Here is a 57,671-nt window from a genome sequence, read left to right as displayed (position 1 = left end):
GTGGTAGATATATAGTTTCGCTCATACAAAATTCGTTATCGAGAATGCGTCTGCGTACAAGCTTAGTGACTTTGTCTTTTTTATTAAGTTGCAGCGCATCAATAACATCTTGTGGTGCAGGGCAAAGCTCAACCGACAATAGCTCGGCTTTAGGTAGGTCGGCGCCTTTACCGTCAGCCTGTAGCGGAAAAAACCTAAACAGGGCATCTTGCGCGGTATGCTCAGATACAAACGTACCAACACCTTGGCGGCGAGTAACTATTTTATCGTCGGTTAATAAATTAAGCGCTTTACGCACAGTGCCTTGGCTTACGTTAAACTCTTCAGCAAGGCGAAACTCGCTCGGTAATACTTCGCCAGGTACCCAGCGTCTTTCAACAATGAGCTGTTTAATATAATCAGCCACTTGTAAGTAAAGTGGTTGAAAAGCCAAGCTTGGGCCACTTAATTTGTGATCAAACATAGAGTTACTCATTGTTATTTACCATTAAATTTAATCCACCTGTATTTATATCATAGGTGAAACTTTTTGCGCAGTTTTGCGCAAGCTCAATTAATTGTGAACTATTGCCATGTAGTTTGTTTTTACATTATGCCTAAAAACAAATCGTTACACTACAATAGCGCACACGTAGGATATTTAAAGTGCTCAGTATTTCGTTAGAACTCATCTTGCTTATGGCGTTGTGCCTAAGCCTTGCCACCATAATGCAAACGCTTAGCGGGTTTGGCTTTGGGTTGCTGGTGGTTGCAAGCTTTACGTTGCTAGATGTTTTACCGCTCACTGCCACCACCTTTTTAGTGAGTTTATTGGGTTTGGTTAACTCAACCACTGTGGTGGTTAAAAATCGCAGTACAGTAAAAGTGCCCGAGCTTAAACTTATGTTGTATACCGGTATTCCGCTAATGCTGTTAGGTTTTATATTGCTTGAATATATGTCGGCGCATTTAACGCAGTTCTTAAACTTTATTTTAGGTATTAGTATTTTGCTATGTTGTGGCTTAATGCTAATTGGCCGTGATAGAGCAAATAAGCAAAGCGGGCGTGGCTCGTTTTTAATTGCTGGCGGCGTAAGTGGTTTGCTGGGTGGGCTGTTTTCAACTTCGGGGCCGCCGCTGGTGTTTCAGTGCTATAAACAAGCTTGGTCTATTGAGGCCATTCGTAGCACCTTACTTGCGGTATTTACCATTGGTGGCCTAGTCCGTGTTGGTATTGCCTTATTTGGCACCTTACCCGAACTCGACATTATGTTTTTAATTGCAGCGGCCATACCGCTGGTATTATTAGTAACGCAATTTGCTCGTAAATTAACGCCTTACGTTGATGCAAAATGGATTCGTATAATAGCAATTGCATTGCTTGGCCTAAGCGGCGTTTCGCTGGTGGCAACATCGGCACCGGGCATATTTTAAAAGTAACGATGTAAATAATTCATCTTAGGGTTATTTACATTGACATGGGGATTACAATTATTTAACTTGTGTCTTATGCAAGACTAATAATTGGTTAAGGAACTCCCACGAATGCATTTGAATTACGTGAGCCAGACTGGAACGCAATAGAGCCAGCACGCTTAACTGCAGAGCCTAAATTACAAGGCCATGTGCTAGTTTTACCAACTCAATTTGGCGAGGTCAGCGTTACCATAAGCCAGTTTGGTTTACGTTTAAATGCAGGCTCCACGCATGACGAGACGTTTAAAATATTAACCACCACCCCTTCAAACTTACCGCTATCACTTAATAAATTAGACCAAGGCTTTGCAGCCACCGCCGGTGAGTACCGTTTAGAATTTTACAGCGACCCGTTTTACTTTAAGCTTTATAAAAACGATAAATTAGTACAGCAATCAGCAACCGATGGCCACTTTGTGCGCCAGCATCGTTTACCGCCACTGGCTAAAACTGATAACGGCTGGATTTTAAGCCTAGAGCTTAATTACGACGAAGCCGTTTACGGCCTTGGCGAAAAATGGGGCAAGCTTGATAAACGCGGCCAGCTTATTCGCTCATACAACCACGATGCGCTGGGCGTAAACGCCGAAAAGTCTTATAAAAATACGCCATACGCATGGAGCCCAGAGGGCTGGAATTTATTTGTACACACGCCGGCGCCCGTTACACATGGCGTAGGCTACGCACTTTGGTCGCAACGTGCTTATGTGTGTTTAGTAGAAGACGACGCGCTAGATGTATTTTTATACCAAGAGCAAACGCCTGCACAAAGTATTAATCGCTACTGTGAGCTAACTGGTTTTGCGCCGGTGCCACCGCAGTGGAGCTTGGGTGTTATTTTATCAAAAGCGTACTACAAAGATGCCGACGAGCTATTAAGTGTCGCCCGCGAAGTACGCGCTAAAAACATGCCGTGCGATGTAATTACCCTTGATGGCCGTGCATGGCAAGACACCGACACCCGCTTTGCCTTTGAATGGGACCCAACACGTTACGCCGACCCAAAACCTGTGCTTGATGAACTAAAAGCCATGGATTTTAAAATTTGTGTGTGGGAATACCCAATGATCTCGGTAAACAACCCATTATTTGCTAAAGCGGCCGAAAACGGCTGGCTAATAAAAGACAAACGCACAGGTAAAGCGTATCAATACGAGTGGGATTTAAGCCCCTTTGGCGAAGTACTAACACCATTACCAGAGTCGGGTATTTTAGATTTTACTCATCCCGATGCTTACGAATACTGGCTGGAGTCGCACAAGCCATTGTTTGAGCTTGGCGTAGATATGATAAAAGCAGACTTTGGCGAACAGCTAGAAGATGAAAACATGGTATCGCACAGTGGCGACAGTGGTATTAGACTGCATAATGTTTATAGCATGCTGTACAACCGCTGCGTTTATGAAGCCGCCGAAAAATACTGTAAAACAGGGCCATTTTTGTTTAGCCGCTCAGCATGGACTGGCAGCCAACGCTTCCCAGCACAATGGGGCGGCGACCCACAAGCCGATTGGCAAGGCTTAGCGGCGAGTATTCGCGGCAGCTTAGCATGGGGCATGTCGGGCGGGCCATTTTTTGCAACCGACATTGGTGGTTTTTACAAAGACACCCGCGATGCAGAGCTTTATGTTCGCTGGGCGCAAGCGTCGGTATTTAGTGCACATATGCGCTTACATGGTATTGGCCCACGCGAACCGTGGTCATACACCGAGCAAGCAAGTGACGCTGTATTTGCAGCGCTTAAATTACGCTATCAGTTAATTCCGTACTTACAAGAATGTGCAGAGCAAGCGCAGCAAACAGGGCTGCCTATTCAGCGTGCTATGGCATTGGCGTTTCCTGATGACGTACTGGCACATAGTTTTGATCAGCAATTTATGTGCGGCGAAAAACTCCTTGTTGTGCCATGTGTTGTACCAAACGGTAAAGTTAAATTTTATTTACCACAAGGCGAGTGGGTGCGATTCCCTGATGGGCAGGCGTACCAAGGCGGCAAGTATTACGAAGAAACACTTGAGCTTACACAAATGGCCGTATTTGTTCGTAAAGGCGATACGCTCAAGCTAGGTCCAGAGGTTCAACACACAGAGCAAGACATGAGCCAGCTAACAGCATGGCCAAAATAAAACTCGGTTAATAGCAAACACACACAACACACGTAACACACACAATAATAAAGATATTAGCTTACTTTTTACCGAGTAAAGTAAGCTAAAAGGGGCGCAAGATGGAAGGTATGAACATTACCATGACACTGCTATCGTGCTTGGCGTTTATGGCGCTGGTAGGATATATCTCGTACCAAAAAACCAAAGGGGAAGTTAACACCCAAGACGGCTACTTTTTAGCGGGGCGTGGTTTAACAGGTACATTTATAGCGGGGTCGATGATCCTCACTAACTTATCGGCCGAGCAACTTATTGGCCTTAATGGCTCAGCGTATGGTTACAACCTAAGCTCAATGGCGTGGGAAGTAACAGCTGGGATATCAACCATTATAATGGCGCTGATCTTTTTACCGCGGTATTTAGCCGGCGCGTTTTCTACCTTGCCTGAATTTTTACGGGATCGTTTTGACGATACCGTACGCCGCATGACGGTGATCTTATTTATGGTAGGGTATTGTTTTATAACGATCCCTTCTGTTTTGTACTCAGGATCAATTGCCGTTCTTAGGCTGTTTGATGTGCCCACCTTATTAAACTTAAGCTATCAAGCAAGCTTAATTGTCACCATTATTATTGTGGGCTCCGTGGGCGCTATTTACGCGGTATTCGGCGGTTTAAAGGCGATTGCAGTATCAGATACCATTAACGGTGTTGGGTTATTAATTATTGGTATTTTAGTGCCTACCCTTGGCATTATTGCCCTTGGCGATGGCAACTTTGCCGATGGCCTAAGCACACTGGTAAACACCGATACCGAAAAGCTCAACGCCATTGGAAGCAGTGACGATCCCGTGCCATTGGGCACCATTTTTACCGGAATGATCCTCGCTAATTTATTTTATTGGGGCACCAATCAGTACGTGATCCAGCGTACACTGGGCGCTAAAAACTTAGTAGAAGGCCAAAAGGGCGTGTTGTTTTCAGGGTACTTTAAAGTGCTAGTACCCTTTATGATGATGATCCCAGGCGTAATTGCGTATCATCTTTATAAGCACGAAAGCTTACAAACCATAGATTTAGCTTACCCACATTTAGTTAAAGATGTACTGCCTCAGTACTTATCTGGGTTCTTTTTAGCGGTGCTATTAGGTGCGGTATTTAGCTCGTTTAATTCGTTGTTAAATAGTGCCGCCACGTTGTTTTGTTTAGATGTATACAAACCCATGAAAAAAGGCAAAGTAAGCGACGAAAAGCTGATTAAAGTGGCCAAAATTACCAGTATTGTAATTGCTGTTTTATCGTTTATTACCGCGCCATTACTGATGTTTGCACCAGAAGGTTTATGGCACATCATTCGTGTATTTACCGGACTTTACAACATTCCGGTCATCACAATTGTGCTCGTGGGGTTATTTACTCGCAAAGTGCCTGCACTGGGCGCTAAAGTGGCTATTGTTTTTCATGTTATTGCCTACACTTTGCTTAAATTTGTGTGGGATGTAGATATTAACTTTATCCATATTTACGCCATATTATTCTTTATTGAGCTGGCCATTATGTTAGGTATTGGCTACTACAAACCTCTTGCCACACCATGGAACTTTACCCGCAAAGCCGAGGTAAACCTAAGCCCGTGGAAATACGCACTGCCTTGCGCGATTGTATTAGTGAGCTTAATTATAAGCTTGTACATACTGTTTTCTCCGCTTGGATTGGTGGGTGGCACCAGCGTGTACTTTGTACCAAGCTTAATTGCTGTTTGGACTAGCGCCTTTGTGCTTAGCTGGTGGAGCGTACGCCGATGGCATACACGTTATACAAATAGCTTGGCGCATATTGGCGTTGCTAAGGCACATAATACCAACTCGCAATAATACTTAATCATTTTGCGGGGCTAAACGTGTCGCTACCTGCGTTAAAAAATTCTCATTTAGAATAACTAAATAGCGAATTTTTTGCCTAGCTATCAACACGTTTTTCCAGCCTCAAAATAGATTACTTAATTAAGCGAGTTGGTATATAACGCGCCGTTATATTCTTTATACAAATTTAAAGTCACATTTTATTCACATAATGTTTGCAATAGAACATAAGTTTGTTTAAGTTTATATCTCTTATATAAGACATAAGAGATATAAGGAAAATAACTACAACACTCTGGCACCGCTTTTTAGCAACCCACACACTTGCTAGCGCGGTAATTTAACAGCACACACGCACAATTTGGAGAATGACATGAGAGCTAAAAAGTCCGCCTTAAGCTTGGCAGTCACGTTAGCAATGACAACGGGTTTAGCACTAAGCACGCAAGCACATGCTAAGCAAGAGCAAACTGAGCAACAAGCAGAGCAAAACAATAACGACCAGTTTGAAAAAATTGTTGTTACCTCACAAAAACGAACGCAAAGCCTGAATGAAGTACCGCTTGCGGTGTCTGTGCTTAATAGCGACCAGATTGATTCGGCGTTTGCTAATAACATGGAAGGCCTGCAGTCACTTGTGCCTTCGGTCAGTTTTAGAAAAGGCACCACAACCCGTAACTCAGCGCTAACAGTGCGTGGTATTGGTACTATTTCGTTTAGTATTGCTGCTGAGCCAAGTGTGGCAACTGTGGTTGATGGCGTGGTGCTAGGTCGCTCTGGTCAAGCCTTTGCCGATTTATACGATGTATCTCGCATTGAAGTACTGCGCGGCCCACAAGGTACACTATTTGGTAAAAATGCCTCGGCGGGTGTGGTAAACATTACAACCAAAGATCCTTCGTACGACACCACCGGCAGCGTAGAAACCTCGTTTTATCAAGACAACGAATACCGCTTTAAAGGCGTGGTAAGCGGCGGCTTAACCGACGACTTAGCAGCAAGCTTAACCGTGTTTAAAGGTAAGTTTGATGGCTACATTGATAACGTTTACAACAACGAAAAAGTAAACGGTTACGACCGTGAAGGCGCACGTGCTGTATTTAAATACGAGCCAAGCGATGATTTAAACGTAAAATTTATTGCCGAATTTTATAACGCCGACGACGACTGTTGTGCCGATTTAGAAGCCCTGCCAAGTGGCCGTAACCCAGATTCAGACGCAGCCCCTAACAGCAACGGTATTGTTGATGGTGTGGCCGATATTGACCTAGACCAGCGCAAAGTTGATCACGACTATGAATCGCGCACTATTGACAAACACAGCGCGTTTTCGGTACAGGTTGATAAAACTATTGGCGACTACACATACACCTCTATTACTGCGCAGCGCTCGTGGGATAACACCGAATACCGCGAAGGCGACTTTACCTCAATTGCTGGCGACAGTAACGAACCTGTATTTGGTGCGCCATTTCAATTACACGATTTAGGTGCTCAGCAGTGGGATCAGTTTTCGCAAGAATTTAGAGTTACTTCAAACCTAGCGGGTCCGTTTAACTATGTGGCTGGCTTATTTTACTGGAACATGGACTCGCAACGTAACTTTACCCGTGACGCGAGTTGTCAAAATAACGGTGGCCAACTAGACGCTGCAATGGCGTATTACGCACAAAATAACTTAACCGGTGCAGAGCTTGATGCCGCATTGGCCGACTTAGACGCCTACACACAAAGCTTAGGTGTAAGCTGTAATGCTAACGATATTGTATCGGCAACCGCGTACATGAGCACCGAGTTTAACAACTGGGCAGCCTTTGCCGATGGTACTTACGATTTATCTGAAGACTTACGTGTACTGTTTGGTATTCGTTATACCGACGATGAAGTGTCGTACACACACCGCCGTGTAAGCAATGACGAATTTGGTCGCACCGGTGTAGGTGTACGCTCAGCAGCACTAAATACTGACGAATCAGGCAGTGCAGAAGAAACCAATGTGTCGGGTCGTTTAGGTATGCAATACGACCTAGGCGATGGCCAAATGGTTTACGGTACTTACTCGCAAGGCTATAAAGGCCCTGGTTTTAACGTGTACTACAACTTTAATCCAGATAACGATAGCCGCGAAATATCGCCAGAAGAGTCAGACGCGTACGAGTTAGGCTACAAATACGCAAGCCGCGACTTTGTATTTAACTTTGCTGTATTTAGAACCGAAATTGAAGGCTTTCAAGCCAATAACTTTGACTGTTCAGACGGTACCTGTATTACCCGTTTAACCAATGCAGGTGATGTAAGTACACAAGGTGCTGAGGTTGACTTTATGTGGGCGGCTACCGATTCACTTACTTTAACTGGTGGTATTGCGTACATTAAGGCCGAAATTGACGAGTTTAATTGTCCGGCAGAGGTAGAAGCAGGTTCATGTACTGACCGCTCGGCTTAGATGTCCCGTTTTCGCCAGATTTAAAATACTCACTAAGTGCTGATTACTTTATTGAAACAGAGCACGACTTTAATATTCATATAAACGGCTCTTACATTTACACCGACGAGCAATACTCAGACCTACCAAACAATGTAGGCGAGTTTAACCCAGCAGCGTTACTGCCAGATTACGGTATTTTAAACGCAAGTGTGGGTTTATCGTTTAAAGATGATGCATTTAGAGTATCGCTTATTGCTAAAAACTTAACCGATGAAAGCTACGTAACCACCTACAGTGGCGACAACTTCCGTTACCAAATTCCGCGTGATGCAGAGCGCTACTTTGGTGTATCGTTTAAGGCACGTTTTTAATTTTATAAATATATCCCTGTGAAAATTGTGCTAAGCGCAGCGTTTAACCGCTGCGCTTTTTTGTGTCTTAATTTTGTCATGGTTTAGTCATTGTTTTTTAATTAAAAGTACTCTTAGAGGTCACATCTATTTTCTATAGTGCAGCGGTTACTTATTTGAGGTTTACGCTTCAAGCAAAAAATAACCACTACACAATGGGAATAATAAAGGATGAAAATTAAAAAAGTTGCTGCGGCAGTTGGCTTAACGTTTATGTTAAGTGCTGCAAGTCATGCCGATGTATTACCACAAAGCCAAACAGACAATGACTGGTATACAAATGCCCAAACCACACTCGCCACAAAAACTGCGCTTGCACAAAGCCAGCAAACAACAAAAGCTAAAAACGTTATTTTATTTGTAGGCGATGGCATGGGTGTATCTACCCTTACCGCAGCACGTATCTTAAAAGGACAAAGAGCGGGCGATTTAGGTGAAGAAGGTTATTTAAGCTTTGAAGAGTTCCCGTACTCAGCACAAGTAAAAACATACAACGTAGATGCACAAACACCGGATTCTGCAGGCACAATGACCGCGATGATTTCAGGGGTTAAAACCGATGTAGGCGTTATTGGTGTAGACGAAGACATAGAGCGCGGTGTGTGTTCAACTGTATCGGGTAATGAGCTTTTAACAGCAACAGAACTTGCTGAAATTAAAGGCCTAGCAACCGGTGTTATTTCAACAGCGCGTATTACCCATGCAACGCCAGCGGCAACCTATGCAAAATCGGCAGACCGTAACTGGGAAGATATCTCAGACATGCCAGAAACCGAAACTGCATGTGAAGACATTGCCTCGCAATTAGTTAATTTTGAAAAAAACCTAGAAGCACGTTTTATAGGTACCGACGTAGACGGCCTTGATTTTGTAATGGGTGGCGGACGTCGTCACTTTTTACCAAAAGATGAAGCAGCTAACTCAGCAGATGCACTTAGCGCTGTAGAGGGCGATCGTACTGATGAGCGTAACTTAGTAACTGAGTGGCAAACACAATACCCACAAGGTACTTATGTTATGGACCAAGCAGGCTTTGATGCTATTGCTGATGATGCCACTAAAGTGTTTGGCTTATTTAACGAATCGCACATGCAATACGAAGCAGACCGCGCAAACGATATTGCCGGCGAGCCATCGCTTAGCGAAATGACCAGCAAAGCAATTGATGTATTAGGTAAAAACGAAAACGGCTTTTTCTTAACCGTTGAGTCGGGCCGTATTGACCACGCACACCACGCGGGTAATGCCTACAACGCACTTAACGACACCATTGAATTTGCTAAAGCCGTGCAAGCTGCGGTAGATAATACCAACCCAGAAGAAACCCTTATTTTAGTAACCGCCGATCACAGTCACGTATTCACTATTGCTGGCTACCCTAAACGCGGTAACCCAATTTTAGGCCAAGTAGTTGCCGTAGGCGAAACCACACCAAGCCTTGCTGCCGACGATATGCCTTACACCACAGTAGGCTATGCAAATGGTTTAGGGTTTAGAAACTTAGTTGATGAAACAGATGCCGATGCAGCGTATACAACTGGCCCAGTTGCTGGACGTGTAGAGCTTAGTGGCGTTGATACTACCAATGTTGGCTTTCACCAAGAAACCACTGTCCCTCTTGGCTCAGAAACCCATGCCGGTGAAGATATTTCGCTGCATGCAAAAGGCCCAGGCGCACAGCTAGCTCAAGGCGTAATTGAGCAAAACGTAGTATTTCATTTAATTAATCAAGCTCTTGAACTAACTCAGCAATAATGGCGGCTAACATGAACAAATTAACAGTACTTTCTTTAGCAGTAATGGTCGCGCTAGCAGGTTGTAGTGACGACGACAAAGACGAAAATAATATTCTCGCGGTAGATAACACCATTGCAGTAGGCTCTGAGCAATGTGTTAATGGCGGCGTAGAAACCCAAACTGGCGTAGATACAAACGGCAACGGCGTGCTAGATAGCGACGAAGTTACCTCTTCTAACTTAGTGTGTAATGCACCTGCTACGTCACTTACCAGCGAGCAACTTGCCACCCTAACTACTAACGCATGGTATGGCGATGCACAAACAAAGCTTGCGGCAACACAGCAAGCTAATAGCGAAGTGGTTACTGAATCTGGCAAAGCGAAAAACGTTATATTATTTGTTGGCGACGGCATGGGTATTTCTACCGTAACAGCTGCACGTATTTTAGCAGGCCAGCTTGAAGGCGGTTTAGGTGAAGACTACCAGTTAAGCTTTGAAAAAATGCCGTACTCAGGTTTTGTTAAAACTTACAACGTAGATGCACAAACGCCCGATTCTGCAGGCACAATGACGGCAATGGTATCAGGTGTTAAAACTGATGTGGGCGTAATTGGCGTAGATGAAGACATTGAACGCGGCGACTGTGCCACGGTAACAGGCAACGAACTGGTTACCTCGTTAGAGCTTGCTGAAATAGCAGGTAAAGCAACCGGCCTTATTTCAACCGCACGTATTACTCATGCAACACCTGCAGCAACGTATGCTAAATCGGCTGACCGTAACTGGGAAGATAACTCAGATATGCCAGAGGGCACTGAAGCCTGTGAAGATATTGCATCGCAACTAGTAAACTTTGAAGCCAACCTAGAGTCGCGTTATGCGGGTATTGATGTAGATGGCATTGATGTTGTAATGGGTGGCGGACGTCGTCACTTTTTACCAAAAGATGAAGCAGCAAACTCAGCCGATGCAGTAAGCGCAGTAGAAGGCGACCGTACTGATGGCCGCAACCTCGTAACCGAGTGGCAAACAACTTACCCAAGCGGCACTTACGTTATGGACCAAACCGGTTTTGATGCAATTAGCGACGATGCCACTAAAGTATTTGGTTTATTTAACGAATCGCACATGCAATACGAAGCCGACCGCGCAAACGATGTAGCGGGCGAGCCGTCGCTTAGCGAAATGACCGAAAAAGCAATTAACGTACTAGATAACAACGACAATGGCTTTTTCTTATCGGTAGAAGCAGGTCGTATTGACCACGCGCACCATGCGGGTAATGCCTACAATGCCCTAAACGACACAGTAGAATTTGCAAAAGCTGTGCAAGTGGCAATGGAAAACACTAACCCAGAAGAAACGCTAATAGTAGTAACTGCCGATCACAGCCACGTATTTACTATTGCAGGCTACCCTAAACGTGGTAACCCAATATTAGGTAAAGTTGTTGCCGTAGGCGAAACCGAGCCAAGCCTAGCTGCCGACGATATGCCATACACCACAGTTGGCTACACCAACGGTGGCGGCTTTAGAGATTTAGGCGATGAAACCGATGCCGATGCAGGTTATGCATTTGCACCTGTTACAGGGCGTGTAGATTTAACCGATGTTGATACAACTTCAGCGGGCTTTCACCAAGAGGCGCTTGTACCACTTGGCTCAGAAACTCACGCAGGTGAAGATGTTGGCGTATACGCAATGGGCCCAGGCGCTCACTTAGTTACAGGCACTAACGAGCAAAGCTTTTTATTCCATGTAATGGACTTTGCAGCAGACTTAGTAACTACCGCTGATGAAAAAGTAACGCCATAAGTAATTTAATACGTACGCTCAGCACATAAAGTACGTATTAAAAATGAGGTATTTAAAAACAACTCGTACGCTGTGCGAGTTGTTTTTTTATGTCATAAAAATGCCACTGTAAATGGGTATGGTAATACCTATTACAGTGACGTTTAAATAAGAGATAATTTAATGAAACTAGCATTATTTTTAATGGCAACACTTGCCAGTACCAGCACCCTAGCGCAGCAATGTAATATTGATAGCGCGCATTTAAAAGCCGACTATAAAATTACCAATACTCATAAAAACGAGCAAAACACGCAATCACTTACGCTTTGGCGAAACAACACACAAGTTGCGCATCAGCGTGAGGTAATTACTGAGCTTTGGCAGCACTTAGCTAACAAGCAAATTCGCCCAATTCGTTATTTTAATGCCCAACAACGCGGTATTGAATATCAGCCATCTGAGGTACGCGGTGTACAAAGTTGGAGCGCTAAAAATCAGCTGGTGGATACGCATTTAATCGAAAAAATGACCCTAGTTAACACCCAAGGCAACGGCTGCGATGAAGTAAAAAACTACACACTTTCTGAGGGCGACAATCAATTTAAACTCGCTTTATTTACCAAATCGAACTTAGTTAAAAGCTTTAGCGTAACCAATATAAAAAGCCACACTCACACTGAGCTTAACCTAAATGATGTAAGCAGCAATAAAGCAGAAATAACCGCACAGTTTGCCAAATGGGATCGCTTTCAAACCACCGACTACGCCGACATAGGCGATAACGAAAACGACCCGTTTTTAGCAAAAATGATCAACCTAGGTTTTATAGAACACGGCGCAACGGGGTTTTATAACCAGCAAGGTAAAGCAATTCAAGGTGGACACCACCACTAGGTTTTAGTTGAGTTTTAATGTGGCGTAAAACGAGCTTGCTGTGTTGGTAGGTAATTTATACTTTAATCAGCAAGCGGTTATGGGCTACAAATTTTTGTTTAAAATAAAGTTAATTTAAAAAATTCTCGCCTAAGTAATGCCTCTTTTTATAAATAAACACCACCTGCCGAAAACTATTAATAGTTGGTAAAAATTTATACTATTTGTTATTAATAGAGTTCATACAATAGGGACGTTTTATGAAAGTGTCGCAGGATAATGCATAAGGGGAGTTATGAGTGATAGTTCAGCAAAAACAATTCGAAATGGAGTAATCGCGACAGTAGTAGGAGGAGTTGTTCTTTTAATTATTCCTGATTCACTGCATTATCTCAAACAAGCTGCTAAATGGTTATGGTCTATTTTTATCTGGTGCAGAGAGGTTATAACAAGCTCATATTCTTTACCTGGCTGGGTATTGGCTATTTTATTTACTTTGGCATTTATTGGTTCAATTAATATCTATATTGCGTTGATACAAAAAAAAGAAGCCCCTGAATTTATAAAATATACAGAAGATTATATCAATGATGCCAAATGGAAGTGGGAGTGGCTAGATAACCAGATTGTTGGGTTATGGTGTTATTGCCCAAGTTGCGATGCAACATTGGTATACGATGATAGCTCTTGTAGGCGGTCGTCATTCGAAGAGAAACAAACTCATTTCGTGTGTGAAAATTGTAATCATAAAATTGTTTCTACTGTGAAGGGCGGTGATTACCTTTATGCTGTCAGCTCGGCAGAAAGAGAAATACACAGAAGAATTAGGACTGGTGATTCAAATACGCTGGCTAAACGAACATAAACAGCTAGCAGTTATTCGTGTCGCCATATATTGCCATTAGCCGTTTAGCAAATCGTTATTTGAGGGTTCTATGAGTTTCGAACAAAGAACAATAGTTGAAAAGAACGTAGTTGTATGTGTGCTAAAACAACCTAGAGCAGGTAAAGCAATTCCCAAATCTGTTCAAATTGATAGGGATTATGAGGCGCATAACTCTGAGATGAACTTTCTTAATGAATTAGATTTTCCAGGGAGACCTGCTGTTTTTTGGATTAACAGAGGCTATGAAGTATATAGTTCATTAACAGACGATCGTAATTGGTTTCAGATTTGTTTATCAAATAAAAGTTTAGAAGATAAAAAAATAGATCTCGATGAATACGGTGAGTTATTCATTGAACATGTTGAACCCTTAATGTGTACTGAGGTAAATTGTCACGCGTACTTAACCTTTGACGAATGTGAGCACACTCTTCCTGATGAATTACATTACACTTTGTATGATTATCTATAAGCGTATAACTAGTGGAGGTATCTAACCTCCACTAGTTGTAAAAACACTACTGGCTTAAACTACTCAATATGAGCATCATCAGGCTTTTTAGGTCTATCAGCTAGCTCTGTTAGGCCGTCTTCACAGTCGCCGCTGTCGCAGGTATTTAAATCACTTTGTGCCTGCTTGTCTTGTTGCAGTACTTGTTTTAAATCTTCCATACGTTGGCGCACGGCTACACCGTAGCTGGCGTCGTCGCCCCACAGTTCGGCCAGTTGCAATACGGCAGCGCGGTCGTGGTCTCTAAATAGTTTTCCGGCGCGCTGGGCATCTTCTTTATTGTTACCTAATAGCTCTAATGCATCGACCGCTAGGTTAATGGCGGAGTCGACCGTTTCGCGGTTAAAGGCATCTACTTTTAAATTAAGTAATTGATACGCGTGGCGGCGGTCGATAGCGCGGGCAACAATTTTAAGCTGCGGGTAGTTTTTATGCGCAAGCTTAATAATTTCGAGGGTTTTGTCTGCATCGTCTATTGCCACAATTAGCATTTGTGCGGTGTGCGCGCCTGCGGCTTCAAGAAGTTCTTGGCGGGCAGCATCACCATAAAATACGGTATTGCCAAAGCGGCGTAGGAGTTCTATTTGGCTTGGGCTGTGATCAAGTACAGTAATGTCGTAGCCTTGGGCGTGTAATAAGCGCCCCATAATTTGCCCAAAGCGCCCGTAGCCTGCAATTATAACGTGTTTAGCACTGCTAATTTGCTCGGGCTTATCAAACTCGGGCGCACTGTTACTAGTGCGTTTTTGTAGCTGCTCGTAAGCCATTAATAACAGTGGCGCAACCAACATTGAAACAGCCACCACTAACGTGACTAAGCTTGTTTGCTCTGGCGTTAATATGCTTAATGTAGTGGTTACGCTTAAAAGTACAAAGGCAAATTCGCCGCCTTGTGCCAGCGCTAGTGCAAACAGTAAACGCTGCTTTTTACTAATATTAAAGGTGATGGCAAGGGCAAATAAAATGCATGCTTTTACTACAATAAGCAGCGCAACGAGTGCAATAACGGTTGTAAATTCATCCGCTAATAATTCAAAGTTGATTGATGCGCCAACAGTGATAAAAAACAGCCCTAACAGTAGGCCTTTAAAGGGCTCTATATCGGCTTCTAGCTCGTGTCTAAACTCGCTTTCGGCAAGGACTACACCGGCTAAAAATGTACCGAGTGCCGGTGATAAGCCAATACTTTGCATTACAAGGGCAATAGCCACCACTAAAAATAGCGCAAAAATAGTAAATATTTCACGCATGTGAGTTTGCGCTATGTATCTAAATAACGGCGCCGACACATATTTACCGCCGGCGATAACCGCTACCGATACGCCAACTTGTTGCCATACCGGCCAGCTTGCAATAATGGAGTCGCTAATGTCTTTTGAGCTACTTTGCGGCGCAAAAGCCAGTAGTGGTAGGAGCGCTAAAATAGGAATAATGGCGATGTCTTGAAACAGCAAAACCGAGAATGCATTTTGCCCGGCTTCTTGCTTTAGCCAGCCTTTTTCTTCAAGGCTTTGTAGCACAATAGCGGTTGATGAGAGCGCCAGCATTAAGTCAATGGCGAGGGCGGTTTGCCAATGCATGGTAAAAACCCAATAACAAAACGCAAAAATAGCCGCGGCGGTAAGTACGACCTGTAAGCCGCCAAGCCCTAATATTGAATGGCGAAGCTTCCATAAACGGGCTGGTTGTAGCTCAAGGCCAACCAAAAACAGCATCATCACTACGCCAAATTCGGCAAAGTGCATTACATCTGTTTGATCCCCCACAATACCCAGGGCGTAAGGGCCAATTAGTATGCCCGCAATTAAATAACCAAGTACCGAGCCAAGTCCCACTCGCTTGGCAATAGGTACAGCCACTATGGCTGCCGCTAAGTAAATTAAAGCTATTTCTAACACGCGTATACCCTAATAGTATCAAGGCTTTTAGCATGGCTTAGTGGCTTTAAAAATACAATGGGTCATGTGGCTGAAAATGGATCATTTAGTCATAATTAATCGGCTACTTTTACAGGGCCGTTAATGTTATCAATACTTACATCGCCTGAGCCTGATTCGGTAATGGTAAGCCCCTTAGCGTGGTTTACACGAATATTGCCCGAACCATCTTCAATGGTTACGCTTGCTTGCACGTGCTCAATGACTAAATCGCCAGAGTTATCGTCTACATCTACTGCGCCATTAATGTTATTAATGGCCATGCTGCCTGAGCCGTCTTCAACAGTTAAGGTGCCGCGCACATTACTAATACGCATATCGCCCGAACCATCATCAACAACCGCATTGCCGCTAACATTATTAATATTTACGCTGCCAGAGCCATCGGTAAGCGCTAAGTTACCGGTGATGTTTTCAAGGGTAATATCGCCTGAGCCATCTTCAATAGTAAGGTTTTTAGCGCTATTGATAGATAAGCTACCAGAGCCGTCTTCTATATCTATATTATTTTGCATGGCGCTTATTGCAATGTCGCCAGAGCCATCATCAATATCGAGCATTAAATTACTTGGCACGGTAACCACTAAATCAATGTGTGGCGATTGGCCGCTGTAAAAACGCATACCGCTGGCAGTATTATTGTTAGCAACTAAGGTAGCTTGTTTGCCGTTTTGCTCAAGGGTAAGTGTGTATTCGTCTTCAATGTCGGCGGTAAAAATTGTGGCATCTACACTTATGCTGGTGGCATTAGGCGAGCCTTTTATTTCAAGAGAGCCTGCACCGCTTAATACGTTTAAGTATTCTAGGTTATTACTTGGCAGTGATAACTGCTGAGTTTGTTTTACTGAGGCAACGCTTGGCGATATATGAAACACACAGCCGCTTAATAATAAAATGCCGCCAATAAGTGAAAGTGGTTTTGTAATGTTAGATACAGTTGATGAACTCATGTTTAGTCCTTTGTGTTTGTTATTTATGCATGTTTTGTATAAGCATAGTAGAGCAAAAACGAGACCAATTGTAAGTCATTGATTTTATTGGGTGAGATGTATTTATGAAAAGTGGATTTACTAATAAGTGGTTAAATACACTAAGAAGTAATTAAAAAAGGATGCACATGGCATCCTTTTTAAGTGTTTGCTTTTAGGTTATTTATTAAAAGCTGTAAGTAATATTACCGTATAGGAAGCGCCCGTCTAATCCGTACGGTGCATATGGCGTGTACGGGAATATTTGGCCAAAGTCAGAGTAACCAATGTTATCTACCGTTGCTTGCGGGTACTGATCGAACAAGTTGTTTGCACCTACTGCAAACTTCCAGTATTCGTCTGGGCGGTAGGCCACTTCTAGGTCGGTGATCCATTTAGGGTCAATGTACTCATCGCGATCGGCGGTAGTTGAAATATCAGCCACTTCACCGTAGCGCGTTGCACGAAGGGTGGTTTGCCATTCGTTAAAGTTCCACACTGCTGATAGGTTCCATTTGCTATCTGGTGTGCCTTCTTCAAAGCGGCCTACTTCGCGGCGTGCAAATACTACGTAGTCGTCACCTAGTGAGTTTAGCTCGCTTGGGTTGTCGTCTACGTGCGTTACTTCGGTATCGTTAAAGTTAGCCGCTACGTTTAAGCGTAAGTCACCTAAATCGCTTAAATCTAAGTTATAGGTAGCAACAATATCAACACCTTGCGTGCGCGAGTCGATAGCGTTAGTAAAGTAACGTACGCTTTCTGTGTTTAGCTCGCCGGCATTTTGCAGTATTTCTACTACAGCATCGCCCTCTAGGTTTTCAGACAATACAATACGGTCATCAATATCAATGCGGTAGGCATCTACAGTTAGGCTAAAGCTGCCTTGTGTGTACATAAATCCTGCTGTTACGTTGACTGATTCTTCGGCATCTAATTGTTCAGCACCTAGCGCTTGCGCTGCCGCTGAATCGGTAGGGAATAAACCTACTTCAAACGGTTGGTTGTTCTCAAGTACGGTAGAGATTTGGCGGTACGAGCTTTGCGCAAGTGATGGCGCACGGAAACCTGTGCTAATTGCACCACGCAATGATAGGTTTTCGTTAATGCTGTAACGCGACGCAAGCTTTGATGTAAACGTATCGCCAAAGTCGGTGTAATCTTCGTAGCGACCCGCTAAAACAAGGTTCCAGTCTTCTGTTAGGTAAGTATCAAATTCAACAAATACCGCTACGTTATGGCGGCTTTCATCGGTTACGCTTTCTGGGCCAAAACCAGCTAATACTTGTGCGCCACCGGCAGCAATTGGATTGCCATCACTATCTAAAGCGGTAATGTAAGAGGCTTCTTCGCCTTGCTCAATTTTGTAGCTTTCGTGGCGGTACTCTGCACCTACAGTAAAAAATACGTCATCTGGCAAGCCAAAATCTAGCACTGTATTTGCCGTAGCGTTTACTAAAAACTGATCGTAAACCAATGCGCCGTTGTCAAATTCGGTTGGGCTGTCGGCACCTAGAGATGTATTTATACTATTTACAACGCCGAAACCAAAGTCGCTACGGCCGTAGTTGGTACTTACATCCCAGGTCCATTCGCCAGTTTCGCCTTGCAGGCCTAGGGCAAATGAGTAATCTTGTACGTCGGTTTCAATTTGCGGTAAAAAGCCATCCGGATACACTTCTAACACGTTGCGGCTGTCTTTTGCACGGCGGTAAAAACCACCTGAGTTACCTTCGCGTTTTGAGTAGCTACCAAACGAGTACAGGTTATAGCCGTTATCAAAGTCGTAACCCATGTTGTAAAACAGTGCGTAGTCTTCAAGCTCTGCTTTACCAAAGCGGTGGTTGTAACGGTCGATGGTAAATTCGCGTGGGTCTAGGCTGCCATCTTCTAGGCGGTCGTATTGCTCGCGCGGGTCAAAGCCTGAGCGCTGCGTAGAGTCGTTATCACGATACTCAATTGATACGTTTACAAAGCCGTTATCTAAAAGCTCAAAACCAGAGTTTGCGCTAATTGTACGACTTGCACCGTCGTTTACTTCGCGGTCGGCACCGGTATTAAAGGCAAGGTTGCCATCGGCATCTGCGTAGGTGCTTTCTAGCTGAGGTACGCCAGCCATTTGGGTGTCGTACTCGCCGTAGGTTACGCTTACGCTGCCGCCTTCTGAGGCATCTTTAAGTACAATGTTAATTACACCGGCAATGGCGTCTGAGCCGTACTGCGCTGCTGCGCCATCACGTAGTACTTCTACGCGTTTAATGGCTGATGTTGGGATCATGTTTAAGTCAACAGCGGTAGAACCACGGCCAACAACACCCGCTAAGTTTAATAGCGCGCCAGCGTGGCGGCGTTTGCCATTAATAAGCACTAGGGTGTGATCGGGTGCTAAACCACGTAATACAGCCGGTTTAGCGTGGTCTGTACCATCACCCATGGTGGCGCTTGGGTAGTTAAAGCTAGGTACTTGGTTGGCCAGTATTTGGCTAATTTCTAGCTGACCCGTGCTTTGCATATCACCACTGGTAATAATATCTACAGGTACGGTACTTTCGGCAATACTGCGCAGGCTTCTGCGGGTACCGGTAACCGAAATCACTTCAATACTTTCTTGTGCTTGAGTGTCTTGTTCTGCAGCAAATGCAGGAGAATAAGACGCGCCAAGCGCAGAGGTAACGGCCAGGCTAAGTGCTACTTTTTTGGCTGATAATTGCTTTAACATGATGTTGATTCCCTTAAGGGCTGCTGACTATTGATTTTTCAAAGGAGCGCATAATATAGAAGGCACTACCTGTGTGCAAAGATAAAAACTGTCTAAGTTATTCTAAGTTGTTAACAACTAAAATGACAGTTTACGCCCGCTATAGACGTTTAGATCGCTCGAGTTGCAATCTTGTGCCGAATGGCTGCAAATTCAAGGTAAGTTGTCGGTTTTTTTGAAAAAACAAAAAAGGTCAAGTTAGGGCGTGTTGCACTTTGCGGATTGAAATTTGTTCAATCTAGGGGCGATTAAATCGCGGCGCGAGGTTTGTAACCTAGTGGGCTAAGTAAAAATCGAGTAAAGCTTCCGCGTCCTGCTCACGCCCCTTACCTACATCCATGTAGGCAACAAAGAGTTTATCGCCCCTAGGCAGAACCCGAAGGGCAGCACATGTTTGGCATTTATGCTGCGTTATCGCCTATTTATGGGGAATAACCACACTTCATAGGCTCTGCCTTGCCTAAAAACCAAACACACTGCTGTAAATTCAACCATCAAAGCTCAACACGCCCTGAAAACTTGGCCTTAATTTATTGTGTAAATTGCGTGAAAAAAATTATTCAGGCGCTACTTCTAACGTCGTGAATAAAGCATAACGACCGGCATCTACGCCTTCTTCGTTTACTTTAACTTTGTTAGAGGTTTCGATTAGGTATAGGCCTGGCTCTTTCCAGGTTGTGCTAAACATGCCGTTTTTGTCGGTTGTTACTTTTATTTCGCCACGTTCGTTACGGTAGCGTGTATCGCCTTTTAAAATGCTTACTTCAATGCCTTCGCCCGCTGGCTTGCCATCTTGTAGTAACTGAAAACGCGCTTGCTCGCCAACAAATAAATCGTTTGGATGCGTTGGGCCGCTAAGCTCAAGGCCTAAGCCAAGTTGTGCAGGCTTAGAAGTACCGTTACGGCTTACAAATGTATCTACTGTAGATATAACTTTAGTTGTGGTTACATCTTTTGCATTGCTTGGTAATTTAGCTTCTGACTTTTTACCAAATACGCGCTTGCGCTTACCTTCTTCGTTTTTGTAGAAGGTCATGTACATTGGCTTTTGCGTCATGGCAATGTGGTAAGTACCTTCTTCTTTTAGGCTTACCGCCGCTGAGCTTTTACGCTTTAGGTAATAAGCACGAATGGTCTCAGACACTTCTTCACCGTTTGGTGCAAGGGCCATAAGTAGTGTGTCGTCGTACTCTGCGCCTTTTTCTTTTGGCTTAAAGGCTTTGTCGGGTGCAAATATTTCGTTAGAAATACTCGCGTCAATCATTACGTAGTGCGCTTTGTCGCCAGATAATGACGTGTGCGAAGGTAATAACCAGCGCCCATGTGCACTTGCCGATGTAGATACCAGCGCCGATAAGCTAAGTGCGCCAATTAAAGCCGTTTTTAATAAATTAATTTTCATTGTATTTCCTTAAATTCAAATGATTAAGTAGCAGCTACTTAGTGCTTACGGTTACAAAACTTGTCGAAAATTCTTTTTTACCTTCAATGGTCACTTTGCCAGCTTGCGATAAATCAAGCTCTACGCGGCTGTAATCACGGCCGCCTTCTTCGCGCACAACCTCAATGTTTAAAAGGTATTTGCCAGGCTTTACGGCATTGCCGTCTAAATCTTTACCTTGCCAGTCAATGGTGTAAGTACCTGCGCGCTTAGTGGCGCCGCTTATGCCGTCAAAGTTAATGTCGGTTTTACCTGCTTTACGCCACCATTGGCGCAAATCTTTAAACCATTCTGCTTTTTGAACCCATAGCGCAAGCGTAGTTACGTGTTTACGCTTTGGCGTTTCTAGCCAAACAGCTACGTATGGGCGGTGGTAAGGTTGTACATCAAGATCGGGTAGGGTTAATTCAATCTCTAGCTGTGGCGTTTGTGCCTGCGCAGTTGTTTGAAATAATGCGGCAACCATTAATAGTGCTGCACTTAGTACCGTACTTACTTTTAACATTAAGACACTCCTTTAATTTGTGGCACCCAACATAAATAAATAACCAAAGGCGTTGCTATGCCTAAAACGGTTATCCATATTCCTGCTAAGCGTTTTTTTCTGTTTTGAAATAAAATAATCATCCCGGTGATTGAAAAAATAATCATCAATACCGCTGAAATATCAATAACCCAGCTCCACACAGCGCCACTGTGGCGGCCTTTGTGTAAATCGCCAATCAGGCTTAAAAAGCCACCGGTTTGGTAATCTAGGTTTAGCTCACCGGTTGTAAAATCAAGCTCTGCGTAAGCAAAACCTGCCGGTAGTGGGTAGTCGAGCATAACCAGCGCGTCTTCTTTTTCCCACTCAATGCTTTTAACTTTAGTGAGCGCGTATTGCTCGGCAAAAAACGCTTCTATGTCTGGGTAGAGGGTGGGTAATGTATCTAGTTGAGTATTCGCTTTAGCCATTAACGCTTGAGGAATAGCGGTACTTACTTGGCCGTTGCTTTTGTCGTTTTTAAGCCAATCAACATGGTTAAGTACAATGCCGCTAACGCAAAATAAAATAAGCAAAAAAAACAAAGCTGTAGAAATATAAATATGGAGCGCACGGCTTGTGCTGTACAAAGCCCGCTTATTAATAAACGCCATAGAAACAGTAATTAAATTAAATTTAGAACATGATAATCATTTGCATTCACTATTACAAATTTACTTACTTAACTTTACATTAAATTTTTGGCTAAACGGTGTGTGCCTGCAAAAAAGGGGGTTATTTAGCGCTAGGTGGGTGCGAGGGCCTTAAAATTAGGTAAATCATAACGGCTATTTCAATTACGCCAACAAGGTAAATAACCCAAACAGGGGCGTTTGAGTAAAGCAAAAATACAAAACCAATTAGCATACCAATCGCGGCGTAGCATTTTGCTTTTACAGGCACCACTTTATGCGCTTGCCATTGCTGTAAGGTAACGCCGTAGCGAGGGTGGTTAAGTAGCCAGTGTTCAAGCGCTGGTGATGAGCGAGTAAAGCAGGTAAGCGCAAGAATAAAAAAAATGGTGGTGGGCATAACCGGCAGCACAATACCAATAATACCAAGAGCCACTAACAATAATCCGAGTGCTTTAAGCCATAAGTTTTTATAACAAATAAATACTGCTTTTATATTCACTTAGGCTCTTTTAAGTAATGGCTGTTAGTTAGGATTGTAGGCCAAATAGTTATAAAATCGAACCCTATAAACGCAAAAAAGGGCAAACTAAGTTTGCCCTTTTAAAATACTAAATATGTGTTACTTATTTAGAAGTAGTAACCTACGTTGATGTTAAAGCGACGTTCTGTGTCGCCATCACCTGCAACAGAGCCACCAATAAATGGCTGGTTACGTGCTTGAATAAAGTCAAAGTAAGTAAATAATGCACCGGCCGATACGCTCATGCCTGTTACGTTCATCCACGTATCTGGGCTGTCGTCAGACTTGTCGTAAATAATGCCGTAATCGTTGTAAAATTGAACGCCTGTTACTGGGCCCCAATCAAGCGATAGGTCGTAAGCTACGTTAAAGTTGGTCATGGTTGCTTCGCTTGATACGGTATCGTAGTAATCAAACGCGCCAACTACAAAGCGGTTGCTGTTGTCGTCTAGGTCGTAGTCGTACTCGCCGTGCTGAAATTGAATATTCCAGTTATTAATTTGGCTGTTTACATGAAACGCCCACGCACCGTAGTTACCCGCACGGTCGTTACCGTCGTGCAAACCACCGCTTAGTAGTGATACGCCAATATCGGTTTTAGCGTTTTCACTGTGCTCAATTTGATAAACTGTACGACCAGCAAAGGTGTTGTACTCACCAAGGCGCGAACCTGGTACGTCGTAGGTGCCTTCGGTTGTTGCACGGCTACCAACAATATCGTAAGAGTAACGTTCGTTAACTTCTGAGCTGCCATCAACGCCGCCTACTTCATCATTTTTGAAAAAGCCGAGGTCTAGTTTCCAGTTGTCTTTAAGTTTACGGTTTACTGTTACACCTAAATCAAAGTCATCTTCTAGGCCAACGTAGTAGTTGGTGCTAAAAAAGTAGCTGTGTGAGTTGTATGGGCCGTTACCAAACGGTACAGGTGCAATACCGGCTTGCGCTTCCCAGCCATCTGTAAATTCGTAACCTAAGTATGCATACTTAACAATGGTCATGTAATCGTAAAAACGAAAATCACCATTTACAGAAATATCGCTAATTTCACCCGATAAGTTAAGGCGAAATACTTCAAAGTCTAAATCGCCGCCACGGTCTTGCGTGTCTTCATCGTAGGTGTTTGTGCTGTAGTTAAAACGTACGGCACCGCCAATTTTAATGCCTTCATCTTCTTGTTCAGGCGCAGCTGCGGCAACAACAACTTCTTTGTTGTCGGCCTTTTTACTGATCTCGGCAACTTGTTGTTCGTGTTGCTTGTTGATTTGGCTTTGCTTTGATTTTTCATCAGCAAGCTGCTGTTCAAGCAACTGCATTTGTTGCTTAAGCTGCTTTAATTGGCTTTGCAGTGTGTCGAGATCGGCTGCATTAGCTGTGCTTGCTGCACCGCCAAGCATTAGTGCTAGCGTTAATTTTGAGAGTTTAGTCATTGTTGATGCTCAGGTTTTGATTAAAAAATAAAAAAATTCAAGGTGCCCAAAAGCCCCTTACGAATGATGTAAGAACTAATTTAAATTTATTTTTTATTTTTTTATTTATTTGGTGTTTGAGTTAACGCGCCTACCTCTAACAGAGGTGATGCGTCTAACTTATCAGCATCCATCATTGCTGCAACGCGTTGCATAGATGAAAGCAATAAACTTTGCTCCCACTCTGCAAGTGCAGAAAACTTTTCAATAAAGTGTTCTTGCAGTGGCTGAGGTGCTTTTTCTAGTAACTCTTTCCCTTGCTCGGTGAGGTATAAGCTCACTCGGCGTTTATCCATTTGACTACGAACGCGTGTTACAAGGTTTCTGCTTTCTATTCTATCAAGAATATTAGTTACAGTAGCCGGGCTTAAGTTAACATTCTGAGCGATACGGCTTGCTGTTATTCCATCGGTGTGCGCTACTTCTTGCATTATAAGCAATTGTGGGCCTGTTAAACCTGATGTTTTATTTAGCTGCTTAGAATGTAAGTCAATCGCGCGGATTACTTTACGTAAAGAAACTAATAATTCGTCATATTTTTGCATTTGCTTATCTCGTCGATGGGCCAAAGGTGTGCCGTAATCGCGAAATGTTACACATCAAATAAATTGAATTCAAATAATAAATTAAGCTTGAGCCCATGTTTATTGGTTTTTATTAGTTTGAGCAGAAACTAAAATAGTATAATTTTGTTTAAAACTTATTAAATGTTATTAGCATATTGTTTGCATTGTGGTGCGCACACTACGTATGTTGTGAATAATTGGCAAGTCTTATGGTTTAGACTTTAGTATTATACCCACCTGCATTAATACCTTAATAAATTTAAAATGCGTTTGCCTAAGCTTACCCGCGGTTTTACTGCCTTAAAGCATGGCCATTATTTATACGCATTAGTGTTATTTATAACAGCTGTTATTAATTGGTAATTGTTTGTAAGTTAGCTGTGTATGTATTAATCGCCAATGAACAGATTATGCACGCAATGTTTAGTGAGTATAGCGTATACTTTGCACATGCATTATTGTTTATATGCACATGTTAAAAATCTTTAATATCAGCATTGTAGGGAAAAACATGAAATTATCGCCATCAGTTAGCATTGAACAAAGCGAAACCGGCCTAGAGTTTATAAAAGTTGCGAGCTCAAAGTGTGATGCAAAAATATTTTTGCAAGGCGGACAAATTACCGAGTTTATTCCAAAAAATAACAAGCCACTTATTTGGATCTCTAAAAACGAGTCGTTTCAAGAAGGGGTGAGCATTCGCGGTGGTATTCCTATTTGTTGGCCTTGGTTTGGTAATCATGAAAACCAAGATTGGCCAGCACACGGCTTTGCACGTACCAGTTTATGGCAAGCTGATGCTGTGCATGAAGATGATGAGCACATTACAATTAGCTTAAACTTACCCATGAAATTAGTTAACCCAACGTATTGGCCGCACCAATCGGCGTTAAAGGTTGAGTTTGTATTGAGCGAGCAATTACAGGTGCGTTTAACAACCACTAATTTAAGCAATAGCCCTTTTAGCTATACGCAGGCTTTGCACAGCTATTTTCCTACCTCAGATATAAAACACACCCATGTAGAAGGTTTACAAGGCGCGCAATATATTGAGTTTGGCGAAGGGCCGTTTGCGCAAAATGCCCCAGTGGAGTTTACCCGCGAAACCGATATGGTTTATACCCAGGCCGCTAAGCAGCAACACATTCACACCCCAGATGGGATTATTAATGTAAGCCGCGAGAACTCAAGCTCGTGTGTGTTGTGGAACCCATGGATAGAAAAATCTAAGCGTTTATCTAATTTTGCTGACGATGAATACCTGAGCATGGTGTGTTTAGAAGCCGCCAATGTGTTAGAAGATAACGTGACACTTGAGCCTAAACAAAGCCATACGTTAGTTACTACAATCAGCTGGGCTAACAGTCAGTAAATAGGAAAGGTACTTAAAATCGTGTTTGATAATCAGCAAGTAATGGATTTACCTAAGCATAGCGAAATACAGCTCAACCCCTTGGCCGATAAAGCGTTACTACACGTGCAACTTAATTGGCTGGCGTTTTACATTCCTTTTTGCGCGGTACTGTTTGCTGTTTGTTACTTTAACGAAGCGTTTGCTAACAAAGCACAAACCTACTTGCTGATAGGCGTGCCTATTTTAATATTGCTTTCAATGCTTTATAACGCCCTGAGTATTAAGCTGCAGGGCTTTGCGCTGCGCAATCACGATATTGCGTTTAAGAAAGGGGTTATTTGGCAGCAAATTACTATTTTGCCCCTCGCGCGCGTACAGCATATGGAAATTCACCAAGGCCCCATTGAGCGAAAACTAAAGTTAGCCAGTTTAAAGTTATTTAGTGCCGGCGGGGTCAGTGCTGATTTACAAATAAGTGGCTTAACCCACGAGGAGTGCAAAAACATACGCCAATTTGTACAAAATTATCGCCAAGACGGCACACCCGCGCAGGTTGAATTAGCAAATGAGTAATACCATTAGCGAGGAGCAAAGTAGCTCACTACATTGGCAAAAAGTATCGCCTTGGGCGGTATTGTATTTTGTGGTGTATTTTAGCGTGCGCTTTGTAAAAGACGGGCTTTTAAACCTGCTGCCCATGCTTGTGGTGTTTGTAACACAAGTAGAAAACAAGCTATTTTGGGCGCAAGTTGTAGGTGCTATTGCGATAGTGACACTGCTAATATATTCAATTTTATATTACATAAATTTTAAGTTTTGTATTAGCGACGATCACGAAATTTTGCTTAACAAAGGGGTGTTTAAAAAAGAGCGCCTAACGTTAAAATTTTCGCGTGTGCAAAACGTAAATATTGCTGAGCCCTTTTATTTTACGCCCGTTAATTTGGTTAATTGTATTTTTGATGCCGCAGGCAGCGTAACCCAAGAGGCGGTATTGCCAGGTGTTACCAAAGCCTATGCACAGCAAATGCGTAAACAAATTTTTGCCTTTAAGGCGCAGCAGCAACCCGACGAGAAAACACCCTCAAGCGAGCATTTTGAAGCAGAAAATAGCTTACGTATCAGTAATAAAGAAATCGCTAAATTTGGCTTAATGTCTAATATGGCTATATTAGCAATGGCCGCTATTGCGCCTTTTATAAATGTGTTGGTAGATTTTTTAGAGCAGCAAATTATTGCTAAGGTAGAGGGGTTTTATCAGCAAGAGCTTGGTTTACTAGCAAGTGCTGCAACCTTTGCCATGATAACGCTTATTGCTTTGCTTGTTTTAACGGCTGTGATGTTGTCGGTAGGTATGTCGCTTATTCGTTTTTATAACTTTGAGCTTTACTTTAAAGGCCAAAAATTTAAACGTATTGCCGGCTTATTAGAGCGCCATCAGTTGTCTATGAGCATGGATAAAGTGCAATCTATAGTTATAAAACAAAACCTAATGGGGCGGTTACTAAAGCGTTTTACCGTTGAGTGCTTACAAGCTAGTAGCGGGGGTATAGCGGCGGGCGTGGCTGCTAAAAAAAATAAACAAACCTTAGTGTTACCCGTTTTAAATAGCGAGCAAGTAGATAGCGTTTGCCAATGGATTTACCCGTGGTTTAATAGCAAAAAATTGCAGTTTAACGGCGCAGAACGTGCCTTACTTTATAAAAACTTGAGCTTTTATGCCTTAATTCCAAGCGCTATTGTGCTGTTAGGTTGTTATTTAGGCGACTTTAATGCCTGGCTTAGCTTGGGAGTATTACTTATTTTAGCGGGATTAGTAACGCTTGCTTATCAGCGTTATGGCTATTATTTGCATGAAGACAACGGCCGTTTTTACATGGTGGTACGTAAAGGTATGATAGGGGTGCATTACCGTGTGTTTGAACTGTATAAAGCACAAAGTGCACGCAGTATTAGTACCTACTTTATGCGCCGCGCAGGGCTTAAAAGCCTGTATATACAACTTGCATCAGGGTTTGCCTTTATGCCCTATATAAAGCAGCAAGATGCTGATTACATAATTGATTTTACTCTTTATCAGGCGGAGTCAACGCAGCGCAACTGGATGTAGTTATACCAATCGACTTACATATTTAGCCTTTTTAGGTTGCCAAATAAAGCGTTAACGGCGTTATTGATTTTTCATGTAAAACAAGGCATTGCTAAATTTAAAAGCTTATAAATTATACACTTTCATAAGCTTTGTTACATTTTTTTACTGCAACATTAGTTGGTTTAATAATACTCTAAGTGGTATCAATCATTTAAAGGATTATTATGAAAAAATCACTCATCGCTGCCTCTTTGTTATTAGCCACACCTACCTTAGCTGCTGATTGGCAAACTATTCATACCGAGCACTTTAATGTGCATTACAGCACCGAAAACGCCGATTATGCTAAATCGACAGCGGTCGAACTTGAAATAGTGCGCACCAAAGTGCTTGAGCAGCAAAACCGAGCGCTCGATAAAGTAGTTGATGTGGTGGTGTTTGATCCCCTAAATGCGCCCAACGGCTTTGCTTTACCTACTTCTAATAATCCTTTAATGGCCCTTTTTACCACGCCCCCACAATCAGACACGGTGGTTTCTAACATTAGTGGCTGGCAGCAATTACTGATATTGCACGAATATATTCACTTAGTGCATTTAGCGCAGCCCACACGCAACACGTGGCAGCAAAAAATACGGGGTGTGTGGGATATTTACGACTTAACTTACAGTGATATGCCGCGCTGGGTAGCCGAAGGTTATGCAACCTTACTTGAGTCAAAAATGACGGGCCGAGGGCGACTATTTGATAACTACACTGAGTCAATGCTCATTGAGTTTGCCCAGCAGGGGGCATTGCCTAGCTATAGCCAGCTAAGCGATACAGAGGGCGGTTTTATGGCTGGCTCTATGGCGTATTTAATGGGCAGCCGGTTTTTAAATTGGCTAGAGCAAACTTATTCAGCGCAAATGCTCGATGCTGTTTGGACACGTATGCAGGCAGTTAAAAAGCGTGATTTTAACGAGGCCTTTACTGGGATATTTGGCCAAAGTGCGGCTAATTTATATGGCCGCTTTATTGCACAATATACTTATAAAGCGATGGCAAAAGAGCAGTCAGAGCCTGCGCTTAACAGCGAGCTGTGGTTAAAGCTTAACTTATATGCAAGCAACCCTGCGCTTTCAAAAGATGGCAGTAAACTTGCGATTGTTGAGCGCGATAAAGATAAAAAAACCAAGCTTATTATTTATAGCACGCAGGATAATACTAAAGCTGAAGATGAATTTACAAAAGCACAAAAAGCGCTATTAGAAAACGATGCATTGGATATACCCGATAACGCCCCGAGTGTATTTAAACGTGAGAAAAAGCACGTATTAAATCAAATAAACAGAGCGGGAATTGCTAATCCACAATGGGTAAATAACAGTACACTTTACTTTAATGCTTATACACGTGAAGAGACGGGTATTTATAACAAAGTGTCTGATATTTTTAGTTATAACACCGAAACCGGAAAAGTTGAGCAGTTAACTAAACTTGCTGGCTTACGCCGCTTTAGTGTTACAAACAATGGAGAAACCCTTTACGCCGAGCAAGTACGTGGTGGCTACTCAGAATTAGTAAAAGTAGACTTAGCAACGCAAACCATTACCCCTTTATTTACTAAAAGCTTAAAAACAGCTTACGACTACCCAACTTTTAGCCCTGATGAAACCCAATTAGCTTATGTATCAGCCAATTTAAATGAGAATTGGCAATTGTATATACAAGATGTTTCCAATAATACTCGCCAAGCCGTGCCTATGCCAAACGGGTACCAATACCTAAGCCAACCCAGCTTTAGTAAAAACGGAGAAAAAATTTACTTTGTAGCCGGCTTAAAAGGCTCAACTGATATTTATAGCTACCATATTGCAAGTAGCACATTAACTAAATTTACCCAGGGCCAAGAAGCCGTTGCCCACCCGCTAGAAACAAACGAAGGAGCATTACTTTATTTATCTATTACTGCTGATGGGCCTAATGTAAAGCGACTACCGAGTACGCTAGAGGGTGAAATAGTCACTGATTTAGCACTTGATAATAGCGCGCCACTGCTTTTGGTTGATCAGTACACTTTGCCTAAAGCAAAAATATATAGCGAAAATGTAGGTAAACAAAGCAGCTACGATGTGCTTGATCAGCATGCGAGTTTAGCGCTAGGCGCACAGCATTACTCGGCCGCTTCAAGCGCTTTAAATATAAATATTAAAAGTAGTGACTTACTTAAACAGTTAGACCTTCAAGCGGGCTATAGTGTTGATTTAAATGATGATGCTTTGCACGGTGGGTACGCCCAGGCAAAATACAATGCACTGCCAGTTAAGCTTAAATTGAGTGTATTTGATTATGATTTAAATACCGCAAAACAATACCAAGCGAGCGAAAATGCAGATGTATCTGCGCGAGGTGGTTTTGCAGCCTTAAGTTACCCGATTAAATACGCGGCGTTTAGCATAACGCCAGAGCTGGCTTATAACTATACCGATTATAAGCAAGACTATAATAAATGGGCACGTATAGGCATTACACAAAGCTGGCAGTACGACCGCCAAGCATTTGCTATAGGGCAAAGTGTTAATGCCCAGTATTACGATGGCAGCAGTAAAAACAATAATTGGGATGGCTATGATTTAGCGGCCAAAGTATTTGGTAAAGCGTTTGATGTGCCGCTTTATATTAATTTTACTCAAAAGCAGCGCGATGATAGCAGCTTAGCGCTAGGCGGATTTAACTCAAACCTAATTAGCGAACACCAAAATAGTGAGTTTGTGCTTTCATCAGAGCTGCCATTTTATAGCACAACTGCTGAGCGCTACATGGGTTATGGCGGTGGTTTTAGTTTTAAAGAAGGCATGCCCTGGCTTTATTACAAACAGCATCAGGTAGATGATGCGGTATACGCACAAAGTTATGGTTTAAAATATCAAGGCAATTTTAGCTTTGGGTTAGGCCCAGTCGGTGTGAACGATTTAACCTTTAATATGGGATTATCGCGCGTAGAAGGCGATAGCTTTGAGGATGAAATGCGCGGCTGGTTGAGCTTTTACTACTCGCTTTAAGTAAATTGCTATAACACGCTAATGCACTTGTGTAATAAGTGCATTAGCAAAAGCCGCGTTTAAACTAATTTAAAATAAAGATGATTAATTGTGCTTGTTTAGCGACGCAAGCTTAGCTTGATATACATTTAGCCTTTCTTTATTGCGCTCATACTGGATGGCTTTTTCAAGCAAGCTTTGTGTTTGCGCTGTGTTACCTTGTTGGTAGCGAATTTTAGCCAGCTCTAAATAGAGCTCCGATATATAAGGGGCTTTTGCAATGGCAAGTTCGAGTTGTTTTTTAGCTTGGGTGACCTTGCCCTGATGTAAGTTATTTTTAGCGATAACGAGTAGCTCGTAGGGATCTTTTTCTTTATCAACAAACTGGCTTGTTAGGCGTTTTTCTAGTGTTTTATCTCCCAGCTCTTTTGCTAATATTCGATAGTTATTAATTAAATTTATACTTATATCGTTTCTATCAAGCGCGGTTTGGTAAATCATGTGAGCGCTTTTTAAATCGCCTGCACGGCGGTGCAGCACGCCGGCTATATTAAACAGCTCTGCATCGTTTGGGGTAAAGCGGTTGGCTTGCATAATTAAAGAGTAAGCCTTATTAAGGTTGTTTTCGGCTAGTGCCGTGGCCGCTAAGTTGCTATAAAAATTAGAGAGTAAATCGTTATACGTAGCGCTGCCTGAATAAAAGCTGCCACGGGTGGGGAAGTAATCAATTAACGTGCCTGCGCGAATTATTACAATAATATCTTCATCTGTTTCTTTTTTTGGGGCGTAAATTTTCGTTCTAAAGTGGTTAGCAACATAAATTACATTGCCTTCTTTGGCATACACAGGTTCGCTCGTCATTTCTTGAAAGCTGGTTTCGAGATTTAAAAGCTGCGCATAGCTTTGCGTAAGTATGGCTAAACTAATGCAGTTACCTTCTGAGCGTTCAATCGCTTGTTGGGCTGTGAGGGTGGCGCCATCATACTTAAAGTTGGTGAGCTGGTTTTGCAGGTAATTAAAAATAATTTCATCAGCGCGTACATTGTTTAAACGCGAGTGTGCGTAGGTTAAAAACGCGCTTTTTTCAGGCTCCGACAGCTCAAAAATACTGTGCTCGCTAGGTGTTTTAACCTGCTCGAAAAGCGAGTGATTTATTATATGGGTAAGTTGTACTTTTTTAATTGGCGCTTCGGGCGGGGTGCTACTGCAAGCAGTTAGCAATAAACTAAGTGTAAAAACTAAATATTTCATATATCACCTCACTGTGATTTTTAACATTACAGTGAGGTGATTTTTTAATCAAGCACTTACAGTGCGGTGTTTACTTAAGCGGTTTTTTTGAGACTGTTTTTTACGCTTACGGCGAGTAAACCATAAATAAAAGCCAGTACCGCCAAGCCAAACAGGGCTTAAACCAATAACACACCAAATTATTTTACTAATGAGCCCTGCAAAATAACCAAAGTGTAGTTTTCTAAAGCTATCAATTACTTGCCAACCTACACCCACTTCGCGAATGTCCCAGTTAGCCATATGCTCGCCCGTTAGCTTATTGTAAGTCACGGTATTGGCATATTCACTGGCAAGCGGGTTGCTGGTATCAACCTCACCAAATAACGTTATGTTTTCGTTTGGCTCAAGCGGCATTACTAAAAACGTACCATTAAAGCTGGGTATTTGCTTTTGGCTGTCATCAAGTACGTGCTGAAAAGAAACCTCTTCATTGTATAAATTTTTAGTTAATACAAAGTGCTCTTCTTCTGCGTGTTCAATTACTTCGTGATACCACACCGCGCCGTTAAAGTAGCCGCCGGTGATGGCTAAAATTATAATAATTGGCGAGCCAATTACGCCGGTCATTTTATGAATGTCGCTAAGCACTATTTGCAGTGTGGCGCGCCAGCGTACACTAAATAACCGCTGCCAAAACTTACGATAAATAATAAGACCTGTAATACCCAGTACTAAAAAAAACACCGCAAAAAAGAACCCTAAAACAGTGCCAGTTTGCCCTGGTAAGCTTTTTAAATCGTTAAGTAAAAAGGTGTAATGTAAGTCTAAAAACCAGTCGGTAAAGTAATGGCTAGTGCCTACTGGCTCCGATAAAATATTGCCCGTGTATTGATCTAAATGAAATTTATACCAGTCCTCTGTACCGCGTTTAATTAAATAAACCCGATCAGCAGTATCATCGTTAAATATTTCCCAGCTACCTACGACATACTCAGGGTAGGTTTTTTGAGTTTTTGTTATAAGTGTATCAATAGGTAAGCGGTTGGCTTGTTGTTGTACAACAAAGTGACTGTCTGGCATTAGTAAGCCGTCAATCTCGCTTTTAAATACCAAAACGCTACCAGTTATACTGATAACAAGCAGCGGAATAAGCGCTATAAGGGCTACCCAGCTGTGAATTTTAAAAAGTGTTTTTCTCATAGTTTATTTTTTGTGTAATTGCCACGGACCTGAGTATGATAACAATTATCAGTTCTATTTCATAGTTGTGCGATGAATGCACAATAATTGTTTTAGAGCGAGCCGATCTCTAGAGTAAAATGTGTTTAAGCTGTGGTGTAAGGTTGGTAACTTTTAAATGCAAAGAGGCTCTGGTGTTCACTTAAAGTAACGCTTTTTGTACAGCTATCTTGCCAGTGCCTAATATAGGTTTACGCTAATTTGTTGAGTAAAATGTATTCATCATTACAATGCGCGCTCACTCTAAAACCCTTTTAAAAACATATGTTTATTTATTGTTTCAGGCGGGTTTTATATTAACATTTAAGTAACGAGCGAGGTTGTTTTGGCGCACTATCTACCTATTTTGTCGGCTTTTATTTTAGTTTTTAGCTTTTTACCGCTATTGAGCAAAATTAGAAAGAATCGCAGTGTGTCGGGGTTATCACTATTAATGATGACCTTTGGTTTAGCACAAAGCCTCTACTTTATTACCTACAATATTTATTTTGAACGCTACTTTATTGCTTTACCATTTTTTGTAACTGGAGCGCTAAGTGGTTTAATTTTATATTACTTTGCACGCTATAACGCCGCAAAAGCTGAACGTATACAGCTTGTGGCTATGCTTGGCTTTTCGTTATTACCTTTTTTATTGCTGTTAAATAAAAGCTTAGAAACATCATCGGTGCTCAACGCCCTTACATACGTAGGGCTGGTAATGAGCTCAGTGCGGGTTATGCCGCAAACGTATAAAACCTTACGCAGTGGCAATATTAGCAATTTAAGCGCCCGCTACTTTAGCTTGCAGTTTGTAGCAGGTACCTGTGGCTTATTTGTAGAGCTAAGCAGTGCTATGCCCAGCACCTCGCATATTTTAATGTTTGTTATGCTGCTACTTACAAATGCCGTGCAATTTGCATGTATGCAATATTATAAAATGCGCCCCGCAATGGCTTAAAAAACAATCGTCTTCTATTTATATTGTACTAAATATGTGGCAAGTTACTTTATCAAATAAAAGGATAAAGTATGAATTGGAATCAGTTTGCCTACATTTGCCGTGTCTATAGTTCTAAAACATTAAGTGCCGCACAAAAAGAAGAGCTAACCGCACAATCGTATTTAGCCGTTTATGCTAATAAATACGCAGACAGTAAATTAGCCAATTGCCTTGCAACAAAATTTGCACTGCAAGATGCAGATATTTTGCAAAAACAAGCCATGCATTATCAATGTGTACCGCAGCTAGTTAGCGGGTATAAATTTGAGCACAAAGGCATTTTTAGCTATTTAACTGCTGTTTTTTTTATTTATGTTTTTTCTTCGCTTTTATATCAGTCTTTTGTTGTTCCTACATTTGTAGAGATATATAGCAATCATATGGCTTCTTCCGCGCACTCCTTAGGTGATTACTTTTCTTATTGGTATGTGCCAATTATTCTATTGTTTTTACTGCAAAGCATTATTTTTATAGTAATTTTTAAAATTAAAAATGCATGCGCTTTAACCGACTCGCAGCCTTTTACTGGTTTATCAAAAGCTTTACTTCCCCGCAGTTTAATTAAGAAATACGATCGCCTAATGACAACGCTTAACTTTGCGGTAAATTTCAAAGAGGATGAAAACGCCGCAATAGTCGAAACTAAACATTTGGCTAAGTGTGATTCGTTAGGCTACGAAACTCATGAAGAGTTTAAAGTGTTACTTGAGCAGCAGCTTGAACAATTTAATTTGCAGGCTAAAGGCTTTATAAATAAGCTGGTTATTCTGTATGGATTAGTCATTGTTGTGTCAATTTACTTATTTGTGAAAGCGGCTTATCAACCAATTTTTATGCTAGGAGAAGTGTTATGAAGTCAAAAGGATTTACGCTAATTGAATTGATGGTCGTAATTTCTATTATTGGTATTTTGGCGGCCGTTGCCTTACCTCAATACAGTAAATATATGCAAAAAGCTGAACTTGTTGATCCGCTTGCTATGGCCGCAGTAATAAGAGAAGACGTAACTACGTATTACATTGAAAACAGAGAGTTTCCTAAAAATAATAAACAAGCAAATGTGCCTGAAAGTAAATATTTAATAGGAAATCGAGTGACAGGTATTTCCATAGAAAACGGTGCAATTAACATTAGCTTGGGGAATAAAGCCTCGCAGCCTTTGCAAAATACAGTTTTAACTTTTAGACCCGCAGTCGTTACTAATAGCCCCACAAGTCCTATTGCATGGTTATGCGGTTTTGATGAACCTGTTGTAGGGATGCAAGCTGTGGGTGAAAATAAAACGACAGTACCTAAAGATGTATTACCTTCGGCTTGTTTATAACTAATTTAGGGGGTCAACCTATGCAACTCACTATCCATCAAATTGATGCATTTACAAGCGAGTTATTTAAAGGCAATTACGCGGCTGTGATCCCGCTTGAGTCGTGGCTTAGTGATGAGTTAATGCTTAATATTGGCGCTGAGAATAATGTTTCTGAAACTGCGTTTACTTGCCCTCAGGCAGGTGGCAGTTTTGCAATACGGTGGTTTTCGCCATTAATGGAAATAGATTTTTGCGGCCACGCTACGCTCGCTGCTGCGTATGTTTTATGCGAGCAGCACAACCTTAGCCAAGTGCGCTTTAACGCCGCGGCTGTAGGGGAGCTTATTGTTAATAAAAATAGCGATGGTAGTTTTGCTATGACCTTTCCTAAACAAGCGCCAGATGAAGTGCAAACTATACCCGATGCGTTATTGAAAGGGTTGTCTATACAACCTATTAAGGTGCTTAAAAACCGCCAAGCATATTTTGCTATATACGAAAATGCTCAACAAATTCATGATTTAACCACTGAGTCTGATTTGTTAAAAACCTTATATCCACTAGATGTGGTCGCCACAGCGAGTTCTGCTGAGTACGATATTGTGTCTCGTTATTTTTGGCCAGCAAGTGGTGGCGAAGAAGACTTTGTTACGGGCTCTATTCATACCGGCCTTGCCCCTTACTGGGCGCAGCAATTAGGTAAAAATAAATTAAACGCGTATCAGGCTTCAAGCCGTGGTGGTTTTATACAATGCGAAGTAGGCGAAAATACAGTGACCTTAACCGGTAACGCAGTGCGGTATCTAAAAGGCACAATTTATTTATAAATAAACAGGCCACGTATTACGTGGCCTGTTTGATTTAATTAATCAAGCTTCTAATGCTTTAGCTATTAAGTGATCAATATACTTTTTATGCGCTTTAGTTGCTGTATCGGCTCCCCACCCTACGCTTGTATCAGCTATTTGTGTTAACTGATAGAGCGCGGCAGTTTTTGCCAAATTGTCGTGTTTACTGGCTTTGCCTAGGCCTGCAATAGCAATAAGCTGATTTACATACTCTATTTGTAAATTGCGGCTAACAGACGTGCTCTCTTTGCTATCAACAAAAATACTGGCAGTTAGGTCGTCCATAAATTGCGTTAGGCTATATTCGTTACCGTACAGCGCGGTGTCTGAAATACGCAGCATAACAGCAGGGTGCAGCAATTGCGCAAGTACTGTTTTTTGCATGCCTAAAATCATTTTGTGCGCTTTAGGGTCTTCATTTTTACCATAATGGCTAAAGCCGCGACGTTGTTGCTGTAAATAGTTATACAGTGGTTGAATGCTAATGAGTACATCTGGCGCAAATACATATTTAGCAAGTATGTTCATTGCTTGTGTTTGGCGCTCAAGCGGTACTGGGGTAAAGGGTTTATCAGCATGCTGGTCGCCCACAACGGCACGTTCAACATATACACCACCTATTTGGCGAGAAACAATGCCCGCTTGCGAGCGGTATTGGCCAAATAAACTATTAGCTGAGGTAACCAGCTGTTGGTAAGACTCACCCTTTACTGTGGCTTTATCTTTTAGCTCAGTAAATAACTTATTAATTAGCGCCATACGGTCGGCGCCATAGGCTGCAGGGTTTGATGAAAGGTCGCCTATCATTACCCGTGGGTCTATATGGCGACCTGGTGCACGCATGTCGTCGGCATCGTTACCAAAGGCAAGCGTATGCTCGCTAGAGCGCGCTAATATAGTATTTAGGCGTGCGCGCTCTGCGGCTTCATCTTCAAGGGCTGTGCTGTAGCCATAGTTTATAGCCCAGTCGTCATAAGGGCCTGGCTTGGTTTGAAAAATATCGCCTTGCTGCACACCAATGGGTGCTATGTTGGCCGGCGCATAATCCATCACTGAGCCTGTAACTATGCCTTGGGTTTTGGTTTTATCATGAACCTCTTTTTCATCCCACAAAATAGACGATTTCATATTGTGGTTTAAGCCTAGTGTATGGCCTACTTCATGAAGAATTAACTGAGTTAAACCTTGGCGAATCATTTCATTGTCATCAATCGAGGCACCTGTTGCTAAGCCTTTAGCAAGTAATAGGTTTTGTTGAATTTCATGGCCTAGTGAGCAATTTAAATCGCCACTTGTGTGCAGGTTTTCGCCGTGGCTCATTGTGCCTTGTGTGTAAAGCGTGTCGTAAATCCAGCGGTTTTTCATAAACACAAACTCAAGCATAATGTCTGAGCCAAGTATTTCACCTGTTAGCGGGTTGGCAAGAGCCGGCCCGTAGCCACCAAATGGCGGTTTAGGTGATGATGTCCAACGTAATACGTTGTAGTTAATATCACCAGCATCCCAGGTTGCGTCATCGGGTTGTACTTTAACTTCTAGTGCGTTTTTAAAACCGGCTTTTTCAAAAGCGCTATTCCAGGTAAGTACGGCATCGCGTATTGTGTCGCGCCACTCTACTGGGGTGGTATTTTCTATCCACCAGGTAATTGGCTTTACTGGCTCAGAAAGCTCAGCACTAGGGTTTTTCTTTTGTAGGTCCCAGCGTTTAATAACATCTTCATACGGTGCCCAATCGGTCGAGGTCATTAGATCAAATTGATTGGTGAAATAGCCTATGCGCGCGTCATCTTTACGTGGTTTATAGTCGTTTTTTGGTAATGCAACAAAAGAGTGCTGCACCTTTACAGAGACATTGCGCGGGTCGCTTACTGCGCTTGTACCACGCACGGTGGGGCTGGCATTACTAAATACGTAATCTACAACCACATCTAAGTTATTTGGGTAAGGACGCTGCTTAACAATACGCGACTTTTTGCTGTTTAATTTACCCACTTTAAAGCGTTTTTTAGCTTTTTTATCGGCTGGGTTTGGCGTTGGCGATACCTTGTGTAGCGCCTCACTTAAAAATAGCTTGTTGACCTTAAAGGCTACTTTTCCTTGCTCTTCTTTTTCTATTTTAATGCTGGCTAAAACGGCTTCGCTAATATTGGCATTGCTTGCTTTGGCAATGGCACTGTTTTGATCAAATTTATAGCGAGGGGTTTTGCTAACTATATCTATGCGGTCAAAGTATTTTCTAAATTCAATAAGCTTGGTTTCTCTATAGGCACCGCGATAATGCCCAGCATCAGTGACACCGTCGACTGTATGAGCAAAGTATACAAAAGGAGTATTAAGCTGCGATTCGGTGATCACCATTAAGTGCTCACCGGTTTTTGGGTCTTGGTATAAATTAAAAATACCTGAAAATTCGGTTTGCCCTTCGACCATTTCGCTTAGGGTTTGTGGTTTTTTGTCTTCTTTTTTATCGCTAGCCAATGCGTGGCCGCTAAGCGCTACACTAAGTGTTAGCGCAAGGGTTGTTAATTTCATTGTAATAATCTTTTTCGCTGTTATTTATTTAGTGTGACTGTACGTAAATTAAAATTTGTTCGCACACCTTCTCGATGAAATAATAGCTTAAACCTGTAATTTGTTGATTTTAAATAGTAAAAGTTTGTAACAAAATATAATAAATGCGATGAATAGCAGGTGTTTGTTAACGGGTACACAGCTATATTTAGTTCCCAATTTGATTTGTAACAGTTGCTTACAAATGTCAGGTTAATGTTTTATTGCGCTCTGTTATTATAGTGTTAGTAGAAATATGAGGTAATTAGGATATGCAATCAAATTCACTGAGATGGGTGTTCCCATTTGTAGCATTAGCCATTGGTGTAGTGGGCTTTATGGGAATAAACGCTATTGCACAAGAAGATCAAAGTAAAACAGCAGTAGATACACGCCCCACCGTGCAAGTTGAGCCTGTAGAAGCTAATAATCATCAAGTAATAATAAACAGCTATGGCGAAATAAAACCATTAGAAAATACGCAGTTGGCGGCGCAGGTGTCGGGCGAAGTAATTAGCTGGCACCCTAACTTTGTAGCGGGTGGCGTGGTTTCTCGTGGCGATACACTTATTAGCATTGAAAAAGACAACTACGAAGCAGCCGTATTGGTAGCCGAAGCCGATTTAGCGCGCGCAAAAGCGGCCTTAATTGAAGAGCAAGCGCAGGCAAAAGTAGCCGAAGACGAAGCAAAGCGTTTTCCGAGTAAGGCACGTACTGACTTGTTTTTACGTAAACCGCAGGTGCTAAGCGCCCAAGCCGCGGTTAAATCGGCGCAAGCCGCATTAAAAAGAGCGCAACGCGATTTAGAAAACTGCGATATAAAAGCACCTTACGATGCGCTTGTTATAAGCCGCAATGTGGGGGTAGGCCAGTTTGTGGCTATGGGCGCACAAGTGGCCGATTTAAATAATATAGAAACAGCAGAGGTTATTATTCCTATTGCTGGTTTTGATAGCGTATTTTTACCGGAGCGAATTAAGGGCATTAAGGCCACTATTATTCAAAAAGGTTTAAACAGTTTTACACGTGAAGGCGTGATTGACCGCGACTTAGGTATTGTAGATAACGCGACGCGCATGAGCAGCTTAGTGGTACGTATTGAAGACCCTTACGCCTTAAAAACACAGCAACCGGCTATTAAATTTGGCAGCTACGTGCAGGTTAATTTTGCAGGTGCCATGCTTAATAATATTTACCGTTTGCCGCAATCATTAGTTAATAACCAAACGGTGTGGATAGTTAACGAAAACCAAGAGCTTGAACCGCGCAAAGTAACCGTAGTGAGAGAAGAAGGCGAGTACTTTTATATTAGTAGCGGACTTAACGCCGATGATAAGTTGGTTACCACGTTACCTGAGTACCCACAAAAAGGCATGCAGGTTAAAGTGGCTGGCATGGGCGAGCCAAGTAACGCTAATACAAACACCGAAAGTAGCGCTGATGCGCAACAGTTGTAAGGTGTAAATTAATGAGCGAATCAATTGAAAAAAAACAAACAGGGCTAATAGCTTATTTTGCTAAAAACTCTGTTGCAGCCAACCTAATGATGGTTTTTATCATCATCATGGGGATTATTAGTTACTTAACCATTCAGCGCCAAATGTTTCCTAATGTAGAAATTAACTACATTAATGTTGAGGCAAATTACCCCGGTGCCTCACCACAAGAAATTGAAGAAAGCATTCTTATAAAAATTGAAGAATCACTAAAGGATGTGACCGAAATTAAAAAGGGCGTGTACCGCGCCTTTAGAAATGGCGGTAGAGCAAGCCTTGAAATTAACACCGATGCAGAGCTTACCGATGTACTTGATAAGGTAAAGCTGCGCGTTGATGGTATTGCAACCTTTCCTGCAGGTATGGAACCGGTCACCATAAGTCAGATTGAGTTTAGACAAGATGTTATAGGGATGACCTTAGTTGCTGATTTGCCGCTGACAGAACTCAAACCAATTGCCAATCAAATTGAAGATGAGCTATTACAGCTATCAAACGTGTCGTTGGTAGAAAACGATGTGCCGCTTGATGAAATTGCCATTGAAATCGAACCAGACACTTTGCGCCAATACAACTTAACCCTAAGCGATGTAATGACCGCTGTGCGTAATTACTCTGCTAATTTTTCGGCGGGGCAACTAACAACAGATGCAGGGATTATTTCTGTTCGGGTTGAAAACCAGTATTACTCCGGCGATGAGTTTAGGCAAATTCCGGTAAAAATAGGCGAATACGGCGCTAAAGTATTGCTTCAAGACATTGCTGTTATTAAAGACCAATTTACCGAAGGCGAGCGCTACTTTAAATTTAATGGCGAAAACGCAGTGTATATGTCGGTAAAGGCAACGCAAGATCAAAACATGATCCCCGTTGCCGATTCGGTTAAAGCATTTATTGAACAAAAAAATACCCAGCTGCCACCGGGCGTTAGGTTAGAGCCATTAATGGACATGACGTACTACCTAAATGCGCGCCTTGATATGATGAAAGCTAACTTGTTTCAAGGAGCAATATTAGTCGCTATTATGCTTTCGTTATTCTTGCGCTTTAAATTAGCGCTTTGGGTAATGATTGGCTTACCAGTGTGCTTTTTAGGCGCCATGATGCTAATGCCTTTATTTGGTATAAGCATTAATATTATTTCGTTGTTTGCTTTTATTATGGTGCTCGGGATTGTGGTAGATGACGCCATCGTAATAGGTGAGGCCGCCTATACTGAGGTTGAAAAAAGCGGAGGCGGAGTTGAAAACGTCGTCCGTGGTGCTAACCGTGTAGCAACCCCTGCTACATTTGGTGTACTAACAACCATTGCAGTGTTTGCCCCGTTTACACTTTCAAGCGGGCCAGAAAGCGCCTTCTTTTACGGTATTGCTGTAGTAGTTATGCTGTGTTTAGTATTTAGCTTAGTTGAATCAAAACTTATTTTACCGGCGCACATTGCCCACACGCACTTTTCACCTATTAAAAAAGGGGGCTGGCGCGATAGGTTTAATACCCGCTTTTTTGGTTTTGTAAATGGCCCTTATAAGCGTTTTATATCGCGTTGTGTAGATTGGCGTTGGACAGTATTGTTTGGCTTTATTGCTATGTTTTTTATAAGCATTGCGCTGATCACATCAAATAAAGTACGCACTGTACCCACTCCTAAAGTGCCGCATGATTTTCCGCAAATTCAAATAGAAATGAATGACAATGTGTCTGATTTACAAACTATTGCAGCTATTCGTGAAGTAGAAGCCATGGTGTTAAGAGTTGATGAAGAAACAGAGCGTGAATTTGGCCAAAAAATAATTCGTGATGTACTGGTATTTAACCAAGGCAGAACGGAGTCTCAGTTACTTGCGCCGTTGGTTGATGAAGATTTACGCCCTTATAACGCGTTTGAACTTTCGCGCCGCTGGCGAGAAGCTATGCCAACCATTGCCGGTATTAAATCACTCACTATTGAAGATGATGTTGGCGGCGGTGGCGGCACCGGCGAAGGCGAATTTGGTTATTTACTGTTTGGCTCTGATATAGAAACGCTTAATGCGGCAGGCCGTCGTTTTATTCAGCTATTGCAGCAACAAAAAGGCTTGTTTGATATAAGCTCGACCATTGACCCTGCTAGCAAAGAAGTGCAAATGAGCTTAAAACCTGTAGCTTACGATTTAGGGCTCGACCTTGCTAACATTGCAAACCAAGTAGGCGCTAGTTTTTATGGTGGCGAAGCGCAGCGTGTAATACGTAACGGCGAAGAAGTAAGAGTAATGGTACGTTACCCTAAACTGACTCGCGAAGCGTTTTCATCGCTAAAACACACTGTAGTTACTACACCGCAAGGGCGTGAAGTACTTTTAGGCGATGTGGTTGAATTAACCGAAACGCCGGGTATTAGCTATATTCGCCGTGAGGGCGGTTATCGTACTGTTTATGTGTACGGCAGTATTGATGAAGAAGTTATAGAGCCAGGCGAAGTGGTTTCGCAAGTAAAAGAAAACTTACTGCCGCAACTTAAAGAAGAATACCCAAGTGTTAAATCAGAGCTAGGTGGCGCAATAGAAGAGCAACAAGCGCAAGCTAATGAGCAGCTGCTGTTTTTTGTAGGCGGCATGATTTTAGTTTATATATTGCTTGCTGTACCACTTAAAAGTTATGCCCAGCCGCTTATTGTTATGTCGGTTATTCCGTTTAGTTTAACGGGGGCTATTTGGGGGCACTTTTGGTTTGATTTAGACATTAGCTTAATGTCGGGCTTTGGTTTAATAGCCGCGGCCGGCGTAGTAATAAACGACTCGCTGGTAATGACCGACTACGTAAACCAAGTACGCCGAGAGGGTGTAAGCGTTAAAAACGCGGTAATAGAAGCCGGTTGTGCACGCTTTAGGGCAATATTATTAACCTCTATTACAACCTTTGCAGGGGTTTTGCCCATAATGTTTGAAACCAGCTTACAAGCTAAGTTTGTAATCCCTATGGCAGTAGCGCTAGGCTTTGCGGTAATGTTTGCAACACTAATCACCCTTATATTGGTGCCGTGCTTGTACATTATTTTAGGCGATATTGGCGGCGTGTTTAAAATGGCTTTTCGAAAAGTATTTAGGCGAAAAGCCCCTATAAACCAAACCTCTTAAACTATTAAAAGCCAACTTTAACAAGTTGGCTTTTTAGTTATTTAGGGTTATATAAAAATCTCGGTTACATTCTTTTGTTTGAATAAGCTTTGCGCACGTTTTATAATCACTTTTTTCTGTTGGCAAATTAGTCGAAAGGCTAAGACGCAAAGTTTCCGGTCTAAGGTGTAAACTACGATAGCGGGGCTGCTGCATAATTTTTATACGGTATTGCTTGCCCTCAGTGTCGTTTTTGTGTATCCATATGATATGGATAAAATTTTGTGACTCTTAAGGTGTTACTGTGTTTATGCATACGTCGTTGGCCTGTGGAAAATGGTCAACTATAGGTTGTTTAAACCATCATACTCAATTATTCATTGGGGATGTGGTTAGTGTAACCTTTTCAGACATGCAAGGAGTGCTTGTTGATTTATCGTTTGATTATAAAATTACCTCTTTAGAACAAGGTGAGCCTCATGCTTGGCCACGCTTAGTTGCTGAGTATATAAACGTGCATGTGCCACTGGTAAGTGCAGGTAGAATGACCAAGCAAGGGTTGGTTGTTGGCTATAGAGATAACGAAATATTTGCCCTAGAAAGTAGTGGTATTAACAAGGCAAAGGTTGATTTTCATTGCATTGCAAAGTGCGATACCCCCGCTAAGTGCGCCAACCAAGCATATGATTTTGTATACCCTAATGGGGGTGAACAATACAACGCGGGGACTCGCGTACTGCAGCCTAAAACCGGTTATATATACCAATGTAAGGCATGGCCATTTAGCCAATTTTGCAGAACTAATAAAGATCCAAGCTTTGAGCCTGGTATCGGAAAAAGCTGGGCAATGGCCTGGACTAAGGTCTCTTAACGCTTTTAAAATAAAAACCATCTTCCCATGGGTGTAATGACAAGAATAAGATTGCAGTAATTTTAAAATTTGGACTTATACCTCAAGCCCACTCTCTATGAGTGGGCTTTTTTATTTTTATGATAAACTGCCTGCATTGTTATTTTTTATACGGTTTTGCTGTGTCTTTAAGTGAATTTTCTTCTCAATCATTAGCTCGTTTTCCTGTTGCTAAAAAGCAACCTCATCAATTAACTATGCACAATAAAACGCGCACCGATAACTACTACTGGATGCGCGATGATGAGCGCGAAAACCCAGAAATACTCGCCCATTTAGCAGCCGAAAATACATACTGCGATGAGCAACTAGCCGCAATAAAACCACTTCAAAACAGTATTTTTGAAGAACTAAAAGGGCGTATCGTAAAAGATGACAACACGGTGCCGGTTAAAGATGGTAAGTACTGGTATCACTCAGAGGTACGTGGTGACGATGAGTATTCGCGTCATTACAGAAGCACAAGTATTAACACCGATAACAAGCAGTTACTACTTGATGTAAATGCTTTAGCTCAAAACCATGAATTTTACGAACTAGGTGAAGTCGCGCTAAGCCCCTGTGAGCAATTAATGGCATACAGCGAAGATACCGAAGGGCGCAGAATTTACAGCGTACATTTTAAAAACCTGCAAACAGGTGAAATGCTCAGCGATGTTTTAGAAAACACTGAAGGGCAAATTGTTTGGGCTAACGACAATAAAACCGTATTTTACGTTAAAAAAGACTTACAAACGTTACTGGGTTTTCAGGTGTTTAGGCATGAACTAGGCACAGCGCAAAGCCAAGATGTTATGGTGTACGAAGAGCACGATAAAAGCTTTTTTATGGGTTTGGGTAAAAGCCGTGACGAGAGCCTTATTATTATAGATTTGGCCACCACCGAAACAAACGATACCTGGGTGCTTGATGCCAATAACCCGCAAGGAGAATTTAACGCATTACTACCGCGCGAAGAAGGGCATGAGTTTGATATAGATAAACACGGCGATACATATTACATAGTAACCAACTGGCAAGCTAAAAATTTCAGACTGATGACGGCAACAAGCGAAACGATTGCAGATAAAACGCAGTGGCAAGAGCACACCGCGCACCGTGAGCATGTATTGCTTGAAGGCGTAGAGATATTTGACGACTTTTTAGTATTAACTGAGCGCGAGCAAGGTCAAGCTCGCTTTGTTGTTATTAACCAAGCTCAAGAGCGCATGGCGCTTGAATTTAGCGACCCATGTTACTATGCCGCTGTGGCGATGAACCCCGAGCCACAGGCGCGTTCGGTACGTATTTATTATTCAAGTCTAACCACGCCTGGAACGTTGTACGATGTTGATTTAGCCACGGGCAAAAAAACATTGTTAAAACAGCAGCAAGTACTGGGCGGGTTTGATAGTGCACTTTATGCCTCTGAGCGCTTATTCGTGACAGCACGCGATGGCGTGCAAGTACCTGTTTCATTAGTTTATAGAAAAGACACCTTTACCAAAGATGGCACTAACCCACTGTTTCAATATGGCTATGGTGCATATGGTTACACGATAGATCCGAGCTTTTCGAGTACCTCATTGAGTTTGCTAGATCGCGGTTTTGTGTATGCGATTGCACATGTTAGAGGCTCCGAAATGCTAGGACGCCATTGGTACGAGCAAGGTAAAAAAGAGCATAAACAAAATAGCTTTAGCGACTTTATTGATATTACAAAGGCTCTTGTAGAGCAAGGCTACGGTGATAAAAACAAAGTATTTGCCTCTGGTGGCAGTGCAGGTGGTTTGTTAATGGGCGCTGTATTAAACCAAGCGCCAGAGCTTTACTTAGGTGTAGGGTGTCATGTGCCATTTTTAGATGTGTTAACCACCATGCTAGATGAAAGTATTCCACTTACCACTAACGAGTATGATGAATGGGGCAACCCAAACGATGAACACTTTTATGATGTAATAGCCGCGTACTCACCGTACGATAATATTAGCGCCCAAGATTACCCGCATATTTTAGTCACCACAGGCCTGCACGACTCTCAAGTACAGTATTGGGAGCCTATGAAGTGGGTAGCAAAAATGCGAGAACTCAAAACCGATAACAATATACTGGTATTCAAAACCGACATGGATGCAGGGCATGGCGGCGCATCTGGGCGTTTTAAAAGCCTTGAAGAAAAAGCCCTCGAAATGGCCTTTTTTATTGCGCTTATAAATTAACTGCAAAATACGCAAAATGTATTAAGCTTTAATGAAGCACTGATATATAAAAGGTTATTTATGTTTGGAGCACATGGAGAGTTTTATATTTGCTCTCAGCCACCCACCATGTATTTAAAGCTAATGGGTAGTTTTAATAATGAAGGAATTACTTTACTAACGAATGGCGTGGTGAACGAACTAAGTATGCACCCCAAAGGCGCGGTAAAGTGTGTTGTGGTTAATTTAGAAGAATTTGAGTTAATAACTGTAGATAGCATGGACTCGTTAGAGGCGTACTTTGCCAGCGTAAAAGAGCGTGGCTACGAACGCGTAGATTACTTATATGCAAACATTATTGCTAAAAATATGTTCGAGAAGGTCTGGAACAACAGCGATATTGAAGTTAACTTTTATAAAGACTCAGAAAGTTACCTACAACAACACCCAGACGATGAATACATTAAAACCTACTGGTAAATAGAATTACAAGCCCCTATGCTACGGGGCTTATAATGCTCTCTAGGCAGTTTTTGTACCTTCTTGATAAATTTAACGAGATATTGTTTTTAAGCTTCACTTTATAGTCGCCGCTGTCTGTTGGCATAAGCTCTTTTATGGCATGTTTTCTAACTAGCGTGGAGCGGTGAATACGTATAAAACCTTCAGGCCCTAGCTGTTGCTCAATGTTTTTCATGGTTTCACGGTGTAAAACGGGGGCGCTGTTACCATTAAAGTGTAGCTCTACATAATTACCCGCACCGTTTATCCATACAATATCGTTAATATCTATTAAACGTACCTTTCCTACATCTTTAACAACAATATGTGCAGCAATGGGTTGCTCGTTTTCAGATGCGGCTTTAAACAAGCGCTCGGCTTGTGTGGCTAATGGGCATAAATGAATAAGCTTATCGAAGCATTTTTCAAGCCTTGAAGCGGTTGCATCGACGGTTAAAAAATCGACTGCGCCGACTTCAAACGCAAAATTAGCAAATTCAGCCGACCTAGCAATCACCACCACTTTCATTGTTTTAGCCAATTCAGTTAGGTGCACTATTTGAGTAGGATCATTTAAATTAGATAATTCGTAAAAAAGCACATTAAAACGAGAGGTATCTATTTGATCTAAACGCTGCTCGGGCAGTTGCGTTTGCGAATCAAAGTGACGGTGAGCTTGCACCTGCTGAGTTAAGAATGTTGCAAATTTGCTCGTGCTAACTCTAATTAGTGCATGAAAGTAAGTAATCATAAAAAAATCCATCTCTAGAGTGTGTAGTTATAAAGACCGTGTATTTAATAAAAAATGTTAAAAAAAATTTAATCTAATTTATAACAATCTGGGATAAGTACCTTCATCCCATATATCCTGCTGTTTGTACCTGACTAAATGCCTATTAAATAATGCGCATAGTGTCTTAAAATTATTCCACTTAATGTTGAAATGTTTGTAACCAACCAGTTACAAAAATAACATTTCAGGGACATTATAGTATGAAAAAAATAAATAACTTAGATAGTCGTACATTTAAAAAATCTTCATTGTCTTTAGCACTTAGTGCGACAGTGCTTGCTGGCTTTTCTTTTCAAGGTATAGCCGCAGAAGAAGACGAACTAGAAAAAATAGAACGCGTGCAAGTAACGGGTTCTCGTATTCGTTCAGCCGAGGCGATGTCATCTGCACCTATACAGGTTGTAAGTGGCGAGGCAATTGATGCATCGGGTTCTTTAAACATTCAAAACCTACTGCTAGAAAACCCAGCATTTGGTTCTCCAGCTATTAGCCGTACTAACTCTAACTTTTCAACTGCAAGCGCGGGTGTAGCTACTGTTGATTTGCGTAACTTAGGTTCAAACCGTACTTTAGTACTTGTGAATGGGCGCCGTTATGTATCGGGTGTACCTGGTAGCTCGGCAGTTGATTTAAATACCATTCCTAGTCAATTTATTGAGCGCGTGGAAATTATGACCGGTGGCGCATCATCAGTATATGGCTCTGATGCGGTTGCAGGTGTAGTTAACTTTGTATTAAAAGATGACTTTGAAGGCGTAGAGTTTGAAGGCCAATACGGCGAATCAAGCGAAGGCGATGATGAATCGCGCCAGTTTTCTTTTACCTCGGGTTTAACTACGGGTGATGGCAAAGGTCAAGCCATGTTCCACTTAGGCTACTCAGACCAAGGTGCTGTGTTTTCGCGCGACCGTGAGCGCTCTGCAGTAGACCAATTTTCAGGTATTTATTTTGAAGATGATCCGGCGGCAAATCCGGGCTCTATTTTTGAAGCCGTTAATCCGTTTTTCTCATCATTTCCGCCACAAGGGCGTTTTGATGCAGGCGATACACGCTTTACTTACGATCCAAACAACAACTTACAAGACTCGTTTAGCACCAATGGCGGTGACGGTATAGATGCCAACGGCTTTAACCGAAGTGGCGTACGTACCATTGCTATACCAACAGAGCGCTACTTATTTGCCTCAAATGGTAGTTACGAGCTAACAGATAAACACAGCTTCTTTTTTGAAGGGACGTACGCATCTAGTACCACTATTTCAGAGTTAGAGCCTTTTCCGTTTGCCTCAGATGACATTTATGCCAATGGCCGCGTGCCAATTGAGTTTGACGTAAATGGCGAAATGCTCAGAAATGCCTTTGTGCCAGATGATATCTATAATGCAGCAACAGACACCGACGGTGATGGTGCTAGAGATATCTTTTTTGCAAAACGTTTAAGTGATGTAGGTAACCGTGGTGCCCGTGCAGAGCGAGATACATTCCGCTTAGCTGTGGGCTTTCAGGGTGAGATTAACGACAGCTGGTTTTACGATACCTACTATGTGTACGGTAAAACGAAAGAGTCGCAAGTCTCTGGTGGCTTAGTAAATGTACAAAGCTTTCGCCAAGGTTTAGAGGCGGTAATTGATAGCCAAGATTTAGATGCGGATGGCATTACCGATGAAGCGATTTGTATTGATGCAACAGCGCGTGGTTTTAATTGTGCGCCAGTAAACATTTACGGATTTAATTCACTATCGCAAGGTGCAATTGATTTTGTTAGTGCGCCAAGTACGCTTTCTACGTCGGTAGAGCAAGAAATTATTGGCGGTAATGTCTCAGGTGATTTATTTGAGCTGCCTGCGGGTATGGTAGGTATTGCGGCTGGTTTTGAATACCGCGAAGAGTTTTCTCGCAGTGAATTTGATGCCCTACAGCAAGCGGGCTTAAATGCCGGTAATGCAATTCCTGCAACCGAAGGTTCTTTTGATGTAACTGAATACTATGTTGAGGCTAACATTCCAGTGCTGGATGCGGTAACAATGAACGCCGCAGTCCGTTTATCTGACTACTCAACAGTAGGTAATACAGAAAGCTGGAACGTAGGTGTTGATTGGGAAGTGATGGATAGCTTACGCCTTCGTGCTACTCGTGCTCGTTCTACACGTGCGCCTAATATTGATGAGTTATTTTCACCGCCTTCGCAAACATTCCCTAGTGGTTTAAACGATCCATGTATAGGTGTTACAAACAGTGGCGGTGGCGCTGTAGGTGATGCGTGTCGTGCCGATGCGGGTGTTGCAAATAATATTGCATCAAACGGTGAGTTTACCCTTAACCAGTCTGATTTACAGGGTATTAGTGGTTTTAACCGTGGTAACCCAGACTTAAAAGAAGAAGTGGGCGACTCTGTGACTGTGGGTGGGGTATTTACCCCAGAGGAGCTAATTTCGGGCCTTGACGTTACCCTTGATTACTTTGATATAGAAATCACAGATGCGATTGTATCTACACCTCGCCAATTTATTTTAGACCAATGTTATGGCGGTGGTGACGATAGCTTCTGTAGCTTTATAACTCGTCGTAGCGGCCCTTCTGGTAATAATAGCGCAGGTTCACTTGAGTTTATTGACAGTGGTGTATCAAATAGTGGTGGTTTAGGAACTGAAGGTGTTGATTTAACACTAACTTACTCTGCCGATATTGGCCCAGGCGCATTTAGAACTCGCCTTGCATACACTTACTTGATTGACGGTTACACTATTCCGTTACCGGGTGCGGATAAAGATGAGTTTGCTGGTGAAATTGGCGCATCTGAACACAAAGCTAACTGGAACTTAGGCTATAAGCTTGATGACTTTGATTTTAACTGGAGCATGACCTACATAGGGGCTGCTGACTTTGATGATCAATTCTTAAGTGGCTTTGGTATTCCAGCTGGCGGCGTGGGTATTGGCTCAGTAACCTACCATGATGTACAAGCAAGCTATCATATAAGTGACGCGGTAGAGCTATACGCTGGCGCTAACAATTTATTTGATAAAGAGCCTCCGCGTATACTTTCAGGTGTAAGTGGCTCAAGCACAGGTACTGAAACCGACGCAGGTACGTATGACCCAATCGGACAAACCTTCTATATTGGTTTTAGAAGTAAATTTTAAGCAGTTAATACTGCACAATTGTCGTTTTTCCAGCTTCACTTAATTAAGGAGCTGGTATTAACAAAAGCCCCAGCCGTTGCTGGGGCTTTTTAATGCAAGCGCGACAAGGGTGGGCTAGTTTGCTTTAAAATTATTTATGCTCCGCTTAAACCAAAAACAACGCCACTGGTAACAGTGGCGTTGTTTAGTCAATAGGGGGCGCTAATATAGTATCCGAATCGCAAAGAAATTTACGATTCTCCCTATTTGTAGCCCTCCCCTTTTGAGGGCTTATTTTTTAGCTTAGTCTAAGTACGCTTTTAACATCCATACTAGTTTTTCTTGCTCTGAAATATAATCACCCATTAATGACGCTGTACCTTCATCATCTGCATCGCCTGCTTGAGTAAGTACTTCACGTTGCATTTTAATTAGTGTGCTGTAGCCAGCTAATAGGTTTTCTACGGCTGCGGTACCATCGCTAATGTTTTTAGCTTCTTTAATTTCACTTACTTCTAAGTAATCAGAAAACGCATGTAGTGGCGCACCATCTAACGTTAAAATACGTTCAGCAATTTCATCTACTTTTTCAAGCAGAAGATTGTAAATCTCTTCAAATTTAATGTGTAATTCAAAAAAGTTACGGCCTTTAATATTCCAATGAAAACCGCGCGCATTCATGTATTGAATTTGGTAGCTGCTCAATAATGTATTGAGTGACTTAACAATGTCTTCGCTTTTTGCGCTGTTTAAACCAATTGCATTTACCTGTGACATACCTTGCTCCTTGATGAACCGTTTATTTATAAACTGATGATCATTATCGCTCAGTGCTATTAATTAGTAAAATTGTTTAAACCAGTCAATGCAATAGGTTTTAACTATTAATAACGTACAGCGCAATAAATCACTCATACAATATAGATGGGTTGAATTTATTAAAATTCTACCCCTTAACAATAAAATAAAGACAAAACATGGATAAATTATGATCTAAAACAAGTTTTCTACAAGGTTGAATATTGGCTATTTGATGTATTGATCTAAATCAGTAAATGCTTATGGCTGTAGCGCATAATTCACTCAAGCAAAATAAATATCTTAAATTTATTGGAGAGCGATTATGGATGCAAAAACAGTAAAACAAAATAAAGCAGAGTTAATAGTGGTAGGTATAGCCGTTATAGCATTTGTATTGGGGCTGGTGGCGCATTTAGCAGGCGCAAGTTTTGCCAATGCCGACACGTTTGGCTACATTGCCGCACCCATGCCACTTATTTTGGGGGTGATATTTTTAATCAGTTATAAAATAGCAGAGGCGGGCGAAGACTAGGCTGCTTCGTTAAGGCACTTAATAATGTACTCAAGCACTTGGCGAGAGTAAATCATACTGGTATGGCTTAAATGAAACACTTTATGCTCAGCCATGCCTTTAAGCTTGGTTTCGTCTAGTAAAACGGTGCCATCGGACTGACTACCTTTGACAATTAACGGCATTAACCCAATAGGCAAATCGCCAGCAATACTATAAAGCTTGGCCTTAAACGGCCAGTTACCATTTTTAGTGAGTAAAAACTCGACGCTGTTTTTTAAAAAGGTTTCAAACCCTTTTTGCTTCATCTTTTGCGCTATGTGGCTGCCTTGATGGGGTGTGCCAAGCGTAATCACTTTAGTGACATGGTGACTCGCTGGCGTGCCTGCCTCTAAGTAGGCGCGGGCAATTAATCCGCCCATAGAGTGACATACTAATGCAGAGGGCTCATCACCAATAAACTCATCAATTTGTTTAAATATGGTGCTTAAGTTAGGGTCGAGCGTATTGTAAGTGAGATTCAGTACTTTAACTCCAGACTGTTCAAGACGAGAGCAGAGCGGGCGCATAACAAAGCCCGACATATAAAGGCCGTGTAATACAATAACGTGGTTTATTTTCATACGCCCTTACCTACAATTTACATTAACTGTTGTGGTTTTATTTCGATATTAGCGGTATCAGAACTGACCCACACATCACCATCTTGAACGGTAATGGTAAGTTTTATATTGCGGTCTGCTAAATCTGCAAGTGCCTGAGTAGCGGAGTAATCAAGGCTAAAAATACTTAAGTTTTTAAAATCGTACAATTTAGGTTGATGTTTTTGCCACCAAATAGCTTGGTTGTTTTCGCCATAGGTATAAAGCACCACTTTTTTAGCTTTATTGCAGGCTTTTTTAAGACGCTTTTCATCTGGCAGGCCCAGCTCAATCCACAGCTCTATCTCTTCACTGTAGTTTACATGCCAAAGCTCAGGTTCATCGTCGGCACTTAAGCCTTTGGTAAACTCTAAGCCATCACAACTATTTAGCGCATAGGCTAATAAGCGAATCATCAAGCGTTGCTCGGTTTCAGAGGGATGCTGTGCCAACGTTAAATTAAAATCTTGGTACACGTGGCGGTCCATATCGCTTAACGATAATTGCGCTTTAATAATGGTAGATTTAAGAGCCATAATATCTAATCTAAAAAAATTTGCGCCAGTATAGCGCAATTAAATGAATTGCCAGTTAAAATAGCGTCAAATTATATGTTAGGAGTTAAAAATGGCTATCCAGTGGTTCCCTGGGCGCTTGAATTAACTTCCATCAGCATACGCAGAAATAATTTTGTATAAATAAAATCAGTGGTTTGTCGTTATTTCATTCCGCCACATTCCGCATGATGATTACTAAATCCGAACCATTCAGTACCCCACTCAGTACCCCCAGCTTTAAAAATACTATATACTCATGTGATTAACTGAATATATAGGTTATGCGAAATATGCGTTTAACTGATCGCAAGATAAAATCAATTATAGCCACAGGCAAAGAACAAACCTTTTCAGATGGTAATTGCTTAGTGTTGCGCGTTAGGGCGAATGGGACTAAATCTTGGCGGTTTAAATATACAGTTAATAAAAAAGTTACCAAAATTTCTTTAGGTGCTTATCCTGCTGTTACTCTAGCTGAAGCCAGAAGTGTGGCAGTAAACTATATGCAGCTTTTAGCTAAAGGCACTGACCCTAAAGAATACGAAAGTGCGAAAAAGCTTGAAGCAAGTAGGAAGCTAGCTAATACATTTTATGCTGCCGCAGAGCTTTGGTTTGAACGCAAACAGCCTACTGTGACGCCTCATCACGCAGCTAGGGAATGGCGAACGCTTGAGATGTATATTTTCCCCAAGTTGAAAGACACGCCTTTAGAAAACATTACAGCGATTGATACCATTGAAATTCTCAGACCACTTGAGACTGACGGAAAACACTCCACAATTAAGCGTATTTGCCAAAGCTTAAACCAGATCATGGATTACTCGGTAAATCATGGTTTTATCAATGCCAATCCACTAGCAAAAATTATAAAAGTATTTACCAAAAATACAGTAGAGCACATGGCTACTATTAGACCCGAAGAACTACCTGATTTTTTAACCGCTCTGAATGGCTCACAAACCATTCAGAACAAAACAAAGCTTTTAATTTTGTGGCAATTGCACACTATGACTCGCTCAAAGGAAGCCGCAGGCACTAAGTGGGCCGATATTAATATTGAAGATGCTGTATGGGTGATCCCTGCTGAAGAAATGAAGCGCAGAAGAGTGCACCGAGTACCTTTAACGCCTGCTACTTTGGCAATACTTGAACAAATGAAACCACTCAGCGGTCACCATGAATATGTATTCCCGAGTGAGCGTAATGAAAAGAGCCATGCAAGTACCTACACAGTTAATGCAGCTATAAAGCGAAGCTTAGGCTACAAAGATAAGCTGGTGGCTCATGGCTTGCGTTCCGTTGCTTCTACAGCGCTTCATGAGAAAGGTTATGATAGCCTTTTGGTCGAAGCCTGCCTAGCCCACGCAGATGAAAATGAAACAAGAGCAGCATATAACCGATCTGACTATCTTGAGCAACGCAGACCTATAATGAGTTGGTGGAGTGCAAATGTTTTACGGAGCTCACTTTAGCCTTGAGTGAGCTTGCTCTATTAACAGTTCAATAGTCTTATTTAGGGGTAATCGCTCTTTGTCTGCAATTGTTTTTAGCTTAATTTTGATATCATTTTTAAGCATGTAGTTTGATGATGTCCTTTCTGCATTCTTATTCCTGTACTTTCTTTGTGAGTTTGCCCGTTTTATCTTGATGATAAAGTTTTCTGCGTAGTCCGGGTTTGTTAGATAAGGTAAAGTATCGAAAAAGTACTCTATGAAATTTTTCTTTCTATCAAGTGTATTAACATTACGGCTTGGTTTGTCATGAAATACATCTTCGATAGGGTTTAGACTATTATTAAGTGAACCTCTGCGTTTGAACTGGTGTTTTGAAATATAATCCATCACCCAATCTACACTCTGCTCATCTTTAAAATTTATCCATGATGTTCGGTTTTTGATCTTTTCAAAGTCATTTATAACTTTGGTTATGTGATCACTGAAAACAAAAATTTGTGAAGTATGTTTCATATAAGCTATATCTAATAATGTCCTTACTTGAGCATACTTATCTTCAGATAGAACAACTGGCAATTCATTCTTACACTTTATGTTGTATAAATATGACTGCACGAAATTTATTAGTCTAGTATGGCCCTTTAAACCCTCACAAACAGGACCTTCCAGTTTATGCCTATTCCAGTTATTAAATGCCTCGGTAACATCATCATCATGAAATTCATTTATGGCTCTTAGATGGTCCTCAAAGCTTTGTTTAATTGAATCACCATCTAACAAGGGCAAGTACGAATAAATGAAACAAGCTAAGCGGGGCGAACCACTAATTTTTTTTCGAATACAGTCAATGCTTTCTGTTACTAATAACATTATCACTCCGTAATTTCTTAATGTTTTTTTTGATTTATTTTGCAGTTAATTTAAATTTTAATAAGTGCTTTATTAATGTGTTTTTAGTTATATTTATTTGGCTAAAGTACCGCTCTAGCTGGCTCTAGTCAATTTTAAGGTGCAAATATCAGTTCGAAAGCAGCTAAGTGAAATGTAAATGTATATTTTTATACGCGAGTGAGCTTTAGGATGGAAGTTGTTTTATGTTGTGGGTTCGACGATGTCAATAAGTCTTGATTTCGTATAGTTATTATAATTACTACAAATTACAGCTATTAAAATTCAATGTTATTTATCTAGCTGGTATCTTTTTACACAACTCAAATTTTTTATGGACTATTCAAAATTTGAGAAGAAGATGAAACAGAAAAAAAACATAAAAATAGGTATTAGCCCTTACAACAAAAACCAAGCTATCTACACAGATTATTGGTCATTAATTAATAAATCATTACTGTTAGCTAATGATAGCTACCCAAGGTTATCTGCAATTCGGTTTGACTTACGCATAGCTGATATGAAAAGTGCTAGTAACAGCTTGACCACTGTTATGAAGCGTTTCTTCACTTCTTTACAATCTAAAATAAAACACAACTCTAATATTAAGGCTCATGCTAAAACTCAATACCTGCGGTATATTTGGGTAAAAGAAAAAGGAAATGAAAAAAACAAAGAGCACTACCATGTTTGTCTTTTTTTAAATAAAGATGATTTTGGCTTTCTAGGTCAGTACAGGGAAAGTAAGAGAGGGATTAAAACAGTAAAAAATACATTGCGTGAATCTATTGTTCAAGCATGGGCTACAGCCTCTAATGTAGAATTACTTATGGCTGAAAGGTTAGTTTATTTTGGTGAAAGACCTGTTCATTGGCTTGATAAGAAAAAAAGTGATTATTTTAACGAGCTAAATAACGTTAAAAAAAGACTTTGCTATATGGCTAAAGTCGAAACTAAGGAGTTCTTCGGTAGGAAGATAGGTATTGGTGAGTATGAAATTTATAGACCTAAAACGAACAGGCAGCTCCATTTTAATAAAAAGAAATAGTTATAAAGAGGGCTATTGCCCTCCGCTCAATGCTAACTACTCATTATGTAGTGGCATAGTTAATTTGGCCACCCATTAAGAAAGAAATGTTATGCTAATAAGCATACAAATTTGGGTGAAAAAATGACGAAATTAAAACGCGCAACGTATTCTGCGGCAATCAAGTTAGAAAC

General features: G+C 41.7%; 43 protein-coding genes, 1 pseudogene and 1 riboswitch (1 of these 45 running past the window's edge). Of the genes and pseudogenes, 26 read left to right on the top strand and 18 right to left on the bottom strand.

The window, feature by feature from the left end; all coding sequences use genetic code 11:
- Nucleotides 1–475, bottom strand: the 5' portion of a protein-coding gene (locus PSI06_RS11090) for a GntR family transcriptional regulator (RefSeq protein WP_004586029.1). It extends 275 nt beyond the left edge of the window; only the first 475 of its 750 coding nucleotides appear in the window; the start codon lies at nucleotides 473–475; its stop codon lies beyond the left edge, outside the window.
- A 170-nt stretch (nucleotides 476–645) separates the two neighbouring features.
- Here PSI06_RS11090 and PSI06_RS11085 point away from each other — a divergent pair, with 170 nt between their 5' ends.
- The 9 genes and pseudogenes from PSI06_RS11085 to PSI06_RS11045 all read left to right on the top strand — a co-directional run bounded on the left by PSI06_RS11085 (nucleotide 646) and on the right by PSI06_RS11045 (nucleotide 14,030).
- A complete protein-coding gene (locus tag PSI06_RS11085; protein ID WP_004586028.1) occupies nucleotides 646–1,413 on the top strand; it encodes a sulfite exporter TauE/SafE family protein in 768 nt (255 codons plus the stop codon).
- Nucleotides 1,414–1,559: 146 nt separating this feature from the next.
- Complete coding sequence (locus PSI06_RS11080; RefSeq protein WP_273603762.1) at nucleotides 1,560–3,581, top strand: glycoside hydrolase family 31 protein; 2,022 nt, start codon at nucleotides 1,560–1,562, stop codon at nucleotides 3,579–3,581.
- Nucleotides 3,582–3,682: 101 nt separating this feature from the next.
- On the top strand, nucleotides 3,683–5,437 hold the full coding sequence (locus tag PSI06_RS11075; RefSeq protein ID WP_273603758.1) for a solute:sodium symporter family transporter: 1,755 nt from the start codon (nucleotides 3,683–3,685) through the stop codon (nucleotides 5,435–5,437).
- A gap of 361 nt (nucleotides 5,438–5,798) precedes the next feature.
- A pseudogene (locus PSI06_RS11070) lies at nucleotides 5,799–8,224 on the top strand (TonB-dependent receptor).
- 210 nt (nucleotides 8,225–8,434) lie between these two features.
- The gene (locus tag PSI06_RS11065; RefSeq protein ID WP_273603757.1) at nucleotides 8,435–10,018 is read left to right on the top strand and encodes an alkaline phosphatase; all 1,584 of its coding nucleotides are present in this window, start codon (nucleotides 8,435–8,437) and stop codon (nucleotides 10,016–10,018) included.
- An 11-nt stretch (nucleotides 10,019–10,029) separates the two neighbouring features.
- Nucleotides 10,030–11,817 carry an alkaline phosphatase gene (locus PSI06_RS11060; protein ID WP_024034005.1) on the top strand — a complete coding sequence of 596 codons (1,788 nt, stop codon included), beginning with the start codon at nucleotides 10,030–10,032 and terminating at the stop codon, nucleotides 11,815–11,817.
- A 162-nt stretch (nucleotides 11,818–11,979) separates the two neighbouring features.
- The gene (locus PSI06_RS11055) at nucleotides 11,980–12,693 is read left to right on the top strand and encodes a hypothetical protein (protein ID WP_273603755.1); all 714 of its coding nucleotides are present in this window, start codon (nucleotides 11,980–11,982) and stop codon (nucleotides 12,691–12,693) included.
- Between the two features lie 274 nt (nucleotides 12,694–12,967).
- On the top strand, nucleotides 12,968–13,537 hold the full coding sequence (locus PSI06_RS11050) for a hypothetical protein (protein ID WP_273603754.1): 570 nt from the start codon (nucleotides 12,968–12,970) through the stop codon (nucleotides 13,535–13,537).
- A gap of 70 nt (nucleotides 13,538–13,607) precedes the next feature.
- Nucleotides 13,608–14,030 (top strand): hypothetical protein, encoded by a 423-nt coding sequence (locus PSI06_RS11045; RefSeq protein WP_248532861.1) that lies wholly within the window; start codon nucleotides 13,608–13,610, stop codon nucleotides 14,028–14,030.
- 59 nt (nucleotides 14,031–14,089) lie between these two features.
- On the opposite strand, the gene PSI06_RS11040 is transcribed toward PSI06_RS11045, so the two are convergent.
- The 9 genes from PSI06_RS11040 to PSI06_RS11000 all read right to left on the bottom strand — a co-directional run bounded on the left by PSI06_RS11040 (nucleotide 14,090) and on the right by PSI06_RS11000 (nucleotide 24,859).
- Nucleotides 14,090–15,967, bottom strand: coding sequence for a monovalent cation:proton antiporter-2 (CPA2) family protein (locus PSI06_RS11040; protein ID WP_273605022.1), 1,878 nt, complete (start codon nucleotides 15,965–15,967; stop codon nucleotides 14,090–14,092).
- Nucleotides 15,968–16,062: 95 nt separating this feature from the next.
- Nucleotides 16,063–16,956: a DUF4097 family beta strand repeat-containing protein gene (locus tag PSI06_RS11035; RefSeq protein ID WP_273603752.1), complete on the bottom strand. Its 894-nt coding sequence runs from the start codon at nucleotides 16,954–16,956 to the stop codon at nucleotides 16,063–16,065.
- A gap of 205 nt (nucleotides 16,957–17,161) precedes the next feature.
- Nucleotides 17,162–19,690 (bottom strand): TonB-dependent receptor plug domain-containing protein, encoded by a 2,529-nt coding sequence (locus PSI06_RS11030; protein ID WP_443197789.1) that lies wholly within the window; start codon nucleotides 19,688–19,690, stop codon nucleotides 17,162–17,164.
- Between the two features lie 595 nt (nucleotides 19,691–20,285).
- Nucleotides 20,286–21,131, bottom strand: a complete 846-nt coding sequence (locus PSI06_RS11025) for a DUF4198 domain-containing protein (protein ID WP_024033999.1) — start codon at nucleotides 21,129–21,131, stop codon at nucleotides 20,286–20,288.
- Between the two features lie 34 nt (nucleotides 21,132–21,165).
- Complete coding sequence (locus PSI06_RS11020) at nucleotides 21,166–21,675, bottom strand: DUF2271 domain-containing protein (RefSeq protein ID WP_004586015.1); 510 nt, start codon at nucleotides 21,673–21,675, stop codon at nucleotides 21,166–21,168.
- Complete coding sequence (locus PSI06_RS11015; protein ID WP_004586014.1) at nucleotides 21,675–22,307, bottom strand: PepSY-associated TM helix domain-containing protein; 633 nt, start codon at nucleotides 22,305–22,307, stop codon at nucleotides 21,675–21,677. The genes PSI06_RS11020 and PSI06_RS11015 overlap by 1 nt, the downstream gene beginning before the upstream one ends.
- 121 nt (nucleotides 22,308–22,428) lie before the next feature.
- Complete coding sequence (locus PSI06_RS11010) at nucleotides 22,429–22,827, bottom strand: YbaN family protein (RefSeq protein WP_024033997.1); 399 nt, start codon at nucleotides 22,825–22,827, stop codon at nucleotides 22,429–22,431.
- Between the two features lie 128 nt (nucleotides 22,828–22,955).
- Nucleotides 22,956–24,275 (bottom strand): carbohydrate porin, encoded by a 1,320-nt coding sequence (locus PSI06_RS11005; protein ID WP_273603751.1) that lies wholly within the window; start codon nucleotides 24,273–24,275, stop codon nucleotides 22,956–22,958.
- Between the two features lie 101 nt (nucleotides 24,276–24,376).
- On the bottom strand, nucleotides 24,377–24,859 hold the full coding sequence (locus PSI06_RS11000) for a MarR family winged helix-turn-helix transcriptional regulator (RefSeq protein ID WP_004586011.1): 483 nt from the start codon (nucleotides 24,857–24,859) through the stop codon (nucleotides 24,377–24,379).
- 532 nt (nucleotides 24,860–25,391) lie between these two features.
- Between PSI06_RS11000 and PSI06_RS10995 the strand changes: the two genes are divergently transcribed.
- The 4 genes from PSI06_RS10995 (at nucleotide 25,392) to PSI06_RS10980 (ending at nucleotide 31,370) form a co-directional block, all read left to right on the top strand.
- A complete protein-coding gene (locus PSI06_RS10995; protein WP_273603750.1) occupies nucleotides 25,392–26,252 on the top strand; it encodes a D-hexose-6-phosphate mutarotase in 861 nt (286 codons plus the stop codon).
- 21 nt (nucleotides 26,253–26,273) lie between these two features.
- The gene (locus tag PSI06_RS10990) at nucleotides 26,274–26,807 is read left to right on the top strand and encodes a PH domain-containing protein (protein ID WP_273603749.1); all 534 of its coding nucleotides are present in this window, start codon (nucleotides 26,274–26,276) and stop codon (nucleotides 26,805–26,807) included.
- Nucleotides 26,800–28,344, top strand: a complete 1,545-nt coding sequence (locus tag PSI06_RS10985; RefSeq protein ID WP_004586008.1) for a PH domain-containing protein — start codon at nucleotides 26,800–26,802, stop codon at nucleotides 28,342–28,344. Before PSI06_RS10990 ends, PSI06_RS10985 begins: the two co-directional genes overlap by 8 nt.
- Nucleotides 28,345–28,550: 206 nt before the next feature.
- Nucleotides 28,551–31,370, top strand: coding sequence for a TolB family protein (locus PSI06_RS10980; RefSeq protein ID WP_273605021.1), 2,820 nt, complete (start codon nucleotides 28,551–28,553; stop codon nucleotides 31,368–31,370).
- Nucleotides 31,371–31,454: 84 nt separating this feature from the next.
- Here the strand turns inward: PSI06_RS10980 and PSI06_RS10975 are convergent, their stop codons facing one another.
- Nucleotides 31,455–32,600, bottom strand: coding sequence for a tetratricopeptide repeat protein (locus PSI06_RS10975; RefSeq protein WP_273605020.1), 1,146 nt, complete (start codon nucleotides 32,598–32,600; stop codon nucleotides 31,455–31,457).
- Between the two features lie 48 nt (nucleotides 32,601–32,648).
- Nucleotides 32,649–33,782, bottom strand: coding sequence for a PepSY-associated TM helix domain-containing protein (locus tag PSI06_RS10970; RefSeq protein ID WP_004586005.1), 1,134 nt, complete (start codon nucleotides 33,780–33,782; stop codon nucleotides 32,649–32,651).
- Nucleotides 33,783–34,146: 364 nt separating this feature from the next.
- Between PSI06_RS10970 and PSI06_RS10965 the strand changes: the two genes are divergently transcribed.
- From PSI06_RS10965 to PSI06_RS10950, 4 genes are all read left to right on the top strand, one after another.
- A complete protein-coding gene (locus tag PSI06_RS10965) occupies nucleotides 34,147–34,761 on the top strand; it encodes a PQ-loop domain-containing transporter (protein WP_029773076.1) in 615 nt (204 codons plus the stop codon).
- Nucleotides 34,762–34,832: 71 nt separating this feature from the next.
- Nucleotides 34,833–35,657: a hypothetical protein gene (locus PSI06_RS10960; protein ID WP_004586003.1), complete on the top strand. Its 825-nt coding sequence runs from the start codon at nucleotides 34,833–34,835 to the stop codon at nucleotides 35,655–35,657.
- Nucleotides 35,654–36,127, top strand: a complete 474-nt coding sequence (locus PSI06_RS10955) for a pilin (protein WP_004586002.1) — start codon at nucleotides 35,654–35,656, stop codon at nucleotides 36,125–36,127. Before PSI06_RS10960 ends, PSI06_RS10955 begins: the two co-directional genes overlap by 4 nt.
- Before the next feature lie 20 nt (nucleotides 36,128–36,147).
- The gene (locus tag PSI06_RS10950; protein WP_004586001.1) at nucleotides 36,148–36,936 is read left to right on the top strand and encodes a PhzF family phenazine biosynthesis protein; all 789 of its coding nucleotides are present in this window, start codon (nucleotides 36,148–36,150) and stop codon (nucleotides 36,934–36,936) included.
- Between the two features lie 42 nt (nucleotides 36,937–36,978).
- On the opposite strand, the gene PSI06_RS10945 is transcribed toward PSI06_RS10950, so the two are convergent.
- The gene (locus PSI06_RS10945; protein ID WP_004586000.1) at nucleotides 36,979–39,489 is read right to left on the bottom strand and encodes a zinc-dependent metalloprotease; all 2,511 of its coding nucleotides are present in this window, start codon (nucleotides 39,487–39,489) and stop codon (nucleotides 36,979–36,981) included.
- Between the two features lie 290 nt (nucleotides 39,490–39,779).
- Between PSI06_RS10945 and PSI06_RS10940 the strand changes: the two genes are divergently transcribed.
- The 5 genes from PSI06_RS10940 to PSI06_RS10920 all read left to right on the top strand — a co-directional run bounded on the left by PSI06_RS10940 (nucleotide 39,780) and on the right by PSI06_RS10920 (nucleotide 47,662).
- Nucleotides 39,780–40,964, top strand: coding sequence for an efflux RND transporter periplasmic adaptor subunit (locus tag PSI06_RS10940; protein WP_004585999.1), 1,185 nt, complete (start codon nucleotides 39,780–39,782; stop codon nucleotides 40,962–40,964).
- 11 nt (nucleotides 40,965–40,975) lie between these two features.
- A complete protein-coding gene (locus PSI06_RS10935; RefSeq protein ID WP_004585998.1) occupies nucleotides 40,976–44,116 on the top strand; it encodes an efflux RND transporter permease subunit in 3,141 nt (1,046 codons plus the stop codon).
- A 111-nt stretch (nucleotides 44,117–44,227) separates the two neighbouring features.
- Nucleotides 44,228–44,310, top strand: a riboswitch (cyclic di-GMP riboswitch).
- A gap of 95 nt (nucleotides 44,311–44,405) precedes the next feature.
- Nucleotides 44,406–44,966, top strand: a complete 561-nt coding sequence (locus tag PSI06_RS10930; RefSeq protein WP_248443760.1) for a chitin-binding protein — start codon at nucleotides 44,406–44,408, stop codon at nucleotides 44,964–44,966.
- A gap of 119 nt (nucleotides 44,967–45,085) precedes the next feature.
- Nucleotides 45,086–47,203 carry a S9 family peptidase gene (locus PSI06_RS10925; RefSeq protein ID WP_407073072.1) on the top strand — a complete coding sequence of 706 codons (2,118 nt, stop codon included), beginning with the start codon at nucleotides 45,086–45,088 and terminating at the stop codon, nucleotides 47,201–47,203.
- Between the two features lie 60 nt (nucleotides 47,204–47,263).
- The gene (locus PSI06_RS10920) at nucleotides 47,264–47,662 is read left to right on the top strand and encodes a hypothetical protein (protein ID WP_126008615.1); all 399 of its coding nucleotides are present in this window, start codon (nucleotides 47,264–47,266) and stop codon (nucleotides 47,660–47,662) included.
- A 16-nt stretch (nucleotides 47,663–47,678) separates the two neighbouring features.
- On the opposite strand, the gene PSI06_RS10915 is transcribed toward PSI06_RS10920, so the two are convergent.
- Nucleotides 47,679–48,434 (bottom strand): LytR/AlgR family response regulator transcription factor, encoded by a 756-nt coding sequence (locus PSI06_RS10915; RefSeq protein ID WP_126008613.1) that lies wholly within the window; start codon nucleotides 48,432–48,434, stop codon nucleotides 47,679–47,681.
- A 242-nt stretch (nucleotides 48,435–48,676) separates the two neighbouring features.
- On the opposite strand from PSI06_RS10915, the gene PSI06_RS10910 reads away from it, so the two are divergent.
- Nucleotides 48,677–51,619, top strand: a complete 2,943-nt coding sequence (locus PSI06_RS10910; protein ID WP_273605019.1) for a TonB-dependent receptor domain-containing protein — start codon at nucleotides 48,677–48,679, stop codon at nucleotides 51,617–51,619.
- Nucleotides 51,620–51,901: 282 nt separating this feature from the next.
- Here PSI06_RS10910 and PSI06_RS10905 read toward each other — a convergent pair whose 3' ends face one another.
- Nucleotides 51,902–52,375, bottom strand: coding sequence for a Dps family protein (locus PSI06_RS10905; RefSeq protein ID WP_004585992.1), 474 nt, complete (start codon nucleotides 52,373–52,375; stop codon nucleotides 51,902–51,904).
- 346 nt (nucleotides 52,376–52,721) lie between these two features.
- Here PSI06_RS10905 and PSI06_RS10900 point away from each other — a divergent pair, with 346 nt between their 5' ends.
- Nucleotides 52,722–52,931 (top strand): hypothetical protein, encoded by a 210-nt coding sequence (locus PSI06_RS10900; protein ID WP_024033977.1) that lies wholly within the window; start codon nucleotides 52,722–52,724, stop codon nucleotides 52,929–52,931.
- Here the strand turns inward: PSI06_RS10900 and PSI06_RS10895 are convergent.
- Both PSI06_RS10895 and PSI06_RS10890 read right to left on the bottom strand, forming a co-directional pair.
- The gene (locus PSI06_RS10895; RefSeq protein WP_004585990.1) at nucleotides 52,928–53,533 is read right to left on the bottom strand and encodes a PGAP1-like alpha/beta domain-containing protein; all 606 of its coding nucleotides are present in this window, start codon (nucleotides 53,531–53,533) and stop codon (nucleotides 52,928–52,930) included. The genes PSI06_RS10900 and PSI06_RS10895 overlap by 4 nt on opposite strands.
- Before the next feature lie 17 nt (nucleotides 53,534–53,550).
- Nucleotides 53,551–54,087 carry a YaeQ family protein gene (locus PSI06_RS10890; RefSeq protein WP_273603745.1) on the bottom strand — a complete coding sequence of 179 codons (537 nt, stop codon included), beginning with the start codon at nucleotides 54,085–54,087 and terminating at the stop codon, nucleotides 53,551–53,553.
- Nucleotides 54,088–54,398: 311 nt separating this feature from the next.
- Here PSI06_RS10890 and PSI06_RS10885 point away from each other — a divergent pair, with 311 nt between their 5' ends.
- A complete protein-coding gene (locus tag PSI06_RS10885; RefSeq protein WP_273603744.1) occupies nucleotides 54,399–55,580 on the top strand; it encodes a tyrosine-type recombinase/integrase in 1,182 nt (393 codons plus the stop codon).
- On the opposite strand, the gene PSI06_RS10880 is transcribed toward PSI06_RS10885, so the two are convergent.
- A complete protein-coding gene (locus tag PSI06_RS10880; protein WP_273603743.1) occupies nucleotides 55,572–56,432 on the bottom strand; it encodes a hypothetical protein in 861 nt (286 codons plus the stop codon). The two genes, PSI06_RS10885 and PSI06_RS10880, sit on opposite strands and share 9 nt — an antisense overlap.
- Before the next feature lie 379 nt (nucleotides 56,433–56,811).
- Here PSI06_RS10880 and PSI06_RS10875 point away from each other — a divergent pair, with 379 nt between their 5' ends.
- Nucleotides 56,812–57,498 (top strand): YagK/YfjJ domain-containing protein, encoded by a 687-nt coding sequence (locus PSI06_RS10875; protein ID WP_273603742.1) that lies wholly within the window; start codon nucleotides 56,812–56,814, stop codon nucleotides 57,496–57,498.
- Nucleotides 57,499–57,671: the final 173 nt, after the last annotated feature.

The organism is Pseudoalteromonas sp. GABNS16E (assembly GCF_028598715.1).
GTDB lineage: Bacteria > Pseudomonadota > Gammaproteobacteria > Enterobacterales > Alteromonadaceae > Pseudoalteromonas > Pseudoalteromonas atlantica.
This window is presented reverse-complemented; position numbering and strand designations above follow the sequence as displayed.

What these genes read in the sequence shown, in the direction of transcription:
- PSI06_RS10955 (WP_004586002.1), top strand. Translation starts at nt 35,654, where the DNA reads ATGAAGTCAAAAGGATTTACGCTAATTGAATTGATGGTCGTAATTTCT.
- PSI06_RS10920 (WP_126008615.1), top strand. Translation starts at nt 47,264, where the DNA reads ATGTTTGGAGCACATGGAGAGTTTTATATTTGCTCTCAGCCACCCACC.
- PSI06_RS10995 (WP_273603750.1), top strand. Translation starts at nt 25,392, where the DNA reads ATGAAATTATCGCCATCAGTTAGCATTGAACAAAGCGAAACCGGCCTA.
- PSI06_RS11015 (WP_004586014.1), bottom strand. Translation starts at nt 22,307, where the DNA reads ATGGCGTTTATTAATAAGCGGGCTTTGTACAGCACAAGCCGTGCGCTC.
- PSI06_RS10885 (WP_273603744.1), top strand. Translation starts at nt 54,399, where the DNA reads ATGCGTTTAACTGATCGCAAGATAAAATCAATTATAGCCACAGGCAAA.
- PSI06_RS10960 (WP_004586003.1), top strand. Translation starts at nt 34,833, where the DNA reads ATGAATTGGAATCAGTTTGCCTACATTTGCCGTGTCTATAGTTCTAAA.
- PSI06_RS11075 (WP_273603758.1), top strand. Translation starts at nt 3,683, where the DNA reads ATGGAAGGTATGAACATTACCATGACACTGCTATCGTGCTTGGCGTTT.
- PSI06_RS11030 (WP_443197789.1), bottom strand. Translation starts at nt 19,690, where the DNA reads ATGTTAAAGCAATTATCAGCCAAAAAAGTAGCACTTAGCCTGGCCGTT.
- PSI06_RS10985 (WP_004586008.1), top strand. Translation starts at nt 26,800, where the DNA reads ATGAGTAATACCATTAGCGAGGAGCAAAGTAGCTCACTACATTGGCAA.
- PSI06_RS10935 (WP_004585998.1), top strand. Translation starts at nt 40,976, where the DNA reads ATGAGCGAATCAATTGAAAAAAAACAAACAGGGCTAATAGCTTATTTT.
- PSI06_RS10905 (WP_004585992.1), bottom strand. Translation starts at nt 52,375, where the DNA reads ATGTCACAGGTAAATGCAATTGGTTTAAACAGCGCAAAAAGCGAAGAC.
- PSI06_RS11060 (WP_024034005.1), top strand. Translation starts at nt 10,030, where the DNA reads ATGAACAAATTAACAGTACTTTCTTTAGCAGTAATGGTCGCGCTAGCA.
- PSI06_RS10895 (WP_004585990.1), bottom strand. Translation starts at nt 53,533, where the DNA reads ATGAAAATAAACCACGTTATTGTATTACACGGCCTTTATATGTCGGGC.
- PSI06_RS10930 (WP_248443760.1), top strand. Translation starts at nt 44,406, where the DNA reads ATGCATACGTCGTTGGCCTGTGGAAAATGGTCAACTATAGGTTGTTTA.
- PSI06_RS10950 (WP_004586001.1), top strand. Translation starts at nt 36,148, where the DNA reads ATGCAACTCACTATCCATCAAATTGATGCATTTACAAGCGAGTTATTT.
- PSI06_RS11055 (WP_273603755.1), top strand. Translation starts at nt 11,980, where the DNA reads ATGAAACTAGCATTATTTTTAATGGCAACACTTGCCAGTACCAGCACC.
- PSI06_RS11050 (WP_273603754.1), top strand. Translation starts at nt 12,968, where the DNA reads ATGAGTGATAGTTCAGCAAAAACAATTCGAAATGGAGTAATCGCGACA.
- PSI06_RS10970 (WP_004586005.1), bottom strand. Translation starts at nt 33,782, where the DNA reads ATGAGAAAAACACTTTTTAAAATTCACAGCTGGGTAGCCCTTATAGCG.
- PSI06_RS10900 (WP_024033977.1), top strand. Translation starts at nt 52,722, where the DNA reads ATGGATGCAAAAACAGTAAAACAAAATAAAGCAGAGTTAATAGTGGTA.
- PSI06_RS10945 (WP_004586000.1), bottom strand. Translation starts at nt 39,489, where the DNA reads ATGAAATTAACAACCCTTGCGCTAACACTTAGTGTAGCGCTTAGCGGC.
- PSI06_RS10910 (WP_273605019.1), top strand. Translation starts at nt 48,677, where the DNA reads ATGAAAAAAATAAATAACTTAGATAGTCGTACATTTAAAAAATCTTCA.
- PSI06_RS10875 (WP_273603742.1), top strand. Translation starts at nt 56,812, where the DNA reads ATGAAACAGAAAAAAAACATAAAAATAGGTATTAGCCCTTACAACAAA.
- PSI06_RS11035 (WP_273603752.1), bottom strand. Translation starts at nt 16,956, where the DNA reads ATGAGTTCATCAACTGTATCTAACATTACAAAACCACTTTCACTTATT.
- PSI06_RS10880 (WP_273603743.1), bottom strand. Translation starts at nt 56,432, where the DNA reads ATGTTATTAGTAACAGAAAGCATTGACTGTATTCGAAAAAAAATTAGT.
- PSI06_RS11000 (WP_004586011.1), bottom strand. Translation starts at nt 24,859, where the DNA reads ATGCAAAAATATGACGAATTATTAGTTTCTTTACGTAAAGTAATCCGC.
- PSI06_RS11025 (WP_024033999.1), bottom strand. Translation starts at nt 21,131, where the DNA reads ATGAAAATTAATTTATTAAAAACGGCTTTAATTGGCGCACTTAGCTTA.
- PSI06_RS11045 (WP_248532861.1), top strand. Translation starts at nt 13,608, where the DNA reads ATGAGTTTCGAACAAAGAACAATAGTTGAAAAGAACGTAGTTGTATGT.
- PSI06_RS10915 (WP_126008613.1), bottom strand. Translation starts at nt 48,434, where the DNA reads ATGATTACTTACTTTCATGCACTAATTAGAGTTAGCACGAGCAAATTT.
- PSI06_RS10890 (WP_273603745.1), bottom strand. Translation starts at nt 54,087, where the DNA reads ATGGCTCTTAAATCTACCATTATTAAAGCGCAATTATCGTTAAGCGAT.
- PSI06_RS10940 (WP_004585999.1), top strand. Translation starts at nt 39,780, where the DNA reads ATGCAATCAAATTCACTGAGATGGGTGTTCCCATTTGTAGCATTAGCC.
- PSI06_RS11065 (WP_273603757.1), top strand. Translation starts at nt 8,435, where the DNA reads ATGAAAATTAAAAAAGTTGCTGCGGCAGTTGGCTTAACGTTTATGTTA.
- PSI06_RS10980 (WP_273605021.1), top strand. Translation starts at nt 28,551, where the DNA reads ATGAAAAAATCACTCATCGCTGCCTCTTTGTTATTAGCCACACCTACC.
- PSI06_RS11005 (WP_273603751.1), bottom strand. Translation starts at nt 24,275, where the DNA reads ATGACTAAACTCTCAAAATTAACGCTAGCACTAATGCTTGGCGGTGCA.
- PSI06_RS10975 (WP_273605020.1), bottom strand. Translation starts at nt 32,600, where the DNA reads ATGAAATATTTAGTTTTTACACTTAGTTTATTGCTAACTGCTTGCAGT.
- PSI06_RS11020 (WP_004586015.1), bottom strand. Translation starts at nt 21,675, where the DNA reads ATGTTAAAAGTAAGTACGGTACTAAGTGCAGCACTATTAATGGTTGCC.
- PSI06_RS10925 (WP_407073072.1), top strand. Translation starts at nt 45,086, where the DNA reads ATGATAAACTGCCTGCATTGTTATTTTTTATACGGTTTTGCTGTGTCT.